The organism is Hymenobacter qilianensis, from assembly GCF_014638675.1.
Taxonomy (GTDB): Bacteria; Bacteroidota; Bacteroidia; order Cytophagales; family Hymenobacteraceae; genus Hymenobacter; species Hymenobacter qilianensis.
In genome coordinates, this window is record NZ_BMFN01000004.1 from 114,829 (window position 1) to 171,966 (window position 57,138).

The following is a 57,138-nucleotide window of genomic DNA, read 5'->3' on the forward strand; positions in this document are numbered from 1 at the left end:
CACTTTTCCTTTCTCCTATGTATGATATCGTACTTGCGCTGCACTCTTGGTCGCGCTGGCTGGTGATTATTTTTGGGCTGATTGCTGTGTACCGGGCCTTCGTGGGCTGGCAAAATCGTCGCCCTTATCTCGGCGCTGATAATGGTATGGCCGCGGCCTTTGTGGGCTCCATGCACCTACAGCTACTGCTAGGCCTGATTCTGTATTTCGGCCTGAGCCCGGTAGCGAAGGCTGCCACCCAAAGCATGGGCGCCGCTATGAAAAACCCCGAGCTGCGCTTCTGGGGAGTGGAGCACATTGTCACGATGGTTTTGGCCGTCATTTTTGCTCAGGTGGGTCGCTCCATCTCCAAGAAGGCTATTAATCCAGTATCCAAGCACAAAAAAGCGTTTATCTGGTTTACTGTGGCGCTGGTGCTGGTACTACTAATGATTCCGTGGGGTATCTGGAACCCCGAGCGGCCGCTGTTTCGGCTCTAGATTTCTATTTGTATAATTAAAAAAGCCCCCCAATCATCCGATTGGGGGGCTTTTTTCGTGCTATAACTCAACTCTACACTTTCTACCAATTGTCGTCTCAACTTTTAACATAAACTATTAAAAATTATATTTTAAATTAAAATATAACCATTTTTTTAGACTTCAATTGTAAGAATGCGTATGGGACTATATTCTCCCATTTAACTCCCTATTCGTATGAGCCAGAACTTATTAGAGCTTGTTCAGAGCTACTTCAGCGGCGACACGGTACGCCAGACCAGCACTGCCCTGGGCGAAAACGAGAGTAGCGTTGGCAAAGCCTTACGCAGTGTTGTGCCCTTGGTATTAGGTGGCTTATTTGCCCGCTCTCAACAGCCCGGCGGCAATGCCGAGTTATTCGACTTATCCCGTCAGACGCACAGCAGTGGTATTCTGAATAATCCGGGTACCCTGGTGGGCGGAATGGGTAGCTCAAGTACTACCGCGCCCGCCTCCGATGGCGGCCTGCTAAACAAGGGGGCCGAAATGCTGCGCTCCGTATTTGGCAGCAATTACACTTCCGCCGTAGATGGCATGAGTCAGCAGGCAGGCGTGCGCAACTCCACCACCAGCAGCCTGATGGGCATGGCTACACCGGTGATACTTGGCCTGCTGGGCAAGCACGCAGCCGACAATAACCTGGATTCCACCGGTTTTGGTAATTATTTGAGCAGCCAGCGCAGCAGTATTATGGGTGCTCTGGGCAGCCTGCCTGGCAACATAGGCAGCATGCTTGCCGGCTTGGGTCTGGGTGGGGCAGCGGCCAGCGTGGGCAGCGCAGCCAGCTCTGCTACCCACAACCTTGGCAATACCGTTTCGGCCGCTGCCCACCGCACCGGCGACGCTGCCCGCAACACGGCCCGCGACGTGGAAACCGACACCGATTCCCCGAATCGGTGGCCATGGATATTGTTAGGCCTTCTGGCTCTTGCCGCAGCGTTCTTCTTCGTGCGCGGCTGTGATAGAGAGCCCGAAGCCGCCGCGCCAGCCACCACCGATATGGTAGCTGATACGACCACCGTTGCCGCGGCTCCCCTTGCGGCCCCTACCGGTCGCTACGACGAGGCCAGCGGCAACTACATCTACGATACGGGTGCCAACACTGATATTAAGCTACCCGATGGCACAGTGCTGAACGTGGGGGGAAATTCGTTTGAGGCCCGGCTGTTTAATTTCCTGAACGACCCAAATCAAACCGTGAGCGATGATAAAACCCAGGGCTGGATGAGCCTGGATCGCGTGTACTTCACCACCGGCAAATCCGCACTCACAGCCGAATCGCAGGCGCAGCTGAAAAATACAGCGGCTATTCTGAAGGCTTTTCCCAATGCAGCTATTAAGCTAGGTGGCTACACCGATAACAAAGGCAAGGCTGATATGAACCTGACTCTCAGCGCCGACCGTGCCAACGCCGCCCGCAAAGCCCTGATGGATAATGGCATCGACGCCGGCCGCGTAACCGCTGAAGGCTACGGTCAGGAGCACCCCATCGCCACGAACGACACCCCTGCAGGCCGCGCCCAGAACCGCCGGGTAGATGTGCGCGTCACCAAAAAGTAATCTGGATTTAAGGTCAAAGAGAAAGCCCCCCAGAAAACTTCTGGGGGGCTTTTCATGGTTGACTTTAGAAGCAATTATTGCCCTAACACCATAGCAAACACCAGCGGCGCTACAATCGTGGCATCCGACTCGATGATAAACTTAGGCGTGTCCTGGCCCAGCTTGCCCCAGGTAATTTTCTCGTTGGGCACAGCGCCGGAATACGAACCATACGAAGTAGTAGAGTCCGAAATCTGGCAGAAATAGCCCCATAATGGAACACTGGTGCGGCCCAAATCTTGGTGCAGCATCGGCACCACGCAGATTGGGAAGTCACCGGCAATACCGCCACCAATCTGGAAGAAGCCTACTTTGCTCTCGTCGGTGGCTTGCTTGGTATACCACTCAGCCAGATAAATCATGTACTCGATGCCGGTACGCACGGTGTGTACGTTCTGGATATCACCCGAAATAACGTGGCCCGCGAAGATGTTACCCAACGTAGAATCTTCCCAACCTGGGCAGATAATCGGCAGGTTTTTCTCAGCAGCAGCCAGCATCCAGGAGTCTTTGGGGTCAATTTGGTAGTACTGCTCCAGCTCGCCTGACTTCAGGATTTGGTAGAAGAACTCGTGAGGAAAGTACCGCTCGCCGGCCTTATCAGCCTGCTCCCAGAACTTCAATACTGAGTGTTCGAGGCGGCGCATAGCTTCCTCTTCCGGAATGCAAGTATCAGTTACGCGGTTCATGTGGCGCTCCAGCAGGGCTTGCTCGTCGGCCGCCGTCAGGTCGCGGTAGTTAGGCACCCGCTCATAGAAGTCGTGGGCTACCAGGTTGAAGATATCCTCTTCCAGGTTGGCACCCGTGCAGCTGATGATTTGCACCTTGTCCTGGCGAATAAGCTCGGCCAGTTGAATGCCCATTTCGGCTGTGCTCATGGCACCAGCCAGCGTAATCATCATTTTACCACCTTCCGCGAGGTGCTTATTGTAGCCTTCAGCGGCATCAATCAAAGCAGCGGCGTTAAAGTGGCGATAGTGGTGCTTGAGGAAGTTCGTTACGTTCATCGAATCGTTGTTCTATGTAGTAGTGGTGGGTCGTGGTGTACAATCAATTAGCAACTCCGAATCGTTCAAAAAATGTGTGCTATATCGAATATTCTGAATAGCATACAATTGAGACTAGGTTGCTCACAATAGCAGTTCAGTTAGGCTGCTATTGTGATTAGTTAAGAGGTAAGTCAGGGGGCTTGAGTTGCGCCACAGCGCTCTGCTTCAGAATATACTCTAGCAATTGCTCTGGGTTAAGATTAACGCCACTCAAGTTTACTGACAGACATGTGAAGCCAAGCGCTTCATTGGCGCTCGCTAACTTACGCTTCAGGGGCGACAGGCGGCTTATATACTCCTGTTCATTGTACAGGTGCAGGCATATAAAATTATTCTGGTTAATAGACCGTACGTAAGCACCCATTATATCGGCCCAAGGAATTAAGCCTACACCTAGGGTGCGGTCTAGGATACCCTGATCTGTGATTTGCAGCCGGGGTCGAGTATCAAAAAATTGCCAAGTTCCAACGGCGGCGCAAGCTCCGAAAAAGATAATGCTTACTAAGCCTATTCCCCACTTGCCCGCAGTCAGAATTAACCAAACCCCCATTGCTACAAACGCCAGCCCACCTATGGTAAGCAGCGCATAATGCCAGCGGGAATTGTAGTAGATCAGGTTTTCAGTCATGATCTTGAGACCGTTTAGCTAGGCTCCTCAATCATAAGGTTATGGTTGGTGTAGATGCAGATATCAGCCGCAATGTGCAGGGCATCTTCCACCATTTGGCGGGCCGTGAGGTGGGGGGCGTGCTTCTTCAGAGCCAGCGCGGCAGCCTGAGCAAACATGGCACCTGAGCCAATGGCAGCTACGTCGAAATCAGGCTCCAGTACGTCGCCGGTGCCAGCCACGATAAGCAGCTCGTCTTTATCAGCTACCACCATCATTGCTTCCAGCTTGCGCAAATATTGGTCTTTGCGCCACTCTTTGGCGAGTTCAATGGCGGCGCGGCGCAGCTGTCCGTTGTAGCTGCCCAGCTTCTCCTCAAACTTGTCGAGCAGCATAAAGGCGTCGGCTGTAGAGCCGGCAAAGCCAGTCACCACTTTTCCGTCATGCAGCTTACGAATTTTACGCACATTGCTCTTAGCCACGTGCTTATCCATGGTGGCTTGTCCATCGGCGCCCACGGCAATCTGCCCGTTGTGGCGCACTCCGAGAACGGTGGTTGATCTTATCTTAGTCATTGATTATTCCTTGTTAATTTCTGGTAGTCAGTAAAAACGATTGTCAGTTGCCAGATCGAAACGATCTAACAACTGACAACCATTAACTGTCACTTAAAAAATCAAATCAGCATGCGCATCGGGTCTTCCAGCAGAGCTTTCAGCGTTTGAAGGAAAGCGGCGCCGGAAGCACCGTCTACTACGCGGTGGTCGCAGCTCAGGGTTACTTTCATGATGTTACCTACTGCCAGTTGACCGTCTTTTACCACGGCAGTCTGCTTAATGCCCCCCACAGCCAGAATGCAGGCATCTGGAGGATTGATAATGGCCGTGAATTCGTCGATGCCAAACATGCCCAGGTTCGAGATGGTGAAGGTGCTACCCTCCCACTCGGCTGGCTGCAACTTCTTGCTCTTGGCTTTACCGGCAAGTTCCTTCACCTCAGTAGCTATCGTAGACAGCCCTTTGCCGTCGGCATTGCGCACCACGGGCACCAGCAGACCTTCGTCCACAGCTACAGCCACACCTATGTTGACCATATGGTTCTGACGAATCTTGTCGCCCAGCCACGAAGAGTTGATGGTTGGGTGCTGCTTTAGCGCCACAGCAGCGGCCTTGATTACTAGGTCGTTGAACGACAGCTTCACCGGCGACAGCGCGTTAAGCTGCGTGCGAACTTCCATGGCGCGGTCCATGGTGATTTCCATCGTCAGATAGAAATGCGGCGCCGAGAACTTGCTTTCCGCGAGGCGGCGCGCAATAACGCGGCGCATCTGCGAAACGGGGGTATCAGTGTAAGTACCTTCGGGCTGAGCGCTGGTTGGCGCGGCAGCAGGAGCGCTTGGCTGTGCGGCGGGTGCGGCTTTTGGCGCTTCAGCTGGCGCGATGTATTCAGGAAGCGGTGCGGCGGCTGGCTTCGCGGCTGGAGCAGCCGTGGCAGCGCCGGGCTGGAAGTTCTCCACGTCGCGCTGCACAATGCGGCCGTTGTCGCCGGAGCCTTTTACCTGATTGATATCGATGCCTTTTTCCTGTGCGATGCGCTTGGCCAGCGGCGAGGCCAGCACGCGGCCACCACTTGAAGCGGCAGCCTCGGCCGGAGCTGAAGTAGTTGCTGATGCCGGTGCAGCAGCTTCAGCGGCGGGAGCGGCAGCAGGTGCTGCGGCTGGCGCAGCAGCGCCACCAGATTTGCCCCCCAGTAGGGCTTCGATGTCGGCGCCTTCTTCCCCGATGATGGCCAGTACGCCATCAACAGCTACCGATTCACCATCCTTCGGGCCGATATACAGTAGGGTACCGTCCTCGTAATTTTCCAGCTCCATGGTTGCCTTATCGGTTTCCACTTCGGCTAGTACATCACCTGATTTCACTTTATCGCCTACTTTCTTGAGCCAGCCGGCAATAACGCCTTCCGTCATTGTGTCGCTCATTTTGGGCATGCGCACAACGGTGGCTTTTTTACCGTTGCCAGCGGCGGCTGGCGCAGCAGCTTGCGGCGCGGCGGCCTGAGCAGCAGGTGCTGGAGTAGGTGCAGGAGCCGCTTTGGGCGCTTCCGCAACAGGCGCGGGTGCTGCAGCCTTGGGCGCTTCGGGAGCAGGTGCAGCGGCGGAGCTACCTCCGCTTATGCCGGCCAGCAGGGCTGAGATATCTTCGCCCTCTTTGCCTACAATAGCTAATACCCCGTCTACGGGAACAGAATCTTTTTCTTTGGGGCCAATGTAGAGCAGGGTGCCGTCCTCATAGTTTTCCAGCTCCATCGTGGCTTTGTCGGTTTCCACTTCGGCCAGGATATCCCCGGACTTCACTTTATCGCCTACCTTTTTGAGCCAAGCCGCGATAACCCCCTCGGTCATCGTGTCGCTCATTTTGGGCATTTTTATGATTTCGGCCATCTGCTTTTTGGGCTTGGGTTGTGAAGGGTCAAAATTAGCCTGAAAATCTGCGCTGGCAAATGCTAAACGCAGGATGGGCGTAGGCTAAAGAGCAAAAGTAGCTTTCAGTACCAGAAAGGGTAGTTGTGTTAACGCAGCAAACCGCTTTGGGTGTTACGTTAAATGCGCCGTATCTAAAAAACTTCGCACCGAGAACATAGAGCCCGTGTAGTGCAGCCGGTACAAACACAGGTTGCGGTGCTCAAAGGCATCCATGCAGCTTAAGTTGTAGTTGAGCAGCTGGCACAACAGCACCCGCATGGCCCGGCCGTGCATGCATACCAGTATGGTTTCTTCCTCGGGGCGGCTGATTATCAGGTCGATAAAAGTACGCTGGCGGGCGGCTACCTCGTCGGGGCTTTCGCCGCCCATAAGGCGGGCGTGCGTTTCGCCCTTGGCCCACTGGTTCAGTACACCCTGGTATTCAGCATCTTCCTGAGGTGTGATGCGGGTGCCCTCACGCAGGCCCCAACTAATTTCGTTCAGGCCTGGATGCGCCTCGTGCGGCAGGCCCAAATCCAAGAAGCCCTGCACCGACTGCTGGGTGCGCTGCAACGTGGAGGTATAGACTTTATCGAACGCCAGATGTTTATAAGCAGCGAAGAAACGGCTGGCCTGTTCGTGGCCGGCCGCGTTCAGGGAAGAGTCGACGCCACTGCCCTGCACGATACCCTGCACGTTAAAATCGGTTTGCCCGTGCCGAATGAGGTATATTTTTTTGACGCTCACTTTACCCCTAGCTTTGTTGTGACGGGTCCGAAAGTACTGGTTTTTCAGGCCGCTGACCCCGATTTTTTCATTTTCCTCTATGATACCACCCGCCCCTACCCTCGCGCAGCTCAATGCTTGGTGCCGCAATACAATGGGCGAACACCTCGGCATGGAGCTGACCGAAATCGGTGATAAACTGCTGGTTGGTCGCATGCCCGTTGATCACCGTACGCACCAGCCCATGGGCCTGTTGCACGGTGGCGCTTCTGTGGCGCTGGCCGAAACCTTAGGCAGCATAGGCGCCGCCCTGCAGGTCGACAGAACCAAGAAAGCTTGTGTAGGGCTAGAAATCAACGCCAATCATCTGAAAGGAGTTCGCTCGGGATATGTGGTTGGCCGGGCGGTAGCCCTGCATGTGGGTCGCACTACGCAGGTATGGGAAATTCGCATTACACATGAGGAAACGGAGGCGTTGGTTTGCGTTAGTCGCATCACGATGGCCGTCATTGATTTGCCTCCCAGAGCGGGCGAAACGGCATGAGTCAGCGCCCCCGGCCAACGCTGGTGCCGTACCCCGGCGGTGAGCAGCTAGCGCCCACGGAGCAGCTGCGGCAGCTGGTGGCGTTTGCCCTCCAGGCAGATTTACCGGTAGCCTTGTGGCGTCTTCCAAACGCAGCACACGCGCAGCTTTGCTTAAGCTTTTCGTGGGAAGAAGCGCTGACTGGTTTGCCTCCTAACCTTGAAGCAAGCGCCCCGTCGGGCTTCGCCTTTTTCCCCTTCCGCGATTCAGACCACAATCCGGCGTTATTTCTGCCCGCTAATGTATTCTTCGACAGCGGACAACCAGCACTATTTTGGGTAAATAAAACCGGCGCGGCCGACTTTCGCCTGTCTGAGCTGCGGCAGTTTCTGCAAGCCTCCCCGGATACCGCTTCGTTGCGTTGGCACCAGAGTCCGCAACCCGCGCCTGCCACGGCTTCCCTTGAAGAGTATACTGCCCTGGTACGGCGTGGCGTGGCGGCTATCGAGCAGGGCGAAGTCCAGAAAGTGGTGTCGTCGCGGGCAACGCGCCAACTTTTGCCCCCTAGCTTTGATGCGCTGCAGGCTTTTGAGGATTTGCAAGCTAGGTACCCGCAGGCGTTTGTGTCGCTGGTGAGCGCGCCGGGCGCGGGCACCTGGCTGGGCGCCACGCCTGAGGTATTGGCTGAGGTTACGCCGGAGGGCACGTTTCGGACCATGGCGCTGGCCGGCACTCAGCCGCTCACGCCCGGCCTGACGGCCCAAAAGGCCATTTGGCGGCAGAAGGAAATAGAGGAGCAGGCGTTGGTGGCCCGCTACATCGTGAGCTGCTTCAAGCAGTTGCGCCTCCGCGAGTACGACGAAATTGGCCCCCGCACCGTGGTTGCGGGCGAGCTTTTGCACCTGCGTACCGATTTTGCGGTGCATCTGCGGCAGGTGCCTTTCCCCTCATTGGGCACCGATATGCTACGGCTGCTCCATCCAACGTCGGCGGTGGGCGGCATGCCCCGGCAGGCGGCCCTCGACTTTTTGCAGCAGTATGAAGGCTACGACCGGGCGTATTACAGCGGGTTTCTGGGCCCGGTTAATCTGCCGCAGGCGGGTGTGGCGCGCTTATTTGTGAATTTGCGCTGCATGCAGCTCCGCCCCACCGAAGCAATTCTGTACGCTGGCACCGGCCTCACCATCGACTCCGACCCGGAACGCGAATGGGAGGAAACCGAGTTGAAACTCCAGACCGCCGGAGCCGTGCTGGCGACATTTAACAATTAACATTCATCAGTTAACAGTTTCGTTTTCATCCCTTTTTTTCGTCCTCTATCAGCCTCAACCAGTCGCGCCTACCGCACAACAACTATTAAATGTTAATTGAAAATGCAGGCAGTTTATAACATCGCGGAAATTTGTGCTTGCCACGGCATTACGGATGTGGTGCTGTCGCCGGGCTCGCGGTGTGCGCCTCTGACGATTGCCTTTGCCCGCCACCCGGAGATTCGGGTGCGCACGGTGCCGGATGAGCGGGCGGCGGCCTTTATCGGGCTGGGCTTGGCGCAAAGTCAGCGGCGCGCGGTGGCGCTGGTGTGCACGTCCGGCACGGCGGGCCTGAACTACGCGCCGGCCGTGGCCGAAGCTTCTTTTCAGCAGATTCCGCTCGTCATCTTCACCGCCGACCGTCCGCCGGAGTGGATCGACCAGCTCGACGGCCAGACCATTCGCCAAACCGACCTCTACGGCGCCCACGCCAAAGGCTCGTTCACCTTTCCCGCCGACACCAGCCACGCCGATGCTAAGTGGCACTCGGAACGCATAGTGAATGAGGCAATTAATACGGCGCAGCAGTTTCCGGCCGGGCCGGTGCAGGTAAATATTCCTTTGCGCGAGCCTTTTTATCCGAAAGCCGGTCAGGAGCTGCGCTTTGAGGAAGTCAAAATAATCCGAGAGCAGGCAGGCACACCAACTTTGCCCCCCAGCGAGCTGACCGATTTAGCCCAGACCCTGCGCCGAACTGCGCGGGTGCTCGTGGTAGCCGGGCAACATGTTTTTGATGAGCAGCTGGTGCGAAGTCTTCGGGCGTTTGCGGCGGCTTATCAGGTGCCGGTAGTGGGCGATGTGATAGCGAATCTGCATCAGCCGCTGGGGGGCAAACCTGAGGTTTCGGGCGCCACGTCGCTGGGGCATCAGGATGTGTTTTTGGCCGTGCCAGATGCTGAGCTCAAAGCTGACCTCCGACCTGAGGTGCTGATTACGTTTGGCCAGTCGCTTATCTCCAAAGCGCTGAAGCTGTACCTGCGCGAATTTGCCCCCCGGCAGCACTGGCACGTGCAGGCCACCGGCCCAGTCGCTGACACCTTTAAATCCCTGACGCGCATTATCCGGATGGAGCCAACCGCTTTTTTCGATCAGCTGCTTCCGCTTGATAAACAGCCATTTATCACTTCAGAATTAACAGCAGCCAAAGCAAACAGCCTTACGTCCGTGGCAGATGCTACCCGAGTTGCTCCCCCTCCCGTGCCATTAGGGATTCCGATGCAAGCCAACACGTCGGAAGGCGAAGATGCGGGTGCAGCCGATGCTTCTTACGCATCGCGTTGGCAGCGGGCTGAGCAGTGGGCGAATGGCTTTTTGGCTGGTTTTTTTGCTGCCCCCAACCAGCCTTTCAACGAGTTTACGGTGTTTTATCGTACCCTACAGCTGCTTCCCGAAGGCACCGCTCTGCACCTTGCCAATAGCATGGCCGTGCGCTACGCCAATATTCTGGGCTTAGCCAACCGAACTGCGGAGGTATTTGCCAACCGTGGCACCAGCGGTATTGACGGCTGCACCTCCACGGCCGTGGGCGCGGCCTTAGCGCAGCCTACACGGCCGGTAGTGCTGCTCACCGGCGACGTTGCTTTTTTCTACGACCGCAACGCGCTCTGGCACAATTATCCGCTACCCAATCTGCGCATTGTGCTGTTCAATAATCACGCGGGGGGCATTTTTCGGCTGATCGACGGGCCGCGCCAGCAGCCGGAGCTGGAGGAGCTTTTTGAAACCCACCAAGCCCTCTCAGCCGAGAACACGTCGCGCGATTTCGGGTTACGCTACTTCCCCGTTTCCACCTTCGCCGAACTAGAATCGGCTTTACCGGTTTTCTTTGCACCCGAAGGCGGCGCGGCCCTGCTGGAAATCACCACCGACAGCGCCACCAACGCGGCCTTTTTTGAGCACTACCGTACTTCTGTCAGAACCTCTTTCTCTTAGAATAACTCACCTTCCCTATGGCCATTACCTGGACTCCCATCAAGGAATTCCGCGAGATTCTCTTCACATTTCACGAGGGCATCGCCAAAATCAGCATCAACCGCCCGCAGGTGCACAATGCCTTCACGCCGCTCACGGTGCAGGAGATGATTGAGGCTATGGACATCTGCCGCAACCGCACCGACATTGGCGTAGTTATTCTTACCGGCGAAGGCGGCAAAGCCTTCTGCTCGGGCGGCGACCAGAGCGTGCGCGGCCACGGCGGCTACGTGGGCGAAGACACCGTGCCCCGCCTCAACGTGCTCGATTTGCAGAAGCAGATTCGCTCCATTCCCAAGCCCGTTATTGCCATGGTAGCCGGCTGGGCCATTGGTGGTGGCCACGTGCTGCACGTCGTCTGCGACCTGAGTATTGCTGCTGAAAATGCCCGCTTTGGCCAGACCGGCCCCAAAGTAGGCTCCTTCGATGGTGGCTTTGGCGCGAGCTATTTAGCCCGCGTAGTAGGTCAGAAAAAGGCCCGCGAAATCTGGTTTCTCTGCGACCAGTACGATGCTCAAGAAGCCCTCGACATGGGCCTCGTAAACAAGGTGGTGCCTCTGGAAAAGCTCGAGGAAACTACCGTGGCCTGGTGCCGCAAAATCCTCGAAAAAAGCCCCCTGGCGCTGCGGATGCTCAAATCAAGCTTCAACGCCGAGCTCGACGGCCAGGCTGGTATTCAGGAATTAGCCGGCAACGCCACACTGCTCTACTACCTGAGTGAAGAAGCCAAGGAAGGTCGCAACGCTTTCGTGGAGAAGCGCAAGCCCGACTTCGACAAGTATCCGAAGTTCCCGTAACTGCTGAACAGTCATTGTAAAAAAAGCCCGTGCCACATGGTACGGGCTTTTTTTAATGAAAAGCGCATATTCCAGTAGTTCTTTCTTCCGTCTGTTTAAGTATAAAAAGCAGGACTAAACGATAAGCTTAAGCTACTAATGTTCAAGCAGATCATTATGAGAAAACTGTAAATATTAGCTGATATAATACTATATTAAACTTGAAGCTTACAAAGGACTTCAAGGGCGACATGAAAGAGACACAAATTTGCCAGGGCTGCTGGGAGCATATGCATATGCCGACTGCCATACGCGGCCCATTCTCTGCATTCTTTAGAACATTTGGCATCAAGAGAAGCAAGATGCACCCAAATATGTGCACCTTCTGCGAGAGCAATTTTGCCAAGATCATGAAGCATAAACAGGTCCCTGTTTCCACCACTATTCTCTTCGCTGATATTCGAGGGTACACGGATTTGTCGCAGCAAATAGAGCCCGAAAAACTGAACGAATTGCTACACCAGTTTTACGACCGATGCTCAGCAGCAGTATGGGAAAAAGATGGAATTGTCAACAAGTTCATCGGCGATGCGGTGCTTGCCATTTTCAATTTCCCACTGATCAGGAAAGACCATGTACAAAATGCAGTCAGCGCCGCTGTGCAACTGCAAAAAGACTGTAAGCACATGAAAGAGGAGATTGGCTTAAGTGATTTTCAAACCCTTGGTGTGGGCATAGGAATTCATACGGGAGAATCTTACGTGGGAGAAGTAGGAACCACTTATAAGGATTTTACGGCCATTGGCCCGGTAGTAAACTTAACGTCCAGGTTGCAGGGAGCTGCTGGTGTAGGTGAGATTATGGTCACGGAAGAGGTATTCAGTCAGGTAAAAGAGCAATTTCCCGATGCGCAAAAGAAGGCCCTTACCCTGAAGGGCATAAATAGTACTGTAGATGGCTATGTGCTTGCATAGCAGTAAAATGCAGGTGAAAAAGTTATTATGGGGAGTTAGTTCAACCCAGCTCAGATTTGTAGACCTGTTACCAACACGGGGGGCAATTTATAAGCGTTTATAACCCGTCACTAGCCACCAAACGCAAAGCAGCAGCCGTATTAAGCCTCCATCGGTATCAAACGAACGGAAGCGAAACGACATGGCTAGCGAATCTCAAAGTGCTACGCGTGCCCTAGGTACTCCTCCCTCTTACTGGCTCACTCGCTTTGTTCTGCTGCGCCTGCTAGGAGCGCTGTATGCCGTGGCCTTTCTCGTAGCAATCAACCAGATTATTCCGCTGATTGGCTCTAACGGGCTGCTCCCGGTCGGGCTGTACTTGGAGCGGGTGGGTGAGGCGCTTGGGTCAGATACAGCAGGCTTCCTTCGGCTGCCGTCGTTGTTCTGGCTTGGGCATTCGGACGCGGCTCTGCTTACGGCGGCCTGGGTCGGTTTTGTGCTTTCCTGCGTGGTGGTGGCTGGCTACGCCAATGCCTTGCTGCTGGCGGTGCTTTGGTTTCTCTACATGTCCTTCGTGCATGTTGGGCAAGAGTGGTATGGGTACGGCTGGGAAATTCAGCTTACCGAGACTGGCTTCCTCGCCATCTTCCTTTGCTCGCTGCTAGATCTACGGCCCTTCCCTCGGTATGCGCCCCCCATGCCCGTCATCATTTTATTCCGGTGGCTGGCGTTTCGCATTATGCTTGGGGCTGGCTTGATAAAACTTCGCGGGGATGAGATATGGCGTAACAGCACTGCTCTTTACTATCATTTCGAAACCCAGCCTATTCCCGGCCCGCTGAGCCGGTGGTTTCATTTTCTGCCACAACCTGTGCTGCAACTTGGTGTCTGGCTCAACTGGCTGGCCGAGATTGTATCTCCTTTTTTCGTGTTCTGGCCTCGGGTAGCACGCCACATCGCGGGGGTCGTGATTATCGTGTTTCAGCTTAACATCATTCTCAGCGGCAACCTTTCGTTTCTCAACTGGCTGACAATTGTGCCGGCGCTGGCTTGTTTGGATGATGGCTTCTGGGCGAAACTACTTCCCCGCGTGCTCGTGCAGAAAGCGGAAGCTGCTGCGGCCCGCGCCGAAGTATCCAAACCAATGCTCACGACGGCCTGGGTTGTAACGGCTCTCGTTGCTATTCTAAGTATTCAGCCAGCACTGAACATCGTGTCGCCCGGGCAAATCATGAACACCTCTTTCGACCCGCTGGACCTCGTCAACACCTACGGAGCGTTTGGAACGGTGGGCCGGGAGCGGCTAAATGTGGTGTTTGAAGGAACCATGGACCAAAACCCCAGCGACCAGGCCAACTGGAAACCCTACATCTACAAAGGCCTGCCCGTGGCTCTGGATCATCGTCCGCCGCAAATTGCCCCCTACCAGCTGCGACTAGACTGGCAAATGTGGTTTGCCTCTATGTCCTCTCCCGCCGAGTATCCTTGGACGGTGAATTTGATCTGGAAACTCCTGCACAACGACTCGGGGGCGGTAAGTTTGTTTGCGAGCAACCCTTTTTCTAAACAGCCACCGCGCTACATTCGGGCCGTACAGTACCGATATACATTTGCCAAGCCCGACAACGACCAAGGGCTTTGGTGGAATCGCGAACGGATTGGCATCTGGCTTCGGCCTATGTCTGCCGATGATCCGCAGTTGATTCAAGTCTTGCAGAGCGCCGGCTGGATACCGTTGGAATAACTTACATGATAATCTGGGCCCGCCGCAGATTTTTCCTGCTACTTACCTGCCTGTTTGTACGAGAGGAGGTGGTTATTTTCGTTATTTACACTGGCAACTTTATTGCCGCTTACTCCAGCAACCAGCAGCCCTATGAAGTCTTTATTAATGCTACTTGCCCTCGGCTTTTGCGCAGTATCTACTGCGAATGCCCAAACTACCAAAGCCACTTCAGGTGTAGCTGCCGCCCCTGACAAGGCCAAGAAAGTGATGGTAGTGGACGCTTCGTGTGGGCAGTGCAAGCTGGGGCTGCCGGGCAAGGAATGTGATCTGGCGGTGCGGATAGACGGCAAAGCGTATTTCGTTGATGGATCAGACATCGACTCGCACGGCGATGCCCACGCTAAAGACGGATTCTGTAGCGCTATCCGCAAGGCGGAAGTGCAGGGCGAAATAGTCAACAACCGCTTCAAGGCCAGCTACTTCAAGCTGCTGCCGGAGCCCACGGCAGCTAAATAGCGACCCGGATCCGACGCGGTCAAGAGCATATTCTGGTTGTAGCGCGCTACGCGGCCGAAGGCATGGCAGACCCCACATACGACGAAGCTATGCGGCGCATTCGGCGCATGCACTGGCTGCACTACCCCACACAGGCGGCCGTAATGGCTGCTTTAGTATTGGCCGCCAGCCGCCGCACCGCCAGCTCGGGCGCCGTAAATCCGCAGATTGCGACGTGGCCCGCGCTGTTGCTGCTGGGGGGCTTATTGGTGGTGGTAGGCGTGCTCGTTTACCTGGTTTCCGCTCAGATCAAGCCGAACCTGCGGCGGCCGGCGGCCGAGAACATCCGCCTGTACAAAAGCCGCGTCTTTCTGCGCAACAGCTTACTAGGGCTGACGGGCCTGCCGCCGTTAGTTACTTTCACCATCACCAGAAGCCCTCTTGATTTGGTTTTCTTTGGGTGTTTGCTGCTGGCGCTCTGCGTGGTAATGGCACCCTCAGCCAAGACGTATCAGCGGTGGCTGATTAGGTAGCTCTACATTTACGGTCTCTGCTTACCTACCACAAGGCTCACCCCCTAACAGATTATTTATGAGAGTTCCGGTACTCTTCACTTTCTCCCTCCTGCTCGTCACGGGCGGGCTTCGAGCCCAACAGCAGCCAGTCCAGAAAGAGATAGCGGCTGCCCTGGCGGCAATCAAGGATTTTGAGAAGCAATCGTGGAAGCGCGACAGCAGCAGCAACCAGGTATTGCGCTCCCGGACAGAAAGCAGCTTTGCAGCCAAAGGCCGTTTCTACCAAAAAATTAACGCCCAACTAAAGGCGATTAATCAGAAATCATTGTCTTTCGATGACCAGATTAACCTGGAATTATTAAGCCACGATGTGCTGGATGAATTGGCCGAATATCAATTCAAATCCTACTTAAATCCCATCCAAACCGATGCTGGTTTTCACGCTACACTGGCCTCAAGAGGAAACACCATTATCCATTCTAAAAAGGACGCTGAGCAGTACCTTATTTTATTAAAAGACATTCCGCGTTTCGTTGATGAGAACCTGCAATTAATGCGGCTGGGTATTGCCGCCGGCATTACCCAGCCGCGAGAAGTGCTCAATGGCTATGAAACCAGCTACACCCAGCACATAGTGGAAACGGCTGAGCAATCGGTGTTCTGGAAGCCGTTTGCGACAAAGCCAGCCTCAATTTCCGAGGCCGACTGGGCAGCACTGCAAACCACTGCAAAAGCCGTTATCAACAAGGATGTAACGAGCAGCTACCGAAAAATAAAGACGTTTTTTGATCAGGAGTATTTGCCCAAAGCTCGCCCTACGCTGGGCGCCTCGGGGTTTCCTGATGGTCGGGCTTATTATGAGGATCGGGTGCGGCACTTTACCACCACCAATCTTACTTCGGAACAGGTGTATCAGCTTGGCTTAAAGGAGGTAGCGCGGATAAGGGGTGAAATGGATAATGTTATCCGCGACGTAAAATTTAAAGGCAACTTCAAAGAATTCATCGCCTTTTTGCGCACTGATCCGCAGTTTCAGCCAAAAACAGCGGATGCCCTACTGAAGGATGCGGCCTACATTGCCAAAACCGTGGAGGGCAAATTGCCTTCGCTATTTGGTAAGCTGCCCCGGCAGCCATTCACAGTAGTGCCCGTCCCGGAATATTTGGCCCCCAATTATACTGCGGGGCGGTATTCGCGGGCGCCTATCAGCAGCACGCGGGCCGGTGAGTACTGGGTAAACACGTCCAATCTGCCGAACCGTACGCTGTACACGCTTGAGTCATTAACGCTGCACGAAGCCGTGCCAGGTCATCATTTGCAGATTTCCTTAACCCAGGAATTAACCGGTTTGCCCGAGTTCCGCAGAAATAGCTACATCAACGCCTTTGGCGAAGGCTGGGGATTATATAGTGAATACCTGGGGCACGAAATGGGTTTTTATAAGGACCCGTACAGCTTATTTGGCCGACTGACTTATGAAATGTGGCGGGCCTGCCGCCTGGTGATTGATGTAGGTATTCACTCCAAAGGTTGGACAAGGGAGCAGGCCGTGGCTTATCTGGCAGACAATACAGCGCTTTCGCTGCACGAAGTGAACACCGAAGTCAACCGCTACATTTTGTGGCCTGGGCAGGCGCTGGCCTATAAGATGGGCGAACTAAAGATCAAGGAAATGCGCCAAAAGGCTGAGGTAGCGTTGAAAGACGACTTTGACATTCGCGCTTTTCACGACATGGTGCTTTCCAACGGCACGGTTACGCTATCCATTCTCGAGAAGATGACGGATCGGTTTATTCAGGAGCAGCAGGGGAAGATCAAAAAGAAGAAGAGTTAAGAACGATTTATGCCACAGTTACTCGGCCACTTTAGGCAGCTCCAGGCATTATCCGTATGCAGTTATGGCTCTTTACAAACGTTTGCCGCGCTCCTCTGCTTTGCCCATGCCTGATACTTCCCTCCTTCCCGATTCCCTTCTCCTCAACGGCCGCGAGTTTCGCTACGCCGACATCAAGCAATACCCCGCCGATAGTCCCGTAGATCTGAATGGCTACGAGGCCAAGGTGCTGGACTTCTGCCGGCAGTGGCTGAATGGCACGCTGGAATTTGGCCTCCAGACCTCCGGCTCTACCGGCGAGCCCCAGCGGATACAGCTGCGGCGGCAGCAGCTCGCGGCTAGTGCCCACCGCACCGGCGACTACTTCGACCTGGGGCCCGGTGACCGGATGCTGGTGTGTTTGAACTGCGAATATGTGGGTGGGCTGATGATGCTGGTGCGCGGCCTGGAGCTGAATCTGCACCTGACCATCGTGGAGCCTCACGCCGACCCGCTGGCCCTGGTGCCGCCTGGGGCGGCGTTCGACTTTGCTTCTTTCGTGCCGTTGCAGCTGCGCACGGTGCTGGAGAATGGGCACGCGGCGCGGCTCAATAAAATGAAGGCTGTTCTGGTAGGCGGCGCGGCCGTGGAGAGCGGGTTGGCGCGGGCCGCCCAGGCCCTCACGGTGCCCGTGTATCATACCTACGGCATGACCGAAACCGCCTCCCACATTGCGCTGCGCCGCCTCAATGGCCCCGATGCTTCGCTGACCTACAAAGTGCTTCCCGGCATTCATGTGGAGCAGGACGAGCGCGGCTGCCTTGCGGTGCGCGCCGACGTTACCAATGATCAGCTTATTGTAACCAATGACCAGGTGCGCCTGCTGCCCGAAGAGCACGCGTTTGAGTGGCTGGGCCGCGCCGACTTTGTCATTAACTCCGGGGGCGTGAAGGTGCAGGCCGAAAAGGTGGAGCAGGTGCTGGAAGTAGCGCTGGCGGAACTCAATTTGCCCCCCAGACGCACCTTCGTGACCGCCCGGCCCGATGAGCGCTTGGGTGAGCAGGTAACGGCTTTTCTGGAAGGCGCCCCGCTATCGTCGATGCAGAGCGAGCAGCTCCTGGCGCTGCTCACCGAGCGTCTGGGTCGGTATGAGCGGCCCCGCGAGCTGGTGTTTGTCCCGCAGTTTGAAACTACGGCATCCGGCAAGCTGGACCGGCGGGCAACGCTGAAAGCAGCGCTGGCAGCCGGCGGCGCGGGCCGCGGTAATCAGTGAGTGGCTACGCCAACACCGCCTCCGTTACCCGGCTGATATCGCCGCTGACTTTCTGAATAAACTCCAGCTGCTCCAGCACCTGCCGGTCGTCGGCGGTGGGGGGCTTTTCTGCGCGCTCCGCCGGGGCGGCAGGTAGCGCGGGCGCTGATTCAGGGGGCGCGGCGGGAGTCAGCTTTTGCAGGCTGGTGGTGAGGGCGGCCAAGGCCCGGCGCAGGGCGCGCTGTACTTCCACGGAAGGCGCTAGGGACGGCTGGGCCCGCACGGCGGCACTCAGGGTGGCGATATTGGAGGACAGAATATGGTTGAGCACCACAAACTGATGCACATCCTCGCTGCGCTGCTGCTTGCTTTTGGGCTCGGACAGCATGCGCTGAAAGGCCGCCGCCAAGTTGGCCGAACTCACGTACACTTCCTTGCGCGCCAGTCGGTAAGGAATAAAATCGGGGGGCCGGCCGGCGAGGCTTTCCGCCAGCTGCTGCAGGTAGCGCCGGTTGGCGGACAGCACCCGGCCCATATAGTCGCGCAGCTGCTCCGACTCCCAGTTGGGAAACAGCAGGTAGCCCGCCGTCAGGGCAATGACGCAGCCGACCACCGTATCCAGCAAGCGCTCCTGGGCCACGGCCAGGTAACTCCCGCCCAGAAAGCTAAGCATGACAACCACGAAGGACGTGATGAACGTGACGTAGGTAAGGTAGTGGCGGCGCTGAAAGCTGAACGACAGCACCATCAGAAGCAGAAGAAAGGCAAACTGCAGAGGCTGGCTGGTGATGCTGACCAGCAGTAGCACCCCCAAAAAGCCCCCCAGCAGCGTCCCGATGATGCGCTCGTAGTTGCGCTTCTTGGTCAGGCTGAAGGCGGGCTTGAGCATGTATACCGCCGTCATCACAATCCAGTAGCTGTGGCTGCCAGCAAACACCAGCTTGGCAACAAGGAATGCCACCCCGCTGGCCAGCAGCACGCGCACGGCGTGGCGAAAAACGGCCGATTTAAACGTCAGGTTGCTGCGCAAAACGCCTAACCCGTAGTCCTGATGCGATACGAAGCGGCCGTACTCCACCTCCGTGGTGCGGCGGGTGGGCGCGGGCGCCGGGGCATTGAAGTAGCCCAGCACATCTTCCAGGCGCTGAACGAGGTTGCGCAGATTAACGAGCAGCTTTTTGAGCACCAGCGTACGAACCTCCGGGTGCTGCTGGCCCACGGCCTCTATGTGAGCCTGCAAGTGCTCCAGCTGCTGACTGTGGTTGGCGCGCGCATGAAACGCGCGGTTGGACTGCATGGCCAGGCTAATCGTGTCCAGCTCCTCGGCCAGCTGCTCAATCATGCGGCCTACTTCCGCCAGCACGCCCGTGGTTTGAAACTGCGTCCGCAGGGCCGCATAGTCGTAATACGTGGTGGTAATGTGCTCGTACAGGTCGACCACGTCTATGAAGGTGAGCAGGAGCCGGCGACTCTCGGGCGTGGATTCGCGCACGATCTGCCGGGTTTTGAACAGCAACTCGCGCACCGCTTCCTGCTTTTCACTTACCACTACCTGTTGGGCCACCAACTGGCGGTAGCTCCTGTCTAGGTCGGTATGGGCGTGGTAAAAGTTTGCCTTTATTCGAAGAAACTGAGCAATAGCGTGCACGCATTCGCCGATGGCCTGCTGGGCCGGCCGGTAGGGCCACACGCGAAAAATCAGCAGCCCCAGCGCCATGTACCAAATGCCCCCCAGCAGGGTCAGCAGGCTGTGCGTGAGCACTTGCGGGGGCGTAAGCGGCCGATCCATGTTCAAAATCATGATCAGCAGCGCCGCCGAGCCGAGCGCCGCCGCCCGGTTGCCATAGACGTTGAACATGGTAAACAGGAAGCTGAGCACCAACACCTCCAGCCCCATCGTCCAGGGGCTGAGCCGGGCAAAGCCAGTAAGCAGCGCCACCAGGAATATAGCCAGATTGCCGTAGAGCATGCCATTGCGCTTGTGCTTTACCGGCCCCGGCGAGTCGATCAGGCTAATGCACAGCGCCCCAATGGAAAGGGAAATGCCCGTTTCGAGCTGCCCAAGCTGGCCCAGCACCAACGGCGGCAGCAGCACCGCCAGGGTGATGCGCACGCCATCCGAGAAATCCTGGCTGAATAAGAAATACTGTATTTGACGAGTCGCATTATTCATGGGGCAAGGGTGCGGCGGGACCAGGCTAGCGCGGCGGAGCGAAGAAAAGCCCTAGTTACGCAGCCGGACACCTTTACGCAGAATACGAATCCGGGAATAACTGCGCGGCGAGCCGCCGGCCGCTAGTACCCGTGGGCAAACAGGCGGCCTGGCCGCTACAGAAGTCTGCATGGAGTAGCTGGCGGCGCCCAAAAAAGCCCCCCGAGGACAATTCGGGGGGCTTTTTTACTTTATAAAACCAAGAAAGGAACACGGTAGCGGTTACGGAGGCGGCAGCCGACGTAGCCGCGTAGGCTGAGCGTCTGACTCCCTCTCTCCTAGGGGAGAAGGGGATAGGGGTTGAGGCAGCCAGAAGCTATATTCTACTTTTGCCAGTCTTCGGCGCGCAGCCCATCTTGGGAAAGGAGCCTCTGCCGGCCTCTCATTATCTTGTACAAATCACCCAGAAACAGCTTTACCCGACCGTAGAAGATGACGCCGCTCAGCTCATCTTCCAGCTTGTCGTTGATAAATAGCATCTGGCGGTAGCCAGCGCCCCCGCCCAGACCCAGCCACTTAAACACCCGATAATGGCTGACGATGGAAGGCTCCAGAATATAAATCTGGTCTTTGTCGGAGCGGCGCACTTGGCCGTTGGGGAGTTCATAGCGGGAGTAAAACTTACCCAATCCAATCTGTACGGGCGTGCTCAGCTCCCAGCGCGGGTTACCGATGAGCACATATTCGCCGTAGCCTACCAGGTAGCGAAAACGCAGCTCATCGCGGGTGTTAGGGGGCAAATCGGGGGGCAGTGGAGCATCGGTGGGCACGCCGCCGCTGAGCAGGTACACGCCCAGGCCGGCCCGCAGACGCCCATTAAATTCGATTCCGCCTTTCAACCCATTGATACCGACCACCTTGCCATTAAGCAGCGAGAAGCGCTGGTCGAACTGAAACACCGGGCGGCGGTGGGTTTGCCGCACGAACGCACTGTCGGGCACCACGGCCGCGTGCGTTGCGCTGGCCGCGTGCGTGGCAAGTGCCGGTTTCAGCAGCAGGAGCAGCAGGAGTACGAGCTTATTCACAGGCTAAAAGTACGCGTCCACCAGGCAGAAATACGTGAGTGGAAGGATGGCCAGCCCACTTGCCCCGGAGTACTTTAATTCAACGCAGGTATCATCTGTGGGTTATCGGTCGATGGAAAGCCAATAAAAAAAGCCCCCCAGCTGGGTTTCCCACATTTGCCCCAGCCCACAGCAACGGTTCACCACAGAATATTGCCGGTTCACCCGGCGTGGGGTCGGCTTCGCTTGGTTAGGGATTTCCTGGGGTAGAAATCAGGGGTAGTTTAGTAGAAATAAAGCTCTCTGCTATGCTTACGCCCACTACCTTGTTCTCCGTTGCCAACACCGTAGCCATGCTGGGATGGGCCTTGCTGCTGATTGCGCCGCGCTGGATGGTTACGCGCCGCCTGGTGCTCAGCGGGGTATTGTCGCTGGGGTTGGCTGTGGTTTATGCCGTAGTCATTGGGGTGCATTATGCGGGGCCGCAGGGCAGTGTGGGGGGCTTTTCTTCGCTGGCTGAAGTTGCGCTGCTTTTCCAGGATCCGTGGGCGCTGCTGGCGGGCTGGGTGCATTATCTCTGCTTCGATCTGGCCGTGGGCGCGTGGTCGGCGCGCGATGCGCACCGCCGCGGAGTGCCGCACCTGCTGCTGATTCCGTGTCTGCTATTCACCTTTTTGCTTGGGCCAGTAGGGCTACTGCTGTACGCCATCGTGCGCCGCTTTTACCCGCTGAATTTGCCCCCCAGCCCCGCCCCAGCCCTGGATTCTGTTCGTTCATCTTATTCGTCATAGGTATGAAAACGCTCCTCTTCGCTTCTGGCAACTCCGCTTCATTTGTCCCCCGCCGTCCGCTGCTCCTGAGTTCGGGCCAGGATCTGCGCGAGTGGCTGGTCATTCTGCACCGCTGCAATCCTGTATTGTCGTGGGCGGGGTGGCTGAGTGCGGGATTGGCCCTGCTTGCCCTGGCGCTGGTGCCGTTTGATGAGCGCGTGGTAACGGGCCTCAACGTTTGGTTCAAGCCCCTCAAGTTCTCGCTTTCCAACCTTATCTATTTGTGGACGCTGGGCTGGCTGCTGGCCGATTTGCCGGCGCCTGCACAGCGGGCCGTGCGCCTTATCAGCTGGGGGGTAGCCATCAGCATGACGGTCGAAATTGCGGCTATTTTCCTACAGGCAGCCCGTGGCACTACTTCGCACTTCAACAATAGCTCCGTCTTCGATGCGCTGGTATTTGCCGCCATGGGCCTGTTTATCGCCATCAATACCCTCTTGCTGGTGTGGGCCTTGTATCTGATGCTGCGCCACCGGCCTTTTGGTTCGGCTGGGTACGTGTGGGGCATGCGGCTGGGGCTGCTGCTGTTTTTGCTGGGCAGCGCCATTGGTGGAGCCATGATTGGGCAAAACGCGCACACCGTAGGCGCTCCCGATGGTGGCGCCGGCCTGCCCGTGCTGGGCTGGAGCACCCGCGCCGGCGATTTGCGCGCCGCCCACTTTCTGGGTTTGCACGCTTTGCAGGCGCTTCCGTTGGCCGGTTGGCTGCTGGCCCGCGCGATGCCTAGTTGGAAGACTGGTGCCCAAACAGCGGGGATTTTTGCTTTCGCGGCGCTCTACGCCGGTGGGGTGGCCCTGCTATACTGGCGGGCGCTGAGCGGTCTGCCGCTGCTTTCGCAGTAAGGGAAAGTGCGTAAGTTGCCGCCAGGCCCACGGGGGCCAAAACCCACGCCACCCACCATGCAAGACCGTCAGTTGCTGCTGTTTGGAATTCCGATTGTAAGTCTGCTCATGCTGCTTCCCGAGGCCGACTACGCTTTTCGGTCTGTTCCGGTGTTCCTGGTCAGCTGGCCGATTTCGCTTGTTTACACGCTTACCATTTGGCTGGGAACGCGCGCTATCTGGCAAGGGCTTATTCGCCGGTTTCCTGATGTGGGTCAAACATCGGTGCGCATCTGGTGGCTGGCCGCTGCTTGCCTGCTCTACGCTAGTTTGGCCACCGTTTCCATCACCGTCGGGCTCACACTTTTGCTGCCCACCGAACTATTTGGGGTGCTAAGTGCCGAGCGAATTTTCGTGCAAGTACTGCTGAATCTGGTGCCTACTTCGGTAGTGCTGCTTGTGTACGAAAGCCACCATTTTTTTCAGAAGTGGGAGCAGAATGTGCGCCATGCCGAGCAGCTTACCCAAGCCGGGGTACAAAGCCAGCTCGAAGCCCTGCAAAACCAGCTCGATCCGCATTTTTTGTTTAACTCGCTCAATACGCTTTCGGCCCTCATTGAGCCTGGCAATGCGGCGGCCCAGGAGTTTGTAGAGCAGCTAGCCGATGTGTACCGCTACGTGCTGCTCAGCCGCGAAAAAGTAACGGTGCCGCTGGCGGAGGAGCTGGCTTTCGTAGACACGTATGTGGCTCTGCAAAAAGTCCGCTTTCGCGATAACCTGCGGGTTGAGCAGGAGATTCCACCGGTGGCGCTCACTTGGCACGTGGCTCCCCTGAGCGTGCAGTTACTGGTGGAAAATGCGCTCAAGCACAACGTCGCCTCGCGCGAAAACCCGCTGGAGCTCCGCCTCACCGCCGATCCGGCCACCGGGTATTTTACAGTGGAGAATATTCTGCGACCAAGGCTGGCGGGGCTCGTGCGCTGCACCGGCACTGGCTTGCGCAATGTGCAGCACCGCTACGAGCTGCTGCATGCCTCTCAGCCAGTAGAAATCAGCACTGAGAATCAGCGGTTTCGGGTGCGGCTGCCGCTGCTGGGGCCTCGCTGAGGCAGGGCTTTTTTCTTTTACAGCTATCGGTATGAAACCATTATTTGTGTTGCTCGCCATGTTCGGTCTGTTGGCTGGCGGCACGTATATCCTGCATGGCAGCCCAAATTATGTCTTCGCCGGAAACGGAGCCATGGCTGCCATGCTGCTGTTTACAGGAGTGGCGCACTTTGCCTTTACCAAAGGGATGATGCAAATGCTGCCGGACTTTCTGCCCGCCAAAAAAGCATGGATATTGGCAACCGGCGTGCTGGAGCTACTGGCGGCAGTGGGGCTGCTACTCCCAGCGTTTCGCTGGCATACGGGCTGGTTACTCATGGCCTTTTTCGTCCTGATTTTGCCCGGCAATATCATTGCGGCTCAACGCCATCTGAACTACCAGACCGGCACCTTGGATGGGCCAGGGCCTCGCTACCTCTGGTTCCGCATTCCGCTCCAGCTGTTCTTTATTGCCTGGACGTGGTATTTTGCCTTAGCTCTGCCTTTATAGCTCGCTGCATTTCTCCAGGAGGCCTATTTTATCCCCTATCCCCTCAATTATCTAATTCATTAATCCAGATGCCCCTCAAGCTATCCATGACCGTTCTGGTGCTCGAAGATGAATACCCGGCGGCGGAGCGCCTCCAGCGGCTACTCCACCAGGCGGCGCCGGAGGCCAAGGTGGTGGCGGTGCTGGATAGCGTGACGGCCGCCCTGGCGTGGCTGAAGTCAAATTTGCCCCCCGACCTTATTCTGGCCGATATTCACCTGGCCGATGGATTGAGTTTCGAGCTGTTTGAGCGCACCGTTGTACGGAGCCCTGTCATCTTTACCACCGCCTACGACGCCTACGCCATCCGGGCTTTCAAGACCAATAGCATCGACTATTTGCTGAAGCCCATCAAGCTGGCTGAGCTGGAGGCCGCCCTCCGGAAGCTGGAGCAATGGCGGACGCCTACTGCGCCGACCCCACCCGACGCGGCCCAGCGCCTGGAGCGCCTGCTCGACAGCCTGCCCCTCCCCAATCAGCCCTACAAATCGCGCTTTCTGGTGCGCAGCGGGGAGCAGCAGCTGCCGCTACTCGTCGGGCAAATCGCCTGGTTTCAGAGTCGCAATGAAGTCACGACGCTCGTGGCGCTGGATGGCCGCCGGTTTGTGGTGGACTACACGCTGGAGCAGTTGGAAGGTCTGCTCGACCCTAGGCAGTTTTTCCGGCTTAATCGGCAGTTTGTGGCGCATTTGCAGGCGGTGCAGCGCCTGCACCCTCATTTCAACGGCAAGCTGAAGCTGGATTTGGCCCCCAGCCCCACTGATGAAGTGGTGGTGAGCCGGGAGAAAGCCAGCGTATTTAAACACTGGCTGGAAGGCTGATGCAGCGGGTCCGAACTTGGGCTGGGGGGCAAATTTGCTACCTGTCCAGCCACGCTTTGAAAGCCGGCACCCGCTCACGACTTACCAGCACAGGGCCCTCGGGGCAATGCTGAAGCACGGTTTGCAGGCGGTAGTTGGTGTAGTGAATAATGTCCTGAATGGCGCTGGCCTGGGCAAGATACGTGCGGTTGAGGCGGAAGAACTGGCGCGGGTCGAGCAGGCTTTCCAGCTGCTCCAGCGTGTAGTCCACCACAAACCGGCGGTTCTCGCGGGTTTGAAGCAGCGTGGCTTTTTCGAGGCTGAAAAAGTACGCTATCTGCTCCGTGGCGATGGTTTTGAGATGCTCCCCTACTCGCACCACGAATTGCTCCTTGTAGGTGGGCCGGGGGGTTTGCATCTGCTGTAATACTTGCACCAGCAAGGCCGGATCGAAGGCCGTGGGCGCGGCCGCATGAGTGCTGGCGCGCCGCTCGCGCAGCTTTTGCACGGCCGCTTCCAGCTCTCCGGCATCAATGGGTTTGAGCAGATAATCCACGCTGTTCACCTTGAAAGCCCGGATAGCATATTGGTCGTAGGCGGTGGTGAAGATAACCGGACAGGGCACCGTAGTCTGCTCAAACAGCTCGAAACTCAATCCGTCGGCCAAATGAATATCCAGAAACAGCACGTCGGGCGCAGACTGCAATGTAGCGAGCAGCACCTTGGCCGCCGCCACCGATTCGGCCGTGGCCACTACCTCCACCGCCGGCTGCTGCCGCCGCAGCAGCTCCGTGAGACGCCGGGCGGCCAGGGGTTCATCTTCGATGAGGAGGGCACGAAGCGCAGGGGAAGTTGACATGAGTTAATCGGTGTTTTTGGGTGCTCTGGGGGGCTTTTTTCGTGCTGGGTAGAGACGCAATATCTTGCGTCTAATGGTCGCGGTCGTTGGTCAGCTTAAATCTACCTACTAATCAGCATGAGTTGGCTGCTGGCTAAGTTCAACGATAGGACACAAGATATTGCGTCTCTACACCCTGAATTAGCCTATTTCTAACAACGGCAGCGTCACGACAAACTCCGTGGCGGTGGGCTGAATGAGTAGGGGCTGCCTGGTTAGAAAAGCGTAGCGGGCTTGCAGGTTGCGCAGGCCCAGGCCGCTAGTTTCTTCGGGGCTGAGGCGGCGCGGCCGTAGCGTGTTGCGTAGGGTGAGCTGTCGGGCGGGCAAGTTCAGCTCGAAGCCGATATGCAGGGGTTGCTGCTGAAGCGCCACGTTGTGTTTCAGTGCGTTTTCCAGCAACAGCTGCAAGCTCAACGGCGGCACCATCAGGTTCGGCGGCACGCTGTCGGGGTCGGGCAGCTCAGCCTGCAAGGCCTCACCGTAGCGAATGCGCTGCAAAAAAAGATACGCTTTGGCAAACTCCATCTCATCGGCGAGCGGCACCACTTCCCGGCCACGGGCATCGAGTACGTAGCGGTACACCTGCGACAATTGCCGAATGAAGCGCACGGCCAGCTGCGGCTCTTCCTCTACCAGCGAAGTAAGCGCGTTCAGGGCATTGAACATGAAGTGCGGATCGAGCTGCTGACGCAGGGTTTCGGCCTCGGCCTGCGCCATTTCCTTTTGCAAACGCTCGGTCTGCACCACGGCCTCGCGCCAGCCCAGCAGGAACGACCGGCTGTGCATAAACATGGAAATCAACGCCGTGATGACCAGCGGAAACAGGTAGCCGTCTATATATTGAGGCGAGACCAGCAAGGCCGGATTTTGCCCCCTGTACAGGATATAGCCCAGCCGCACGAGCACGATAACCACCAAAGAGCCCCCCAGCGACACTAGCAGCGTAAGCGCCAGCCGCTTGGCTGGGGCCTGCTTCCATCTCACGTACCGGTCTAGCCAATCCACGGAGTAGCCATTGGCCAGCCACAGACCCGTGGTGTAAATGGCCGTCAGCACGAAGTTTATGGTCAGCTCCCGCGGATTGTCCAAGCATTTCAGACAGGTAAGAAAGCTGATAGTCACGGAAAGCAACAGCAGCGTCAGAAGAATGCGCAGCCAGGCCCGGGTGGCTTGTCTGGGGGGCATTGTGGGATTGTGTGCGGACATAGAGCAGGCGGGGAAACCAGGCTCAACAAGCGTGGTAGCGCTGGCAAGATACGGGCTGGTAGACAAGGGCTAGAAGGAGCGGTTAATGGTGATTAAATCGGGCTTAGAAGCGTCTGGACGCAACGCATAGTAGAGCCCAAAGCCCAGCACTAGTGTCATCCCCACCACCGATGGCCCAAACTGGCTATATGGCTTGTATTGTGGTAGCACTGTGCCTGTGAAGGCTGATACCAAGGCAAAATAGGCGCTTATCATCTTCCAAAGATGGTCGTAGCGCCACAAGGTGCGACGCCATAGTGGCACAAAGCGGAAACGCGCCAAATCATACAACGTCATGACTACTAAGGCACCTAGGGTCGAGTAAATAATGCCCGGCGTCCAGACCAGCTCAATGGCTTTAAGGCAAAACACCAGCACTACACTACTCACTAAAGCTCCGGCGGCCACCCACCCATCGAGGCGGGTAGGGCCAGTCGCGCGGGTGCGCACCGCCCGATACCCCGACCACGCCTGATACACGCTCAGCAGCACAATTCCGACCAGGTAGCCGCGAAAATCGAACACCGCTAGGCCAAGCACTGCTGTGAGCAACACACCTGCGGTTGCCGCCAAAAACCAGCGGCCGAAGCGGCGGTGACTTGCTCCACCCTTGCGCCCCGCCATCGGCACGAGGCCAAGCAACATAGCCAGCGTGCCGCAAACGATGTGTAAGCCAATGTTGAACTGATGCAGCAGGTCCATGATGGCAGAAGTTACGGAGAGAAACTGAGTACACCCGGCGCCGCTCTCAGCCGCGCCAGGTGTACTTAGAGTTATTGCTTAGCAGCCTGCGCGCTAGCGGCTTGTTCATATGCCTTCAACCGGCTTGTTAACTGCCGTTCGCCCCAGCTGGGTGCTAACGGGCTGCTGGGCTGAAAAGCAGCAAACCGGGCTTTCGCTTCCTCAAAAAGTGGCTTAGCAGCCTCAGGGCCGCCCCCAAACATCTTGGGTGTAAAGTAGACGTTGTTGCCGAGCACCAGATAGATGCGTGGGTTAGCGGGGTTTATGCCTTTAGCCTGCCCAAGTACCTCACTCACCATGCGCGAGTATTTGCCCGAGCGGTCCATGGGTGAAATACCTAGCCGTGCCTGGTAGATGTAGCCTTGCAACACCAGCAGCTCCGATTCGTCGCCGCGCAGCTTGCGGGCCTGGGCTAGCGCAGCCTCGGCCTGGTCGAGGTACTCGTCTTTGGTGTCGCCGTCTTCTTTGCTTTGAAAAGCGGTAATCAACAGGCCGTACGCCTGATAATAGGCGGGCAGCCAATCAGTGGGTGCGGCGGTGGCCGCTCGCTCAAATTTGCTTACAAGCTGCCTGAGTTGAGCAGGGTCGCCGGTGCTGTTTAGCTCCATAATGGTGGCTGCCATCATGTCGGTGTAGCCGGCGGGGGCGGCGGTTTGTTGGGCGGTAGCGGAGAAGGAAGCAGCCACGAAGGCCAGCAGGAAAATGAACGTTTTCATGGTTTGCAGAGGAAAAATGAAGTGAAAAAACTGTGTAGTGGAGAGCTTGGGTCAAAGGTGGACCCGCGCCGAGAGGAGAAAAATTTTGTGTTACTGAAGCGTCGGTTGAGCCGGATGAAGTGCAGAAGTGGGCGGATGAGGCTAGCTACTCCGGCGCTGTATCGATATCGGCCGGGCGCTTTTTGTTGATGGAGATAAGCAAGGCCACGAACACCATGCGCGGCGCCGATGGTCGCAGGGCCGTGCCGGAATACAGGCCATTCGCATCGGGGGCAGCGGCGTAGCGGTAGCCAAATACATTCTCCCGCCCCAGCACATTGGTGCACGACACGTGCACGATCGTCAGGTTTTTCCAGAGCGTGGTGAGGTAGCTGGCATTCAGGCTGAAATCTTGGAAGCTGGGCAAGCGGCCCTGGTTGTAGCCGCCAGCCTCATTCGGATTGTGAAAGGTGCGGGGGCTATTGTAGGTGTAAGTGGCGCCTACCTGCGTGTGCAGCTTCGCCAGCCAATATTTGCCCACTACCGATAGGTTGTGCCGCGCGGCAAAGGTGGGCACGGCCAGCACGGGGTCGAGGCGCTGCTGCCGGCGCGTATCTAGGAAGCCGTAGCTCACCCAGTAGTCGGCATTCTTGAGGGTTTTACGGTCGCGCCACAGTATATCTACTCCGTTGGCGTAGCCGCGGCCCGTGCTGCGGTACGAAGTTGGGTCGAAGGGCGTAAGCGGGTTCTGGGGGGCATTTTCACGGAAGCGCACGAGCTGGGCGTAGGTTTTGGCGTAGGCTTCTACCCGCAGCGTGCGGTCATCGTGGCTGCGCAGATACGTAAGCTGAAAGTGCTGGGCCCGCTCGAAGCGCAGCCGCTCCCGATTCTCTGCCCTGATCAGTAGGTCGCTGGCGGGAGTTTGGTAGAAATAGCCCCAAGCCCCCGAAAGCTGCGTTTTTTCATTTACCTGATACGCCAGCGCCAGGCGCGGGGCAGCATTCCAGCGCTGCAGCACGCCGGAGTATTCGGCGCGGCCGCCCACCCGGCCCACAAGCTTGTTGCTGAAAGCAACGTCAGACTCAGCAAACGTGGCCAAGCGCCGCTCCGAAAAGCGAAACATAGTATCCTGGGGGGCAAATTCGTAGCCCTGCTGGTTGCGTTGCACCAAGCCTTCCACCCCAAGCTTCAGATTCCAGTAGGAGCTGGCCGAGTCGTTGGTGAGCACCATGCGGCCTACTATCGACTGCTCCAGCTCGCGGCGGGCCTGGTCGCTTACTTGGTGGGTTTGCGTGTCGCGGACGGCAATGCGGGCCGTTTGCACATCGCGCGTGGCCGCCGCGCCCGTCTGCACCGACCAGCCCCGCCGCAACGGACTGCGAAAGGTGGTATTTAAGTACACATTGTTCGCCTCCAGGTTCACGGGCCGGCCTCCCTCCCATTCGGCCTCCGGCTGCCGCACCCCCATGCGCTGCTGATTCAGCGCGCCATAAACTTTCACCATGCCCGCCGCCCCCGTACGCTGACGCAAGGCCACCGAACCGCCCGACGATTGAAACGCCGTGAGTAGCCGCTGAGGCACCACTCCAAAGTAGGGTCGCATGTTCATATAATCGCCCGTCACGGCCACCGATGAGCGCTCGTAGCGCTGCTGGTGCGACAAACTCAGCGCCCCAAGCGAGAGCAGCGAAATACCCGTCTGGGTTTCGGGGGCCAAATCTTCGGACTGCAAGGCTACAATTGCCGACAGCGCCTGCCCATACTCGGCCGAGTAGCCGCCCGTGCTAAAGGCCATGCCCTTGAACAGCATCGGCGAAAAACGCCCCCTGGCCGGCACGCCGGATACGCTGGCATTATAGGGGCTTTGCAAAGGCACGCCATCCAGATATTGCCGTGTTTCGCCGGCCGCGCCGCCGCGCACAAAAAGGCGGCCTTCTTCCCCGTTGCGGGTGGTGCCAGGCATCGTGTTCAGCGCGCCCGCCACGTCGGCGGAGGCACCGGCCGTCGTTACCACGTCGCGGGATGAAAAGACCGTGTTGCGCTTGTCGCCGCCAGCTTCAAACGTGCCGGAAGTAATGGTTACGGCCCCGAGCTGATTGCGGGCTTCTTTCAGCGTGAAGATGAAACGCTGAGGTTTGCCGTCGAGTTTCACCATCTGCTCCTGAGGCTGATAGCCGAGCAGCGTAACCACCAGCGGCAGCGTACCAGCCTGCCGAGTATGGAAGCGAAAGTGCCCCAAGGAGTCGGTGCTGGCGCCATCGAAGGTCGTTTTCAGGAATACGTTGACGCCGGGCAGCCCCCGTCCGCCTGGGTCGCGGACGGTACCGCTGAGCGTGGTGGGGGCCGTTTGGGCCGCGAGGTGGCCAGCCGTAATCAGGAACAGAAGCAGCAGAAGCAAGATGCGTTTCATGAGGGTAGCAGCGAAGTGATGACCAAAAGTCGTCGGCTGCTAAGCCCGATGAAAAGAAAGGTTGCCGAAGTGTCGGATAAGCCGGATGAAGCGTGCGGCAGCCCGGCAGCGCGGAGCCGGACGCCTGCCCGAACCCAACCTATAGCAGGGATTCGCCGTTGAAAAAACTCCTTTCCATGGGAGCAAATATTCCCGATCTTCCTACTCCATTCTCACTCCCTAACCCCGATCTGCCATGGCATACACTGTAATTGGCGTGTTTGAAAACGCCGACGTTGCGAATAAAGCTCTCCACGCGCTTGTCGGTCATGGCATTGGCCGCGAGTATATCGACGTGACCGCGGCCGATGTCAACCAGGATAATCCCACGGGCGAATTTCCTGAAAACGACGCTTTTCACAACTTCTTCCGGGCTGTGTTTACGGGCCACGAGCACGATGTGCGCGACCACTCGGAAGCCGCTCGCCGGGGCACCACGCTCACCATTCATGTGCGCACCCGCCATGATGCCGAGCAGGTGCAGGCGCTCCTCGATCAGCACGGGGCGGTAAATGCCTCTGAATACGCCCGGCGCTACGTGGCGCAGCACGGCGGCGTTCCGCTGTCGGCCCATGGCCCTGCCCCATTTCCTCACCCAGATCCTACGGTTCCGGCAGCTCAGCCTGTCGCGACGAATACCACCTTGCGCAGCCGCATCATCGACCGGCCACTTGACGACAACGAGCGCCTGCGCTAACAATCATTTGCTATCCATCACAGAGGGGCAGCTGCGCAGTCAGCTGCCCCTTTTTGTTACTTCTTTCTTACCTACAAGTTTAATTTTCTGTTTACAAGATCATCGTTGTTACCAGCCTGTTAGCGCAACCCGGCGCTGGCTGGCGAGGTAATGCTACCATACCCCAACTCTCTGCTATGAAAACCTACGACGATATCTCCTCTTCTTCTGCCAGCGCTTCCGCCTCGCGCCGCGACTTTCTGCGCCACGCCTCCCTGGGTCTGGGGGGCATTTTGCTGGGTACTTCGGGGCTGGCTGGCTCACTTACCGGCCTGGAAGCAAGCAGCTTTGGTCCGGCCAGCCTGGAGGCGTGGCAGGCGGGCAAGCAGCTGAATGTGGCACTGGTAGGACTGGGCAAATACAGCACCGGGCAGCTGGCGCCGGCCTTGCAGGAAACCAAGCTGTGCCGCCTGGCCGGCATCGTGACGGGCTCGCCGGAGAAAGTGCCGGTGTGGAAAGCCAAGTATAATATCCCCGACAAAAACGTCTACGACTACAAGTCGTTCGACCGCATCATTGACAACCCCGATATTGATATCGTGTACGTGGTGCTGCCCATTGCTATGCACGCCGAATACACGATCCGGGCCTTGCAGGCGGGCAAGCACGTGATCTGCGAAAAGCCGATGGCCATGACGCCCACCGAGTGCCGGCAGATGATAGATGCCGCCAAAAAAGCGGGCAAGAAATTCAGCATCGGCTACCGCCTGCACTTCGAGCCCCACAATATGGAAATGATGCGCTTGGGTCAAAAGGAAATCTACGGCCCGATCAAGCGCTTGGTGGCCGACAATGGCTACGTGTTCAACAACGATACGCCCTGGCGTGTGGACAAGGAGCTAGCGGGCGGCGGTCCGCTGGTCGATTTAGGTATTTACTGCGTGCAAGGCGTGGTGTACACCAAAGGGCAGATTCCGGCCTCCGTTACGGCGAAATTTACGCCTAAGCCCAATAATGGCTTGTTTAAGGAAGTGGAAGCGGGCGTAAACTGGCAGTTCCAGTTTGCCGATGGCTCCGTGGCCGATTGCCGCACCAGCTACGCCGAAAGCCTACCCAACCGCCTACAAGCCGAAGCGGCCAAAGGCAAGTTTGAGCTCTCACCGGCTTTTGGCTACGGCGGCATCAAAGGCACTACCAGCAAGGGCCCGATGAACATACAGAACGTGAATCAGCAGGCTCTGCAAATGGACAACTTTGCCGATTGTATTCTTAACAACAAACCCACCCGCGTGCCCGGCGAAATGGGCCTGCGCGATGTGCAGCTCATGGCCGCAATTTACCGCGCCGCCGAAACCGGACAGAAAGTATCGACCAAGGACGTGCAGAATATTATTGACCGCACCAATAGCCGGTAGCCCGGGAGTAAAAAGCCAATAAATGCCCCCCAGACGGTCATGCAGCCCATCGCGAGGCATCCCGCGTGCTGCCGTTGCCAAGGCTAATCTTACCCAAAAAGGCGGTCATGCAGAGCACCGCGAAGCATCTCGCGTGCTGACACTGGGTTACTACTCCAGCTAAACACGCGAGATGCTTCGCGGTGCTCTGCATGACGAGCGGGTTTGGTTGGTTGATAGCAAATTGTAGAGATGCTTTGACCAGCGGATGCCACAGCAAGCAGGACAGTTAGTGTGGCAACATCAGCCCGCGAGATGCTTCACTTCGTTCTGCATGACGTTCGGGTGAGAGGCAATAGATTGAGGTGACGGGAAGCACTGGGGGCAAATTCCGCTACTTTAGCGGAGCCAATTATGGCTGAAATATCTCAGCCTCCTACTTCTCGCTGCGTCTCTGATTTTATGAAAATATCTATCCGCACCGCCGCCGTTTCGCTTGCCTTTTTTCTGACGCAATGTGCCGCAGTAAAGTCAGATAAAGCTGATTTGGTTATTACCCACGTCAATGTGATTGATGTGATAACCGGCACCGTGCAGCCCGATCAGAATGTGGTCGTATCAAACGGCCTGATTCAGCGGATAGAAAGCGCTGAAAAAGCCCCCCAGCGTGCTACCCAACGCCTGGATGGCACCGGCAAATACCTTATGCCTGGCTTGTGGGATATGCACGTGCATTTTCGGGGCGGCGACACGCTGACGGAAGCAAACAAGAACCTGCTGCCGCTGTATATGGCGCACGGAATCACCACCGTACGCGACGCGGGCGGCGACCTGACACCGGCCGTTTATGCCTGGCGCGAGCAGATTAACGCTGGCAAGCTGGCTGGCCCCCGAATCTTCACTTCGGGTCCTAAGATTGATGGTCCGGGCGGCACATGGCCGGGCTCTCTGGCAGTAGAAACGCCCGCCCAGGTAACCGTCGCGCTGGATTCCTTGCAGAAGCTGCGGGTAGATTACGTCAAGATTTATGAAAGCAAAATCTCGGGTGAAGCTTTCCTGAACGTTATTACCGAAGCCGAAAAACGCGGGCTCAAAACCACGGGCCACATGCCTTACACCGTCACGCTGCGCGAGGCATCAGAGCGTGGCCTCGATGCCAGTGAGCACCTGTATTATGTGTTCAAAGGGTGTTCGTCGCGCGAAGACAGCCTAACGGCCGCCGTCAAGCAGAGCCTGCTGACGCCCAAGCCGCTCGGCTTGTTTGCGGTGCTGCCCACTATCTACAAAACCTACGACCCGACGGTGGCAGCCGCCATGTTCAAAACCTTGGCGGAGCGAAAAACGGCAGTGGTGCCGACCTTATTCATTCAGAAAACGCTGGCCGAAATAACCGAGCAGGACCACGCCCGCGACACCATGCTCGCCTACATCGACCCCAGGATTCAGGCTACTTACATGGGCCGCTACAACAACGCGAAGCGGCAGCCCAAGGAAACCGTTGCATTTGGCAAAAAACTCTCGGCCAAGTTCATGTCGATGATACCGGAGATGCAGGCCGCTGGCGTCACCATTCTGGCCGGCTCCGACAGCGGGCCTTTTAACTCGTTTGTGTATCCGGGCGCGTCGTTGCAGGGTGAGCTGGAGCTGCTGGTGCGGGCCGGACTTACTCCCGCGCAGGCCCTGCGCACGGCCACTATCAACGGCGCTACGTTTATGGGCGTAGCCGATCAGTCGGGCAGTATCGGGGCGGGGAAATATGCTGACTTACTACTGCTGGCTCAGAACCCGCTGGCTGACATCAACAACATCAAAAAACTAGACGCGGTTGTCTCCCGCGGCAAGGTTTATTCGGCCCAGGACCTGTCTGAATCAGTAAAGAAAATCAAGCGTAAATAAGCACCAACCGGCCCAAAAAGCAGCAATACTACACATGACATTATCCTGGACCTGCAAGAAGTTTAACGACTTATCCTTAACCGAACTGTACGAATTGCTGCAACTCCGCAGCGAGGTATTTGTAGTGGAGCAAGCCTGTGCGTTTCAGGATATCGATGGCCAGGATATGGCGGCGTATCACCTGTTGGGGCACACGCCGGACGGAAAATTAGCAGCCTACGCCCGGCTTTTCGACGCGGGCATAGCTTACGAGGAAGTCAGTATTGGGCGGGTAATTGTCGCGCCTAAATTTCGGCGCTTTGGGCTCGGGCAGGAATTGATGCGGCAGGCAATTGCGCACTGCGAGCAGTATTTTGCCCCCCAGCCCATTAAGATTGGCGCGCAGCAGTATTTAGAGAGATTTTACAGCAGTTTTGGCTTTGTGCAGTGCGGCGATATGTACCTGGAAGACGGCATTCCGCACATTCCCATGCGCCGGTCTTAGTCGGGCCTGATTCCGCCGCATAATTTAGTTGGATGAGGGCTTGGCCAGCGCGATAAAGAGCGCGCCCGCAGCCATCAGTAATGCCCCTACAATTACCTGCCAGTTAATCTTTTCTTTCAGGAAAACGACGGCCAGAATTATAGAAAATACCAGCGACACTTTGTCGAGGGGCGAGGCGCGCGAGGCATCGCCAAGCTTAAGGGCCTGAAACGACAGCAGCGACGACACGCACGTCACGATGCCGGCTATTACCAGAAAGGTCATGCTGCGTCGGTCGATGCGCGATACATCCGGCAGATTGCCCTGATACGCAACCACGCTCCAAGCCACCAGCAAAATCAGCACCGACTGTATAGCGAAGGCCAGGCTGGAATCAACATTCTTGATGCCGGCCTTGGAAAGGGTAACTACCACAGCCGCCGACACGGCCGCTAACAACGAAAATACAATCCACATACACTTTGGCTTCGTCAAATACTCCGGCACTTACGCCTCCCCGGCTCCCTAGGCACGTCGGTCTTACCGGGCACTCCAGAGTACGGCGGTCAGGGGGCAAAGTTATTGAGTCACAGGCTCCATAACTATGACGTTGGACCTCGGGCCTTCCCGTGGCATGGTCAGTTACTGCGGTAGCTGAAGGTAGGTGTGGGGGCTTTTTAGAGGCCATCAAGGCCTAGCCCAACACGTGCAGCAATAAATTAATCTCAGGAATTTTACTACTCGACACACTAGCCATATGCGGCTAAAGTGCCTTTCATGCGCAGTAACTAATGGTTGAGGTTGAGCCTCGACTTATTTGTGCAAAAACCTCCTATAGACTAAAAAATGATATATAACATTTTTTCATTTCAATAATTATATAAGCTCCTCCTTAAGGCATCGCTTATTTTCTAATCCACTTACCTAACTATTCCAGCATGAAAAAACATTACCTGAAGCAGCTTTTGCTCGGCTCCTTAGCCCTTGCATTAGTTAGCGAGACCCAAATACTGGCTCAAGGCAAAAGCCCAGAAAGAGGCCTAGGCGTAGCCAAAAACAAGAAATCCAAGGTTTCTACCGATCTAGTGAAGGTGGCCGAAGACCAGGCAGCAAGGGCGCAGCGCTCGGCTCCCGTGATCAGCCAGGTAGAAGGAATTTCTGTAACGCCCGATGTTCAGATCTTTGATGGGTATGTTGTTATAGAAGCTACCTCAGTTGAAGGCAACGCAAGTGGACTATTACAGGAACTACAAGCTCAGGGCCTGAAAAACGGTGCCTCCTATGGGGTTATGGTTTCGGGCCTATTCCCAATTGCTAAGCTGGAAGGCCTAGAAGCGGTTAGCTCGCTGCGGTTTGTGCGCCCGGCTTACACGCCGGCCCGCAACATAGGTGCCGTAACCAGCCAGGGCGACGTATCACTGAAGTCGGACTTGGTACGGGCGAAGTACAATGTATCAGGGGTGGGTGTGAAAGTGGGTATCCTTTCCGATAGCTACAATAATCGGAATGGGGCCGCAGCCGGAGTGGCCAGTGGCGACTTGCCAGCCAATGTACAGGTACTCGAAGATTTGCCCAGCGGCGGCAGCGACGAAGGCCGCGGTATGGCTGAGCTGGTGCACGATGTAGCGCCCGGCGCCAACCTCGCCTTTAACACCGCTTTTCTGGGTCAGGCCAGCTTCGCCCAAGGCATCATACGCCTTGAAGAAGCCGGCTGCCGCATGATTGTAGACGATGTTGTCTACTTCGCTGAGCCGTTCTTCGAGGATGGTGTTATCGCGCAGGCCGCCGAGGAAGTGGTAGATCGGGGCTCCTCATACTTCTCATCTGCCGGCAATCAGGGCCAGCAATCTTATCAGGCTCCCTACGCCAATTCGGGCCTCACAGTGCCGGGCATTGAAGGTGCAGCCCATGCTTTTGGTCCTAATGATGTACGTCAGAGCATCACTATTCCGCCCCGCGGCTCGCTGACCATATCGCTGCAATGGACTGATCCATTTTTCTCGGCTAACGGCGTAGCGGGTGCCAAGACCGATATGGACATGTACCTCTTTCTCAACGGAACCCTCGTCAGGTCGTCGGCCGCCGATAACATTGCCAATGGCGACCCAGTTGAGATTATTGGCGTTACCAGCAATTCTACCCAGCCGCTCACTGTGGAGTTGGTTATTGTAAAATATGCTGGTCCCGATCCCAAGCTGCTGAAGTACATCAACTATGGCAGCACTCCCCGTTTTGTGGAGTACGACACGCAGAGCTCTACAATAGCCGGCCACGCCAACGCGGAAAAGGTTATTGCTGTGGGCGCTTCGGCTTATTTCAACACACCGCAGTTTAACCCCAATACACCGCGTCCGATCATCAATGGTTTTTCGTCTTTGGGTGGCACGCCGATTTATTTTGAGGATGGTGTAGAGCTGAAAAAGCCACAGGTGTATGAGAAGCCTGAAGTAACCGGCCCCGACGGCGCCAACACCACGTTCTTCGGCGCTGACACTCCGATTGATGCAGATGTTTTCCCCAACTTCTTTGGTACATCGGCCGCCGCGCCGCACGTAGCGGCGGTGGGTGCGCTTATGCTGGGCGGCGTAGTCGGCAATTTGCCCCCCATCCAAATCAAAAAGCGTCTGATTGACTCGGCGCTTGATATGGATAACCCGCTGACTCCTGGCGTTTTCGATACTGGCTTCGACCTCAAAACCGGCTACGGCTTCGTGCAGGCTGATGTAGCATTCGAAGAGCTGGGAAACCGCGTGAGAAGCGAATCGCTGACCGCAGTAGCCGCCGCCGATGCGAAGGTGGGCAGCACGCGCGCTGGTCTGCCCGCTGGCACCGAAGCCAGCGTATATCCTAACCCATCCACAGGCCAGGTGACCTTCAACGTATTAGCGGAGGAAAATCAGCCCATCAGCGTGGTGGTATCTGATTTGAGCGGCCGCGAAGTATTCCGCACCAAAGGCACGCAACGTCTGTCGCTGACCCAGAACCTGGGTGCACTACCCAAGGGCATGTATATCACCAAGTTTGAGGTAGCAGGCCGGTCCTCTTCCCAGAAGCTGGTGATTCAATAGCCCGGACACGAACCATCTTTTTTAATGCAAAAAGCGCAGCCAGTGGCTGCGCTTTTTTGTATGGTGGCCGCTGGGGGGCTTTTTTATACTTCGGGCAGTCGAATTCTTTCCAAATAAGCAGCCAGCCCTGCCGGGTGCTGAAATAGATGAATGAACAGGATGCGCTCTTCGTCCTGCACGCGCCACACTTCGGCGTAAAAATCGCCGAACGCATAAAGTTGCAGGCTAAAGCTATCTTGCTGACGCTCGGCCAGGAAATGCCCCCCTTGCCGCAGCAAGACGGCCTGATGGCCCATGGGTAGCAGTTTGAAGGCGGTAAGTTGCATAAAGTGTAATGCCTCAACGGACGATGCCGCAGCGGGGGTTCCAGGAGAGTACTTCAGCGGGCTGCTTTAAGCGTTGCGTCGCTAAATTTGCCCCCCAGGCCCCAAAATTAGTACGTTGCCAAAGACAACTACCAGTCTTACTTCACACGTACTGCCCAAACCGGATACTTCGCTCGGGCTGCACTAGTGCATCTGAGCTGATTTGGGGGTAACTAACTTTAGCATGACAACTCCCATCCTCATTATTTTTATCGGTTTCCTGATCTTCCTCGGCCATTACTTGGCCGAGATGTTCGACCGGACCCGTATTCCTGATGTGGTGGGCTTGCTACTGGTGGGAATACTAATAGGCCCCGTATTTCACCTCATCGATCCGGCTTCGTTCGGGCAGGCGGGCAGGGTTTTTACCAACATCGTACTAGTATTTATTCTGTTTGAGAGTGGGCTGGAGGTACGTTTTGAGCAGCTGAAATCGGCGTTGCGGGGTACCGTTACCCTCACCACCCTCAACTTCATTGTGACCACCATGCTGGTGGCGGCCATGGCCCAGATGTTCGCGGGCCTCGACTTTCTCAGCTCCGTTATTCTGGGCAGCATTCTGGGGGGCACTTCCTCGGCGGTGGTAACCACCCTAGCCCGTAAGGTGGATATTCAGGACCAAACTTCTACCACCCTGGTCATGGAGTCGGCCTTCAGCGACGTGTACACGCTGGCCATTCCTATCTCGCTGATCAGCCTTTACACCGGTGCTTCGTTTAGTCTGGGCTCCATGTTTGGGCACATTTTCACCTCGCTGGTGCTGGCTGTAGTGGCGGGCGTGGCCTCCGGCTACCTGTGGTCAATACTACTGAATAAAGTACCCACGCTTCTCAAAACGCGCTTTTCCACGCCAGCTTTCGTCTTTATCGTGTACGGATTGGTGGAGCAGCTTGATTTCAGCGGCCCAATTGCGGTACTGTTTTTCAGCATCACCTTGGGCAACGTTACGCTGCTGCGCCCGCGCCTGCTCTATCCCTATCTGCCCAGTCGCCACATCGAGCTGACCGCAGTTGAGAAAGACTTTTTCTCCGAGATGGTATTTCTGCTGCGCACGTTTTTCTTCGTGTATGTGGGCATGTCCATTGTACTCGACAACGCCTACCTGATTGGGCTGGGGGCCGCTATTACGCTGCTGCTTTTTCTGGTGCGCATCCCGGTCGTGCTGGCTTCCGCCGACACCAAAACCCCGCTGTTCGACATGTCCTTCATGAGCATCATGATTCCCAAGGGTTTGGGGGCGGCCGTACTGGCCACGCTGCCTGCCCAGCGGGGTTTGCCCAGCGGCCCCACTATTCAAACCATCACCTTTGCCGTAATTATTTTCACGACCGTTTTCTGTACGCTGCTCTTTTTTGTACTTGAAAAACGCAAGATGCTGGGCTTCTACCGGCTTTTCTTTGGCTCCCACCGCCCCCTCGATGCCGCTTCTATGCTGCCCGCCGAGCCTGCACCAGCTGCCGGGGGCAAGCCCTGATTACCCACGATTACCTCGCTGGGGGGCAAATCTGGGAGCAAGTTGAGCCTTAAGTCGCTGGGCAAAGCAATATTTGCTGCGCCAATTTGTTCACTTCTTGGTGACGCGCTATATAGCTTATGCAATTATTTATTTGTTATAAATAATCACTTGGCAGACAGCTTTTTACAAGCTATTCGCTTTAAAGACTAGAATAGCTACTGACGCTGTTAGAAGTTCGGCTAAGCTGGACCATTCTTTGTGTTGTCATATTCTAAGCACAAGAAAGGATTGAACAGGTGGCGTGCTTAGACTTCTGTTTTTAGAACAGGCGAAAAAGCCTTGGCCTGCCAAGTAGCTGCAATCCATTCCCGTTCTTAATTAAAGGCAACTGTTTGGTATTTTGCCTTTTATCTTATTATGCGTTACAGCTTACCGCTCAGCGTAGTTGCTTGGCGCTTTCATCGGGGGCCATTTCACATGTCTGTTTTTTATCAACCATCTGCGGAGTTACTGCAAGCATTGGGCTTCGTGCAATTCCGCTCGCCGCCCCGCCAAATGCGGTATAGCCGCCCCAGCGCCTGCGGACAAGAAACCGTTGTGCTCTACGAAGACGATGAAATCACTTTGCTGGAAGTAGTCGATGGCCAGATGCTCTATAGCTTTCAGGGCCGCGTAGCGTCCGAAGCAGAATTCCGCGTGTTGCTGCGGCAGGTAAACTGGTCAGCGGAGCCTCCCGAGCCTGGTTCTTGTTAGGTACCAGGGGCCACTAGGCAGGTCTAGACTTTAGCTTTTCTGCAGTCTTCAAACAGTATCACTTCCGTTTTCCTTTTTTATCAATACGCTTATGAATGAAGACTTACGCCTCAGCCTAGCCAACAATGCGAAGGAATGGCTGGCTCTTTCGCTTACTATTTCTTCCGCTGAGAAAGTGGTATTCAAGAGTATACATGATGGATTCCTCTCTAGTCACGGCGCCGAATTTATGGTGCACGTCTACCGTACTACTTTTGAGCAAGCCTTGCAGAGTATGCCCGATACCGAGCGCAATAAGCTGCTAGTGACTTTTCGCGAAGCCATGGACAAGTCCATCGATGAGCACTACGCCAGTATCTCCGCCTGATTTATCGGGTTGACCCGACACGTATTTACGCCTCTGGTTTGCTCTGGCTGCCACAGTCTGCGGCCACTTAGTTTTAAGGCTGATTAGTGGGGAATGCGTTTTTTCGTGGATGTTTGCTGACAGTACAGCATTCCTTATTCCACATCATGAACACCTTTCGCTTCCCGCACCCGCTGGTTCTTCTAGTTGGGTTTATTGTGCTGGCCACACTGCTCAGCTACGTGCTGCCCGCCGGCGTATTTGAGCGCCGCGCCGATGCAGCCACTGGCCGCGAAGTAGTCATTCCTGGCTCCTATCACCGGGTGGCACCGTCGCCGGTCAGTCTGCTGGAGGCCGTGGTTAGTATTCCGCGAGGTATGCAGGAAGCGGCCAGCGTTATCTTTTTCGTTTTTCTGACGGGCGGCGCTTTCACCGTAGTCGACCATACGGGCGCGCTGCGGCGGGGTGTCGACTGGCTGTTGGTGCGCTTTCGAGGGCGTGAGGCGCTTGTTATTCCGCTTATCTCCTTGCTTTTCGCCACGATGGGCGCGCTGGAGAATATGCAGGAGGAAATCATTCCGCTGGTGCCCGTGCTACTGGTACTTATGCGGCGCCTGGGTTATCCGGTGCTTACGGCTGCGGCGGTGAGCCTGGGGGCGGCAGCCGTGGGCGCAGCCTTTAGCCCGATTAATCCTTTTCAAGTAGGCATTGCTCAAAAGTTGGCGCAGCTGCCCCTACTATCCGGGGCGGGCTTCCGGCTGATTTTTCTGGCCGCCGCCTTGGCTCTCTGGATTGGCGGCACCATGCGCTACGCTACCCGCCACCGCATAGCCCCTGAACTTGCAGAAGCCGAAACCGAAGCTACGGGCGGCGTGGGCCGCCATGGGCTGGTGCTGCTGTTGCTCCTGCTCACGTTTGCCGCATTTACCTACGGCGTCCTGAATCTGGGCTGGGAGTTCGAGCAGATGGGCGCGTTGTTTTTCGTGCTGGGCGTAACGGCCGGCTTAGTTGGTGGCCTGGGCCTAACGGGCACAGCTGAAAGCTTTATTGCCGGCTTCCGCGACTTGGCTTTTTCGGCCCTGCTGATTGGTTTTGCGCGCGCCATTTTTGTGGTGCTAGAGCAGGGCCAGATAGTGGATACAATTGTGCAGGCGATGTCGGCACCACTGGCGGGGCTGCCGGTTACACTGTCGGCCCTGGGTATGATGGCGGTTCATACGGCCCTGCATTTGCCCGTGCCCAGTGTGAGCGGCCAAGCGGTGCTCACTATGCCCATTCTCACGCCCCTCTCCGATTTGCTCGGTTTGTCGCGCCAGGTTACGGTGCTGGCGTATCAATACGGCGCTGGCCTCTGCGAACTGATCACTCCCACCAATGGCGCCCTCATGGCTATTGTGGCGGCCTGCGGCGTGCGGTTTGATGCGTGGTGGAAGTTTGTGCTGCCCTTATACCTAGGGCTACTAGTGCTGGGCGCACTGGCTGTGGTCACCGGTATTATAATCGGTTTACAATAATTCTTTCACGAAAAAAGCCCCCCAGATAGTCGTCTGGGGGGCTTTTTTCGTGAAACTGACTTCAAATAACGCTACACGCTGCGCAATTCCTCGGGCTCAAACACCCGCTTTATTTTGCGCTTTTTCTCCACAATTTGAAATCGGGGCCGGTCGCTGCTTTCGTCCCAATACACATCGGAGATGAGGCCACGGTGCGGCGCCCGGCCCGGCTCGGGGTTTATTTCTTCTACTAAGTCGCCGAAGCTGAACACGGGTTTTTCGCTTAGCTCCGTGAACAGTTCGCCACTGACTTTGAACTGCTGCTCGTCGTAGCGAATCAAAATCCAGTCGTCAGTTTCATCAATTTTCTCAAATAACTTACCCATTGGCTCCAGCCACTCGAAGGTGCGGCGGTTGGCCGGATGGATGTAGCGCAGGCCATAATCGGGAGTCCAGGGGTATAAGCCGTAACGAACAGGTTTAGGTCGAGCCATGAAAGCGAGATAGATACAAAAATTCAACAACCAGCCGCCCGCCGATAGGTTGGGCATGGCTGGGGGGCAAATTTGAGAACACGAAACGCCGGCAATTTATTCCGCAATGCCCACTACTTCCCGTGCTGTCGCCACTTTTCTCTTGGGCTGCCACGGCACACTATTTCCTGCCTTTCTCTGTGGCATGGGCCAGAGGCCGGTCGTGGTAGGCGGGAAAGCAGGATTTATAGCCACTAAGCACGGCAAATTTCACGGCTATTGTAGTGCTCTGACGGGGGCCGGCTGCGCCTCAGACAACCAAATACTAACCTCGTCAGTTTAACACGATCTACCGTCCGGTTTTCGTAGCGACGGCTCCGTGTTTTACTACCCCTAAATGCCAACTCACCCTACCCCCACCGCCCCTACCTTACAGCTGGGTATGGGCGCTATTCCACACTCCACTGGCACCACCTTTCGCGTATGGGCACCTCATGCCGAGGAAGTTAACGTAATTGGCACCTTCAACGACTGGTCCAGCAAAAGCCACCCGCTTCAACCCGAGGCCGACGGCTATTGGGCTACCGATGTTGCCGGCGCGAAGCCCGGCGATGAGTACCGGTTTCTGCTCTGCAACAACGGGCAGGAGCTAAGCAAAAACGACCCCTACGCCCGCGAGGTCACGCACTCGGCCGGCAACTCCGTGGTGCCCAACCACGACTTCGACTGGGAAGATGACCACTTTGAAATGCCCCCCTGGAACACGCTCGTTATCTACGAGATTCATGTGGGCACCTTCAACGCCCCCGATCCGGATAAGCCCGGCACCTTCTACAACGTTATCGAGAAGCTGGATTATCTGCGGGAGCTGGGCATCAATGCCATCGAAATAATGCCCCCCACGGAGTTTCCGGGCAGCCGGAGCTGGGGCTACAATCCGTCGCATCCCTTCGCCATCGAAACCGACTATGGTGGGGCCAACGCGTTCAAGCAACTTATAAAAGAGGCTCACCGGCACGGAATAGCTGTTATTCTGGACGTCGTTTATAATCACTTCGGCCCCGGCGACCTCGACCTGTGGCAGTTCGACGGCTGGCAGGAAAACGACGGCGGCGGCATTTATTTCTACAACGACTGGCGGGCCGAAACGCCCTGGGGCCATAACCGCCCCGACTACGGCCGCCCACAAGTGCGCCAGTACATCCGCGACAATGCCCTGATGTGGCTGGAAGAGTTTCGGGTCGATGGCCTGCGGGCCGACTCTATCTCCCACATTCGCAACGTGCACGGCAGCACCGACCCCTCCACCGACTTACCCGAAGGCTGGGACCTGATGCGCTGGATCAATGAGGAGATTCGGGCGTGTATGCCCTGGAAAATCACGATTGCGGAAGATCTATTAGGTAATGAGTACATCACCCGCCCCACCGATCAGGAGGGCCAGGGCTTTTCTACCCAGTGGGATGCCGCCTTCGTGTATCCCGTTCGCGAAGCCCTGACAACTCAGCACGACGCCGACCGCGACATGCCGGCCGTAGCCGCCGCCATCATGCAAACCTATAATGGCGATGCCTTTCAGCGGGTTATCTACACCGAGTCGCACGACGAAGTGGCCAACGGCAAGTCGCGGGTGCCGGAGGAAATTATGCCCGGCGCGGCCCATCATTGGTATCCCAAAAAACGCGCTACGCTAGGCGCCGCGCTCGTGCTCACCTCCCCCGGTATTCCGATGCTGTTTCAAGGGCAGGCAATGCTGGCCGACGGCTTTTTCTCCGACGATCAGCCCCTTAACTGGAATCACGCCGAAAAACATAGCGGCTTGATTCACCTCTACCGCGACCTGATCAGCCTGCGCCGCAATTTCTCTGGCATTACGCGCGGCCTTTCAGGTCAGCATACAGAGGTTTTTCATCTGAACAACGAAGCCAAGCTCATTGCCTTCCGCCGCTGGGACCAAGGCGGCCCCGGCGATGAAACCATCATTTTGGCCAACTTCGCCGACACCACCCACGAGGCGTACTGCATTGGGCTGCCTGCTGCTGGCCAGTGGCATGTGCGCTTTAATAGCGACTGGGAAGGCTACGACCACGAGTTTGGCAACTTCGAAAGCTTCGGCGCCGAGGCTACGGAAGGCGAGTATGACGCGATGCCTTTTCACGCCTGTTTTGGGCTGGCACCGTATTCAGTCTTGATTATCTCGCAATAAAAGTCGTAAATCGAATCTTACAGAAGAGCGCAGAGCCAGTTACCTGTTCTGCGCTCTTTTGCGTGTTTACATGTGCCCGTCTGCCGGAAAATCCGTCAGCCCGTCTATCTTGCCAGCCCTACGACCTCCTAAAAACCCTTTCCGTATGCAGCCACCCGCCTCAGCCCCCGAAATCATTGCCCCCGATGCACTGCTCGTTGAAGTCGCGTGGGAAGTCTGCAATCAGGTGGGGGGCATTTATACCGTTATTCGCTCCAAAGTGCCCGCCACCGTACAGGGCTGGGGCGACCGTTACTGCTTGTTAGGACCTTATTTTCCGCAGCAGGCGCAGGGCGAGTTTGAGCCCATCGAAGATCATGAGCTAACCTTGCTGACGGATCCTTTTGCCGGGGCCGTGCGCCAGATGCGCCTCATGGGCTACGATGTGCAGTACGGCACCTGGCTGGTAACGGGCCGGCCGCGGGTGGTTCTCATCAATCCTTTTCAGGTGTACGACCGCCTCGGCAGCATCAAAGCCGACCTCTGGCAGCACCACGGCATTCCCACCCCCGACCACGACGATCTGCTGCACCAGGTAGAAGCCTTTGGGCATCTGGCTACCATTTTTCTGCAAATTCTGACTTCCGAAGTGGTACCGCCCCAGCGCGTGGTGGCTCATTTTCATGAGTGGATGACGGGCGTAGCTATTCCGGTGTTGCGCCGTGAGCAAGTACCTGTTCACCTTGTGTTTACCACGCACGCCACGCTGCTGGGCCGCTATCTGGCCATGAACGACCCCAACTTCTACGACCACCTCATGCAGGTCGATTGGGATGCCGAATCGCGCCATTTTAATATTGAAACGGCCGTACGGATAGAACGCGCGGCCGCCCACGGCTCCCATGTATTTACCACCGTGAGCGAGCTGACGGTGCGCGAGTGCATTTATTTACTGGATAGAATTCCGGACGCGGTATTGCCCAACGGCCTCAATATCGAGCGCTTCGTGGCCCTGCACGAATTCCAGAATCTGCACCAGCAGTACAAGGCCAAAATCCATGACTTTGTAATGGCGCACTTTTTCCAGAGCTACGCCTTCGATCTGGATAATACGCTGTACATGTTTACCTCGGGCCGCTACGAGTATCACAACAAAGGCTTCGATATAACGCTGGAAGCGCTGGCGCGTCTGAACTACCGCTTGCAGCAAAGCGGCATGGAAGGCCAGGTGGTGATGTTCTTCATCACGAAGCGGCCCTTCACCAGCATCAACCCACTGGTGCTGCAAAGCCGGGCGGTGCTGGATGAAGTGCGCGAAACCTGCGCGGCCATTGAGCGGCAGGTAGGCGAGCGTCTTGTGTATGCCGCCGCCGCCAGCACCGATCATCGCTTGCCCAATCTGTCGGATATGGTGGACGACTACTGGCGTCTGCGCTACCGCCGCACGCTGCAAAGCTGGAAAACCACGCAGCTGCCTTCCGTTATCACCCACAACCTGGTAGACGACGCGAAGGATGACATTTTAAATTTCCTGCGGCGCTCCAACCTGGTTAACAATCAGCACGACCGCGTAAAAATTGTGTACCACCCCGATTTTGTTTCGCCTACGTCGCCTTTGTTTGGCATGGAATACGGGCAGTTTGTGCGCGGCTGCCACCTGGGTATTTTCCCCTCCTACTACGAGCCCTGGGGCTATACGCCGCTGGAGTGCGTAGCCCGTGGCGTACCAGCCATTACCAGCGACTTATCCGGCTTTGGCGACTACGTGATGCAAAACGTGCCCGACCACGAAGACAAAGGTATTTATGTGGTGCAGCGCCAGGAAAAAACCTTCGACGAAGCGGCCGAAGAGCTCACCAACATGCTCTGGAACTTTGTGCTTTTGAATCGGCGCGAGCGAATTATGCAGCGCAATAAGGTAGAAAGCTCCTCCGAATTGTTCGACTGGAAAAACCTGCGTGAACACTACGACCGCGCCTACTCTCTGGCGCTGGAAAGAAGGTAGAAACCAGTAGCCCACGCAGCCAAAAAAGCCCCCCAGACACATATCTGGGGGGCTTTTTTGGCTGCGTGGGCTACTGGTTTAGCGTTAGGGCAGCAGCACCTGATCGATGACGTGCACTACGCCATTGGTAGCCAGAATATTAGCGGCAGTAATGTTGGCAGCAGTGCCGGAGCCTCCGCGCACGGTAAAGCCGTTGCCAGCCGCAGCAATAGTCACATTACCATTAAGCGTAGGCACGTTGCCCGGTGCCAGATCGGACGAGAATACCCGGCCCGTACCGATAATATGCTTTTGCAAAATACCTACCAGCGTGGCATCAGGTATCTGATTTACATTTTGCAGGTTCAGCGCTGTCAAGGCTGCTTGAAAAGCAGCGTCGGTGGGTGCAAATACGGTGATATTGGAAGTGTTGGCGGCGGCGGTCGTTAGCAGGGCCTGGGCTGCGGGCCGCGATAGGGCCTGTAACAACAACGTAAACTGGGCTGGGCTAGCAGTTGCGCTGCTTTGCACGATGCCGGCAATTGTCTGGCTGGGGGGCAGCAGTACGTTATCAATAGCGTGGATAGTGCCGTTGCTGGCATCTATATCGGCTGTTACTACTCTGGTGCCGCCATTTATAAAGACGTTGTTGCCAGCTTTGGTCAGGTAGATGGAGTTGTCATTGACGCCCGGAGCACTCGCCGGCCGCGCCGTGGTACTGGTGCTAGCTCCGGCAGCAATATCGCCGGCCGTTACGTTGGCCCCTAGTACGTGATAGAGCAATACGCCACGCAGGGCAGCAATCTGGTTTGCATCCGTTACGGCATTAATTTTGGCTGCCGAGCTAAAGGCGTCAAGGGGACCGCCGGCTAATTTGGCAAAAGCTGCATTGTTGGGAGCAAACACAGTAAAGGGTCCGGTCCCGCTTAGCGTCGTGGCCAGATCAGCCTTGGTGACGGCAGCTACCAGAACACTGAAGTCGGCATTGCCTTGGGCCACCTGCACGATATTTTGCTGGGTAACCGGCGGCACATCTACTTCATCGTCGTCGCAGCCGGTAGCACCCAGCCCAACTAGTACACCAACGGCGAGTAACCGCAATGCCCGCCATGAGGGAAGTGAATGAAATAAAGTGTTCGCTCTCATCTGTTAAAGGTTTTTAGTAAAAAGTTAAACAAGCATTGTGAAACTACTACTGACGAATGGAAAAATTGTTTATATTAATTTTTCATTAAACCCTAATAATCAACCACATCCACAATTTATCTTACTTATTTGGTGCGCTTTCCTCAAAAATTACTGATGCTCCTGCCCCTACTAGCATGGTCAGTGGCGGGCTTGGCTGGTGAGTTCTGGCTGCTGCCACCGCGCTTCTTTGTACTAGCTGGCAGCCAGCAGAATCTGCACCTTTTTAAAGGTGATAATTTTGTAGGTGAGCGGTGGGCTGGTAAAAGCGCCCGCCTCGCCAGTCTGTATCATTACACCGCCACCGACTCCGTTGATTTGACCGCAGCCGCTACCAGCGCCGACACGCTGCAAACGGCCATTACTTTCCCAACGCCAGGTATGCACCTGCTAGCGCTTACCACCACTAATTCATTTGTGGAGCTGGCAGACGATAAATTCACTGCTTACTTGCAAGAGGCTGGCCTCGATAATACCATAGCCCTGCGCCGCCAACGTGGCGAAACCACCAAGCCCGGCCGCGAACTATACCGGCGCTGCGCCAAAACGCTTCTTGTGGCCGGACCAATTACCACTTACGACAGCACGTTTGCCCGAGCCAGCGGGCAGGCACTGGAATTGATTCCGGAGCAAAATCCTTATGCGCTGAAAACCGGCGCCGCTCTCACGGTGCGGGTATTGTATGAAGGCAAGCCGCTACGCCGGGCGCTGGTGCAGGTGTGGCAACGAGGCGCACCCGATCAAACAATTACCCGCCGAACCAAATTATACACCAACCAAAGTGGTCGAGTACTGTTTCACTTGTCGGCGCCGGGCAGCTATATGCTTAGCGCTGTGCATATGGTGCCCACCACCGACCGGAAAACAGCCGATTGGCAAAGCACCTGGGCCACGCTCACTTTTGGATTTGCCCCCCAGAAGCGCCTTTAATACTCTTGGGATTAGTACTTAAATTTGATCAGTATTTCTCGTAGCTTAGTGTATGTTTTGAATAAGCAGAACAATAAAACAGAGTACTTATTCCGCTTTTCTACGCCTGATTAAACCATTCTGTACACTTACTTTTGTCTGCGTCCGAGTATTCCTTATCCGGGACTCGCTCATTTCACGCCAACTGAATTTTTGTTACCTTCGCAATTCCCTTTAACCCGTCCCTCACGTCCGTATGAAGTACTCCATCGATAAAAAGGAAACTTACACCATCATCACTATTGATGAGAAGAAGCTGGACACCACGGTGGCCCCGGACCTAAAATCGGAGTTTGTCAAGCTGAACGCGGAAGGCATCAACAACCTTATCCTGGATCTGGGCAACGTGAAGTACACCGATTCCTCCGGGCTTAGCTCTATCCTGATTGCCAACCGCTTGTGCAACTCTACTGGTGGCTTGCTGGTACTAACGGGCCTGCAAGACCACGTGATGAAGCTTATCACAATCAGCAAGCTTGAATCAGTACTGCATATTCTGCCCACCGTTGAAGAAGGTATTGACCGCGTATTTCTGCACGCTATCGAGCGCGACTTGACCAGCAAGGAATAGGTTTTTTAGTTATCTGCTGTTGGTTGTCTGTTGTCAGTTTATCGAAGCTGATAGTAGACGACCAACTTTTTTTATGGCTAAATGGCTGTAGGGTAAATGGCTGGTCGTCCTGACTGTGCATTTGGTAACAATAGAACGACCAGCCATTTACCCTACAGCCATTTAGCCATTTTACCTTTACATGGAGTTTGAGCTAAAAATCCTGGGTAGCGCTTCGGCCACGCCTTTTCTCAACCGGCACCACACAGCCCAGGTGCTCTCCGTCGACGCGAACTCTTACCTCATTGACTGTGGCGAAGGCACTCAACGACGCCTGATGGAATACAAAGTGCGCCATCAGCGACTGGGGGCCATTTTTATCTCTCACCTCCACGGCGACCACTTTTTTGGACTGTTTGGGCTGCTTTCTACCATGCACCTGCACGGCCGCACCGAGCCGCTGCTGCTCTTCGGCCCGGCCGGCCTCGACGATATTCTCAGCACACAGTTTCGCTACTCCCATACCCAGCTTTCATTCGAGCTGAACTTTACCCCCGTCGATACTACGCAGCACGCGCTGGTGTATGAGGACAAGTACCTGACGGTGCATAGCCTGCCCATGCGGCACCGGATTCCGTGCTGTGGCTACCTGTTTCGGGAGCACCCCAAGCGCCGCCACCTCGATAAAACCCGCCTTCCCGCCGACCTCACGCCAGCTCAGCTGGGCCGCTTGGCTCAGGGCGAAGATATCTTCGACGAAGCCGGCAATCTGGTGGTGGCCAACGCCGATGTCACCACCGATCCTTCGCCTTCGCGCAGCTACGCCTACTGCGCCGATACGCTCTACACGCCTGCCCTAGCCGACCTGGTGCGCGATGTGGACCTGCTGTATCACGAGGCTACGTTTATGGATGATATGCGCGAGCGGGCCACGCTTACTCATCATTCTACGGCACGGCAAGCGGCACACCTGGCGCGTCGGGCCAATGCCCACCGCCTGCTCATTGGTCACTTCTCCTCCCGCTACCGCGAGCTGGAGCCTTTATTGAATGAGGCAAAGGCAGTGTTTGAGTGGGTAGAGCTGGCCACTGAAGGCAAAATTGTGAGTTTGTAAGAACACGATTTTGCCTTCACAAGAACGTCATGCTTCGCTCTGCTCTGCATGACGTTCTTGTGATCAACGATTACTAAATACCGCCTACTAGCCACCTTATGACGCCTTTTGCACGCAAAAAACAGCAGCTTTATCTCGTACTCAGCGGGATTTTTGTGGTGAATGCATTGCTGGCAGAAATCATTGGAGTCAAGATATTTTCGGTGGATGCCCTAATGGGACTGCCCGGTAACCTGACGGCCGGTGTGCTGATCTGGCCGGTCGTATTTGTCACCACCGATATCATCAACGAATACTTTGGGCGAGCGGGCGTGCTGCGCATCAGCTACCTCACCGTCGGCCTGATTCTGTATGCCTTCGTGGTTATTTTGGCCACCACACATTTGCCCCCCGCCGCCTTCTGGCTCGATGTAAACAAGACGGACGCGGCTGGCCGTCCATTCAATATTGACTTTGCTTACCAAAGCATTTTCCGCCAAGGTCTGGGAATTATTGCCGGCTCCATCACGGCCTTTCTGATTGGACAGGTGCTCGACGCGACGGTATTTCAGGCTATACGGCGCCTGACGGGTGGGCGCTACGTGTGGCTGCGCGCTACTGGCTCCACGCTTATCTCGCAGCTCGTGGATAGCTTCGTGGTGCTGTATGTGGCGTTTTACTTATTCGGCAATTGGTCGTTCGACCAAGTACTGAGCGTAGCCAACACGAACTACTGGTATAAATTCGGGGCGGCAATTCTGCTTACGCCGGTTATTTATTTGGCTCATTTTCTGATTGACCGCTACCTCGGCCACGAAGAGACTGTGGAATTGCAGCAGGAAGCAGCGGCTGATGTAAGTGTTTGAGTCTAATGCCTCTTTATCAATTCCTGAAAACTTTATATGCGTTCCTTTCTTCTGTTTATATGTATTCTTTTTCTACCAATTCTAACAAAAGCACAGTTCGATTTTAAACCCGGTTCTTACGTGCTAGAAAATGACATATATGTTCGTCATTATAGCGCCATCAAGGAAAGCGGGAAATATTTAACATCAAAAATTGATAAAGACAGAACGGTAAAATATCTCTGGAAGGATATTCACTCGTATCGAATTGGTCTGCGTCGTTATATCAAAGCAAGTGGCTTTCCGGTGAGATCTCAATCAGGATTCACGGACGAAACTGCTAATAACATATTTGTTGAATTACTTGATAGTGGAGCAGTATCTCTTATGCGGTATGAATATCAACCTATAGCAGGCTATATGCCACCACCAAATATTTATTTATTACAAAGAGCAGGCGAAACTTACGCATCTGCTATTCCATATACCGTATTTGATGAGGGCGGAAAGAGATTCCGTGAATATGTTTCTTTATTTGTTAGCACGCGTCCTGATTTATTAAAAGCACTAAAAGACAAAAGAGTTAATATAAATAATCTACAAACCTTTATTCAGGCATTTAATAGAGGCGAACCATTTTTAAATTATCCTATGCAGTAGGTTTCCTAAAGCAAACACGAACTACGAACAACTAAATATGTCCCGAATTCTCACCGGTATCCAAAGCACCGGCCGCCCACACCTCGGCAACTTGCTGGGGGCCATTTTGCCTGCCATCGAGCTGTCGAAAAGCGCCCAGAACGACTCGCTGTATTTCATTGCTGATCTGCACTCGCTTACCACGGTGCGCGACGCGCAACTGCTGCGGCAAAACACCTACGCCGTGGCCGCAGCGTGGCTGGCCTGCGGATTTGATACCGAGAAAAATCTGTTTTACCGCCAGTCTGATGTGCCTCAGGTAACGGAGCTGACCTGGTATCTGAGCTGCTTCACGCCGTATCCGATGCTGGCAAATGCGCACTCCTTTAAGGATAAATCGGATAGGCTAGCAGACGTAAACGCGGGCTTGTTCACGTATCCGGTGCTGATGGCGGCGGATATTCTGCTCTACGACGCCGACATTGTGCCTGTGGGCAAAGACCAGATTCAGCACCTGGAAATAACGCGTGACATTGCTGCTACATTCAACAGTCGCTACGGCGAAACGTTTGTGCTGCCTAAGGCTCGTGTTGATGAGCAATTGATGACGATTCCGGGCACCGATGGGCAGAAAATGAGCAAGAGCTACGGTAATATCATCGACATATTTGCCCCCGAAAAAGACCTGCTCAAAACCATCAAAACTATCGTGACGGACAGCCGCGGACTTGACGACCCGAAAGACCCGGAAAACGACACTATTTTCAAGCTGTATTCGCTGCTCGCTACGCCCGCCGATACGGAAGTAATGCGCGCGAAATATCTGGCTGGCGGCTACGGCTACGGCCACGCCAAACAGGCGTTATTCGACCTGATTATGCAGCGTTTTGCTACCGAGCGCGAGCAGTTTTCTTTCTACATGGAACACCTGCCCGAGCTAGATGCGCGCTTGGCCGAAGGAGCCCGCAAAGCGCAGGCGTACGGCCGTGAGGTTTTAAATCGGGTACGCGAAAAAATTGGGTATTCTGTCTAAAAACGAACTACTTGAGCCTGACAAATAGAACAGCATAATTGAAGCAGATTTTCTAACAAAAAAGCCCCCCAGAACTACTTCTGGGGGGCTTTTTTGTTGAACTAAAATATCCTTACAAACCTATAACCTAATACGTCAGCGGGTCAATCATTCCAGGTGATGCTGGCCACTATAGAAGCTAAAACCTAATTTACTACCGCGGCTTACCTGTTGATTTTCAATTTTTTGCTTTACCGTAATTTTCTGGATTTCCTGGAGCGGCGGCGCAATCAAATCGTTGTTTACGGCGGCAATCATAGCGCTCTCCACGAACAGTTTCAGGGCGTCGTGGGTGAGCATGTTATCAGCCATATTTATATCAGGCAGTTCGAGCTCTTTTACACCCTCGATGAAGTAGTGATTTTCGATATTAATGAGCAGTCGGCCCACTAAATAACCAGGGTCATTGAGGCGCTGGTATTTGATGCTATCGGCCATGAAATTATAGGCCATAATATGGCCGAAAAAGCGGCGCCGAAAATCCTCTCCTACGTACTTGCTCGGCATGGGGCCGTAGTCATCGGGAAAAGTGACAATATTGGAGTGCATCACGAACATGAGTAGGTCGCCGGAGAAACGAATGTGAAACTCCATCTCGTTGATGGGCCGGTACTCAATTACCACTGTAGAATCGATGGCCGTGATGCGCCGACTTAGCTCCAGCGTCAGCTCCATCGATACCTGACGCAGCAACTCAAAGGCGGCGCTGGTATTACGGAAGATGGCTTGCTTAGCCGTGGCTTTTTGCTTTAGTCCTTCCGAAATAAGTGCCAGACGCTCAATAGCTACCTCAGCCGTAATTTCTTCAGCGGCAGCCATCGCCTCCTCATGTTTATGCGTAGTTTCAGCATCCTTTAGAGGAGCAGCAACTGGTTTTTTGGGGGTTCTTTTGGCCATAATTGCAAAGGGTGGTAAAGGTGGCCGCCGGGCCGGAAAGCCGTGAGCAGTAGTAGGAAGTTACGCGGTTGAGCTTGTTAAGTTAATGGACCAAAGCTGTGCCAAGCCGGATTTTGCCAAATCGGTTTGCTACGATTCAGGGGTCAGCAATCCATTTTCTGCCTGATGCTGAGCCAGATGCGGCGGGCTTGTGAGTGCGGCTGCGGATTCCCAAGTATTGCTCTGAAAAGCAACCGTTCGCAGACCCGAATGCGGAAAATCGGCTGTAGGGGGCAAAATCATCCGCTCCGCCGACTCGTGCCTTATCGCCTCCCCTACCGTGCGCACGGCGCCCGCTGGTACGGCCTGCTTTTCCAGCGTTTGCAGCAGCTCATCGCCATTTACTTCCCCTATGCGCTGGCGCAGCAGCTCTTCCAGCGCTGTTCGATTAGCTACTCGCAGGGCATTCGTTTGAAAGCGCGGATGTGTCGTCCAATCCGGCCGGGCTAGAGCCGCACACAGCAGACCAAATTGCCGGTCGCTGCCCACGGCCAGCACCAGATGTCGGCCATCGGCGGCGCAATACACGGTACCGTAGGGCACAATGCCCGGATGCCCGGATCCTAAAGGCTTGGGGTCGTGGCCGGTAACGAGCCAGGTCGCGGCCTGATTAGCCAACGAAGCCAATGCACTGTCGAGCAAAGACGTCTGCACATAGGTGCCGCGGCCGGTGTGCGTACGCTGGTAAAGGGCGGTCAGCAAGCCTTCTTTCAGCTGATGCGCGGCCAAAAGATCAATCAGGGCCACGGGCATTTTCAGCGGCTCACTCCCGGGTGGGCCATTCAGATACATAAAACCCGCTTCGGCCTGTAGCACTGCATCGTAACCCGCGCGTTTGGTGGCAGGGCCGTAGCCAGTGAGATGACCGTAGATGAGACGCGGATTGGCGGCCGAAAGGGTAATATAATCGGCGCCCAGCTTTTCAGCATCGCCTGGTTTATAGCTAGCCAACACGATGTCGGCGCGAGCAGCGAGAGCCTGGATAGCTGCTTTGCCATCAGCCGTGGTGAGGTCCAGAACGATAGACTTTTTACCCCAATTTGAAGCAGCGAAATAGGCGGAAATATCAGTTTCAGAATTTTCAGAGGCGGTCTTCCAGGTGCGAGTTACGTCGCCGCTGGGGGCTTCCACTTTTATAACTGTCGCCCCAAGTTCTGCGAAGAACTGACCGACCTGCGGCCCCGCTAATACGGAGGCTAATTCAAGAACAAACAGGCCAGCGAAGGGCTGGGGGGCTTTTTCAACGACAGGGGCAGCGGAAGGCAAGGTAGTCAGATCCATTTTTGGCCAGCAGAAGTTCGGCAAGATAAATCCGATGAGCGGCACATTTTCAAGCTGTCGGCTCCGTCTGCTTTTGAACCCCAGCACGAAGACGTTTGTCTTATTCCATATACGCCGCACTTATCCGTGACATAGGCAAATGCAGCCCCAACGGCAGCGCTTCAAAATGGCGTATATTTGCACTAAATCAAGCGGTTCGCTGACCAGAAAAACAAGGTCAGCTATTTCTTCACTTCACTTAGCTGTACCTTGAAATTTAGCGAGTTTAATCTGCACGACGACCTTCTGGCCGGTGTGGATGCCATGAATTATCTGAATGCCACTCCCATACAGGAGCAGGCAATTCCAAAAATTATTGAAGGTAAAGACCTGATTGCCTGCGCCCAGA

Annotated in this window: 53 protein-coding genes (1 of these 53 only partly in view); 35 read left to right on the forward strand and 18 right to left on the reverse strand. The window is 55.8% G+C overall.

The window, feature by feature from the left end; translation table 11 throughout:
- The first annotated feature begins 17 nt into the window (after positions 1-17).
- Both IEW06_RS18575 and IEW06_RS18580 read left to right on the forward strand, forming a co-directional pair.
- Complete coding sequence (locus tag IEW06_RS18575; RefSeq protein ID WP_187731392.1) at positions 18-479, forward strand: hypothetical protein; 462 nt, start codon at positions 18-20, stop codon at positions 477-479.
- Positions 480-695: 216 nt separating this feature from the next.
- Positions 696-2,078, forward strand: coding sequence for an OmpA family protein (locus IEW06_RS18580; RefSeq protein ID WP_187731391.1), 1,383 nt, complete (start codon positions 696-698; stop codon positions 2,076-2,078).
- A 74-nt stretch (positions 2,079-2,152) separates the two neighbouring features.
- On the opposite strand, the gene IEW06_RS18585 is transcribed toward IEW06_RS18580, so the two are convergent.
- From IEW06_RS18585 to IEW06_RS18605, 5 genes are all read right to left on the reverse strand, one after another.
- Entirely contained in the window at positions 2,153-3,124 is a 972-nt protein-coding gene (locus IEW06_RS18585; protein WP_187731390.1) for a deoxyhypusine synthase family protein, read from the reverse strand.
- 157 nt (positions 3,125-3,281) lie between these two features.
- On the reverse strand, positions 3,282-3,794 hold the full coding sequence (locus IEW06_RS18590; protein WP_187731389.1) for an STM3941 family protein: 513 nt from the start codon (positions 3,792-3,794) through the stop codon (positions 3,282-3,284).
- 14 nt (positions 3,795-3,808) lie between these two features.
- Positions 3,809-4,348, reverse strand: a complete 540-nt coding sequence (gene hslV, locus IEW06_RS18595; RefSeq protein WP_187731388.1) for an ATP-dependent protease subunit HslV — start codon at positions 4,346-4,348, stop codon at positions 3,809-3,811.
- A gap of 101 nt (positions 4,349-4,449) precedes the next feature.
- A complete protein-coding gene (locus tag IEW06_RS18600) occupies positions 4,450-6,216 on the reverse strand; it encodes a pyruvate dehydrogenase complex dihydrolipoamide acetyltransferase (protein ID WP_188548737.1) in 1,767 nt (588 codons plus the stop codon).
- Positions 6,217-6,369: 153 nt separating this feature from the next.
- Positions 6,370-6,984: a histidine phosphatase family protein gene (locus IEW06_RS18605; RefSeq protein WP_187731387.1), complete on the reverse strand. Its 615-nt coding sequence runs from the start codon at positions 6,982-6,984 to the stop codon at positions 6,370-6,372.
- Between the two features lie 79 nt (positions 6,985-7,063).
- On the opposite strand from IEW06_RS18605, the gene IEW06_RS18610 reads away from it, so the two are divergent.
- The 10 genes from IEW06_RS18610 (at position 7,064) to IEW06_RS18655 (ending at position 18,318) form a co-directional block, all read left to right on the forward strand.
- A complete protein-coding gene (locus IEW06_RS18610; RefSeq protein WP_187731386.1) occupies positions 7,064-7,507 on the forward strand; it encodes a hotdog fold thioesterase in 444 nt (147 codons plus the stop codon).
- Complete coding sequence (locus tag IEW06_RS18615; protein WP_187731385.1) at positions 7,504-8,757, forward strand: chorismate-binding protein; 1,254 nt, start codon at positions 7,504-7,506, stop codon at positions 8,755-8,757. Before IEW06_RS18610 ends, IEW06_RS18615 begins: the two co-directional genes overlap by 4 nt.
- A 102-nt stretch (positions 8,758-8,859) precedes the next feature.
- Positions 8,860-10,728, forward strand: coding sequence for a 2-succinyl-5-enolpyruvyl-6-hydroxy-3-cyclohexene-1-carboxylic-acid synthase (gene menD, locus IEW06_RS18620; protein ID WP_188548738.1), 1,869 nt, complete (start codon positions 8,860-8,862; stop codon positions 10,726-10,728).
- Positions 10,729-10,745: 17 nt separating this feature from the next.
- Entirely contained in the window at positions 10,746-11,564 is an 819-nt protein-coding gene (menB, locus tag IEW06_RS18625) for a 1,4-dihydroxy-2-naphthoyl-CoA synthase (RefSeq protein WP_187731383.1), read from the forward strand.
- Between the two features lie 200 nt (positions 11,565-11,764).
- Positions 11,765-12,517, forward strand: a complete 753-nt coding sequence (locus IEW06_RS18630; RefSeq protein WP_187731382.1) for an adenylate/guanylate cyclase domain-containing protein — start codon at positions 11,765-11,767, stop codon at positions 12,515-12,517.
- A 181-nt stretch (positions 12,518-12,698) separates the two neighbouring features.
- Positions 12,699-14,240 (forward strand): lipase maturation factor family protein, encoded by a 1,542-nt coding sequence (locus IEW06_RS18635; protein ID WP_187731381.1) that lies wholly within the window; start codon positions 12,699-12,701, stop codon positions 14,238-14,240.
- A 132-nt stretch (positions 14,241-14,372) separates the two neighbouring features.
- Positions 14,373-14,738, forward strand: coding sequence for a DUF6370 family protein (locus IEW06_RS18640; protein WP_187731380.1), 366 nt, complete (start codon positions 14,373-14,375; stop codon positions 14,736-14,738).
- 62 nt (positions 14,739-14,800) lie between these two features.
- Entirely contained in the window at positions 14,801-15,250 is a 450-nt protein-coding gene (locus IEW06_RS18645; protein WP_188548739.1) for a hypothetical protein, read from the forward strand.
- A gap of 58 nt (positions 15,251-15,308) precedes the next feature.
- The gene (locus tag IEW06_RS18650; protein ID WP_187731377.1) at positions 15,309-17,066 is read left to right on the forward strand and encodes a DUF885 domain-containing protein; all 1,758 of its coding nucleotides are present in this window, start codon (positions 15,309-15,311) and stop codon (positions 17,064-17,066) included.
- 106 nt (positions 17,067-17,172) lie between these two features.
- A complete protein-coding gene (locus IEW06_RS18655) occupies positions 17,173-18,318 on the forward strand; it encodes an AMP-binding protein (RefSeq protein WP_187731376.1) in 1,146 nt (381 codons plus the stop codon).
- A gap of 4 nt (positions 18,319-18,322) precedes the next feature.
- Here IEW06_RS18655 and IEW06_RS18660 read toward each other — a convergent pair whose 3' ends face one another.
- Together IEW06_RS18660 and IEW06_RS18665 are read right to left on the reverse strand one after the other, a co-directional pair.
- The gene (locus IEW06_RS18660) at positions 18,323-20,470 is read right to left on the reverse strand and encodes an FUSC family membrane protein (protein WP_188548740.1); all 2,148 of its coding nucleotides are present in this window, start codon (positions 20,468-20,470) and stop codon (positions 18,323-18,325) included.
- A 362-nt stretch (positions 20,471-20,832) separates the two neighbouring features.
- Positions 20,833-21,534 (reverse strand): hypothetical protein, encoded by a 702-nt coding sequence (locus tag IEW06_RS18665; protein ID WP_187731374.1) that lies wholly within the window; start codon positions 21,532-21,534, stop codon positions 20,833-20,835.
- A gap of 287 nt (positions 21,535-21,821) precedes the next feature.
- Here IEW06_RS18665 and IEW06_RS18670 point away from each other — a divergent pair, with 287 nt between their 5' ends.
- The 5 genes from IEW06_RS18670 (at position 21,822) to IEW06_RS18690 (ending at position 25,621) form a co-directional block, all read left to right on the forward strand.
- Positions 21,822-22,304 carry an ABA4-like family protein gene (locus tag IEW06_RS18670; RefSeq protein WP_187731373.1) on the forward strand — a complete coding sequence of 161 codons (483 nt, stop codon included), beginning with the start codon at positions 21,822-21,824 and terminating at the stop codon, positions 22,302-22,304.
- Between the two features lie 2 nt (positions 22,305-22,306).
- The gene (locus IEW06_RS18675; protein ID WP_187731372.1) at positions 22,307-23,185 is read left to right on the forward strand and encodes a hypothetical protein; all 879 of its coding nucleotides are present in this window, start codon (positions 22,307-22,309) and stop codon (positions 23,183-23,185) included.
- Between the two features lie 57 nt (positions 23,186-23,242).
- The gene (locus tag IEW06_RS18680) at positions 23,243-24,271 is read left to right on the forward strand and encodes a sensor histidine kinase (protein ID WP_187731371.1); all 1,029 of its coding nucleotides are present in this window, start codon (positions 23,243-23,245) and stop codon (positions 24,269-24,271) included.
- Positions 24,272-24,302: 31 nt separating this feature from the next.
- On the forward strand, positions 24,303-24,761 hold the full coding sequence (locus tag IEW06_RS18685) for a DoxX family protein (RefSeq protein ID WP_187731370.1): 459 nt from the start codon (positions 24,303-24,305) through the stop codon (positions 24,759-24,761).
- A gap of 68 nt (positions 24,762-24,829) precedes the next feature.
- On the forward strand, positions 24,830-25,621 hold the full coding sequence (locus IEW06_RS18690) for a LytR/AlgR family response regulator transcription factor (protein ID WP_223284422.1): 792 nt from the start codon (positions 24,830-24,832) through the stop codon (positions 25,619-25,621).
- Between the two features lie 37 nt (positions 25,622-25,658).
- On the opposite strand, the gene IEW06_RS18695 is transcribed toward IEW06_RS18690, so the two are convergent.
- From IEW06_RS18695 to IEW06_RS18715, 5 genes are all read right to left on the reverse strand, one after another.
- Entirely contained in the window at positions 25,659-26,459 is an 801-nt protein-coding gene (locus IEW06_RS18695) for a LytR/AlgR family response regulator transcription factor (RefSeq protein WP_187731369.1), read from the reverse strand.
- 180 nt (positions 26,460-26,639) lie between these two features.
- Entirely contained in the window at positions 26,640-27,704 is a 1,065-nt protein-coding gene (locus IEW06_RS18700) for a sensor histidine kinase (protein ID WP_188548741.1), read from the reverse strand.
- Positions 27,705-27,773: 69 nt separating this feature from the next.
- On the reverse strand, positions 27,774-28,445 hold the full coding sequence (locus IEW06_RS18705) for a DUF2306 domain-containing protein (protein WP_187731366.1): 672 nt from the start codon (positions 28,443-28,445) through the stop codon (positions 27,774-27,776).
- A gap of 71 nt (positions 28,446-28,516) precedes the next feature.
- Positions 28,517-29,200 (reverse strand): hypothetical protein, encoded by a 684-nt coding sequence (locus tag IEW06_RS18710; protein ID WP_188548742.1) that lies wholly within the window; start codon positions 29,198-29,200, stop codon positions 28,517-28,519.
- 145 nt (positions 29,201-29,345) lie between these two features.
- Positions 29,346-31,589 (reverse strand): TonB-dependent receptor, encoded by a 2,244-nt coding sequence (locus IEW06_RS18715; protein ID WP_188548743.1) that lies wholly within the window; start codon positions 31,587-31,589, stop codon positions 29,346-29,348.
- A 235-nt stretch (positions 31,590-31,824) separates the two neighbouring features.
- Between IEW06_RS18715 and IEW06_RS18720 the strand changes: the two genes are divergently transcribed.
- From IEW06_RS18720 to IEW06_RS18735, 4 genes are all read left to right on the forward strand, one after another.
- Entirely contained in the window at positions 31,825-32,325 is a 501-nt protein-coding gene (locus IEW06_RS18720; RefSeq protein ID WP_187731363.1) for a hypothetical protein, read from the forward strand.
- A gap of 176 nt (positions 32,326-32,501) precedes the next feature.
- Positions 32,502-33,719 (forward strand): Gfo/Idh/MocA family protein, encoded by a 1,218-nt coding sequence (locus IEW06_RS18725; protein WP_187731362.1) that lies wholly within the window; start codon positions 32,502-32,504, stop codon positions 33,717-33,719.
- Positions 33,720-34,160: 441 nt separating this feature from the next.
- On the forward strand, positions 34,161-35,594 hold the full coding sequence (locus IEW06_RS18730; RefSeq protein WP_188548744.1) for an amidohydrolase family protein: 1,434 nt from the start codon (positions 34,161-34,163) through the stop codon (positions 35,592-35,594).
- Between the two features lie 34 nt (positions 35,595-35,628).
- Positions 35,629-36,078 (forward strand): GNAT family N-acetyltransferase, encoded by a 450-nt coding sequence (locus IEW06_RS18735; protein ID WP_187731358.1) that lies wholly within the window; start codon positions 35,629-35,631, stop codon positions 36,076-36,078.
- Positions 36,079-36,102: 24 nt separating this feature from the next.
- Here the strand turns inward: IEW06_RS18735 and IEW06_RS18740 are convergent, their stop codons facing one another.
- Positions 36,103-36,534, reverse strand: coding sequence for an EamA family transporter (locus tag IEW06_RS18740; protein ID WP_187731357.1), 432 nt, complete (start codon positions 36,532-36,534; stop codon positions 36,103-36,105).
- Positions 36,535-36,995: 461 nt separating this feature from the next.
- Here IEW06_RS18740 and IEW06_RS18745 point away from each other — a divergent pair, with 461 nt between their 5' ends.
- Positions 36,996-39,125 carry a T9SS type A sorting domain-containing protein gene (locus IEW06_RS18745; protein WP_187731356.1) on the forward strand — a complete coding sequence of 710 codons (2,130 nt, stop codon included), beginning with the start codon at positions 36,996-36,998 and terminating at the stop codon, positions 39,123-39,125.
- Between the two features lie 83 nt (positions 39,126-39,208).
- On the opposite strand, the gene IEW06_RS18750 is transcribed toward IEW06_RS18745, so the two are convergent.
- Positions 39,209-39,451: a hypothetical protein gene (locus IEW06_RS18750; RefSeq protein WP_187308830.1), complete on the reverse strand. Its 243-nt coding sequence runs from the start codon at positions 39,449-39,451 to the stop codon at positions 39,209-39,211.
- 223 nt (positions 39,452-39,674) lie between these two features.
- Here IEW06_RS18750 and IEW06_RS18755 point away from each other — a divergent pair, with 223 nt between their 5' ends.
- The 4 genes from IEW06_RS18755 to IEW06_RS18770 all read left to right on the forward strand — a co-directional run bounded on the left by IEW06_RS18755 (position 39,675) and on the right by IEW06_RS18770 (position 43,559).
- On the forward strand, positions 39,675-40,964 hold the full coding sequence (locus IEW06_RS18755) for a cation:proton antiporter (RefSeq protein WP_187731355.1): 1,290 nt from the start codon (positions 39,675-39,677) through the stop codon (positions 40,962-40,964).
- 399 nt (positions 40,965-41,363) lie between these two features.
- Entirely contained in the window at positions 41,364-41,699 is a 336-nt protein-coding gene (locus IEW06_RS18760; RefSeq protein WP_188548745.1) for a hypothetical protein, read from the forward strand.
- A 91-nt stretch (positions 41,700-41,790) separates the two neighbouring features.
- On the forward strand, positions 41,791-42,066 hold the full coding sequence (locus IEW06_RS18765; protein ID WP_187308827.1) for a hypothetical protein: 276 nt from the start codon (positions 41,791-41,793) through the stop codon (positions 42,064-42,066).
- A 146-nt stretch (positions 42,067-42,212) separates the two neighbouring features.
- Positions 42,213-43,559: a YfcC family protein gene (locus tag IEW06_RS18770; RefSeq protein WP_187731353.1), complete on the forward strand. Its 1,347-nt coding sequence runs from the start codon at positions 42,213-42,215 to the stop codon at positions 43,557-43,559.
- Between the two features lie 71 nt (positions 43,560-43,630).
- Here the strand turns inward: IEW06_RS18770 and IEW06_RS18775 are convergent, their stop codons facing one another.
- A complete protein-coding gene (locus IEW06_RS18775; protein WP_187731352.1) occupies positions 43,631-44,032 on the reverse strand; it encodes a DUF6960 family protein in 402 nt (133 codons plus the stop codon).
- Positions 44,033-44,408: 376 nt separating this feature from the next.
- Between IEW06_RS18775 and IEW06_RS18780 the strand changes: the two genes are divergently transcribed.
- Both IEW06_RS18780 and IEW06_RS18785 read left to right on the forward strand, forming a co-directional pair.
- Positions 44,409-46,217 carry an alpha-amylase family glycosyl hydrolase gene (locus IEW06_RS18780; protein WP_229743176.1) on the forward strand — a complete coding sequence of 603 codons (1,809 nt, stop codon included), beginning with the start codon at positions 44,409-44,411 and terminating at the stop codon, positions 46,215-46,217.
- Positions 46,218-46,362: 145 nt separating this feature from the next.
- On the forward strand, positions 46,363-48,201 hold the full coding sequence (locus IEW06_RS18785; RefSeq protein ID WP_188548746.1) for a glycosyltransferase: 1,839 nt from the start codon (positions 46,363-46,365) through the stop codon (positions 48,199-48,201).
- 84 nt (positions 48,202-48,285) lie between these two features.
- Here IEW06_RS18785 and IEW06_RS18790 read toward each other — a convergent pair whose 3' ends face one another.
- Positions 48,286-49,281, reverse strand: a complete 996-nt coding sequence (locus tag IEW06_RS18790; RefSeq protein WP_187731351.1) for a fasciclin domain-containing protein — start codon at positions 49,279-49,281, stop codon at positions 48,286-48,288.
- Positions 49,282-49,482: 201 nt separating this feature from the next.
- On the opposite strand from IEW06_RS18790, the gene IEW06_RS18795 reads away from it, so the two are divergent.
- The 6 genes from IEW06_RS18795 to trpS all read left to right on the forward strand — a co-directional run bounded on the left by IEW06_RS18795 (position 49,483) and on the right by trpS (position 54,494).
- A complete protein-coding gene (locus IEW06_RS18795) occupies positions 49,483-50,295 on the forward strand; it encodes a DUF4198 domain-containing protein (RefSeq protein WP_188548747.1) in 813 nt (270 codons plus the stop codon).
- Positions 50,296-50,530: 235 nt separating this feature from the next.
- Positions 50,531-50,905 (forward strand): STAS domain-containing protein, encoded by a 375-nt coding sequence (locus IEW06_RS18800; RefSeq protein ID WP_084446661.1) that lies wholly within the window; start codon positions 50,531-50,533, stop codon positions 50,903-50,905.
- A gap of 181 nt (positions 50,906-51,086) precedes the next feature.
- Positions 51,087-51,998, forward strand: coding sequence for a ribonuclease Z (locus tag IEW06_RS18805; protein ID WP_187731349.1), 912 nt, complete (start codon positions 51,087-51,089; stop codon positions 51,996-51,998).
- A gap of 98 nt (positions 51,999-52,096) precedes the next feature.
- A complete protein-coding gene (locus IEW06_RS18810) occupies positions 52,097-52,843 on the forward strand; it encodes a queuosine precursor transporter (RefSeq protein ID WP_187731348.1) in 747 nt (248 codons plus the stop codon).
- 36 nt (positions 52,844-52,879) lie between these two features.
- Entirely contained in the window at positions 52,880-53,482 is a 603-nt protein-coding gene (locus IEW06_RS18815; protein ID WP_187731347.1) for a hypothetical protein, read from the forward strand.
- 37 nt (positions 53,483-53,519) lie between these two features.
- Positions 53,520-54,494, forward strand: a complete 975-nt coding sequence (gene trpS / locus IEW06_RS18820) for a tryptophan--tRNA ligase (protein ID WP_187731346.1) — start codon at positions 53,520-53,522, stop codon at positions 54,492-54,494.
- Positions 54,495-54,641: 147 nt separating this feature from the next.
- On the opposite strand, the gene IEW06_RS18825 is transcribed toward trpS, so the two are convergent.
- Positions 54,642-55,430, reverse strand: a complete 789-nt coding sequence (locus IEW06_RS18825; RefSeq protein WP_223284417.1) for a hypothetical protein — start codon at positions 55,428-55,430, stop codon at positions 54,642-54,644.
- 129 nt (positions 55,431-55,559) lie between these two features.
- Positions 55,560-56,750: a CaiB/BaiF CoA transferase family protein gene (locus IEW06_RS18830; protein ID WP_229743177.1), complete on the reverse strand. Its 1,191-nt coding sequence runs from the start codon at positions 56,748-56,750 to the stop codon at positions 55,560-55,562.
- 303 nt (positions 56,751-57,053) lie between these two features.
- On the opposite strand from IEW06_RS18830, the gene IEW06_RS18835 reads away from it, so the two are divergent.
- Positions 57,054-57,138 carry the 5' portion of a DEAD/DEAH box helicase gene (locus IEW06_RS18835; protein ID WP_187734264.1) on the forward strand. Its footprint extends 1,502 nt past the window's final position, so the window shows 85 of its 1,587 coding nt (coding positions 1-85); it begins with the start codon at positions 57,054-57,056; its stop codon lies beyond the right edge, outside the window.

What these genes read in the sequence shown, in the direction of transcription:
- IEW06_RS18575 (WP_187731392.1), top strand. Translation starts at nt 18, where the DNA reads ATGTATGATATCGTACTTGCGCTGCACTCTTGGTCGCGCTGGCTGGTG.
- IEW06_RS18580 (WP_187731391.1), top strand. Translation starts at nt 696, where the DNA reads ATGAGCCAGAACTTATTAGAGCTTGTTCAGAGCTACTTCAGCGGCGAC.
- IEW06_RS18585 (WP_187731390.1), bottom strand. Translation starts at nt 3,124, where the DNA reads ATGAACGTAACGAACTTCCTCAAGCACCACTATCGCCACTTTAACGCC.
- IEW06_RS18590 (WP_187731389.1), bottom strand. Translation starts at nt 3,794, where the DNA reads ATGACTGAAAACCTGATCTACTACAATTCCCGCTGGCATTATGCGCTG.
- hslV (WP_187731388.1), bottom strand. Translation starts at nt 4,348, where the DNA reads ATGACTAAGATAAGATCAACCACCGTTCTCGGAGTGCGCCACAACGGG.
- IEW06_RS18600 (WP_188548737.1), bottom strand. Translation starts at nt 6,216, where the DNA reads ATGGCCGAAATCATAAAAATGCCCAAAATGAGCGACACGATGACCGAG.
- IEW06_RS18610 (WP_187731386.1), top strand. Translation starts at nt 7,064, where the DNA reads ATGATACCACCCGCCCCTACCCTCGCGCAGCTCAATGCTTGGTGCCGC.
- IEW06_RS18615 (WP_187731385.1), top strand. Translation starts at nt 7,504, where the DNA reads ATGAGTCAGCGCCCCCGGCCAACGCTGGTGCCGTACCCCGGCGGTGAG.
- menD (WP_188548738.1), top strand. Translation starts at nt 8,860, where the DNA reads ATGCAGGCAGTTTATAACATCGCGGAAATTTGTGCTTGCCACGGCATT.
- menB (WP_187731383.1), top strand. Translation starts at nt 10,746, where the DNA reads ATGGCCATTACCTGGACTCCCATCAAGGAATTCCGCGAGATTCTCTTC.
- IEW06_RS18635 (WP_187731381.1), top strand. Translation starts at nt 12,699, where the DNA reads ATGGCTAGCGAATCTCAAAGTGCTACGCGTGCCCTAGGTACTCCTCCC.
- IEW06_RS18640 (WP_187731380.1), top strand. Translation starts at nt 14,373, where the DNA reads ATGAAGTCTTTATTAATGCTACTTGCCCTCGGCTTTTGCGCAGTATCT.
- IEW06_RS18645 (WP_188548739.1), top strand. Translation starts at nt 14,801, where the DNA reads ATGGCAGACCCCACATACGACGAAGCTATGCGGCGCATTCGGCGCATG.
- IEW06_RS18650 (WP_187731377.1), top strand. Translation starts at nt 15,309, where the DNA reads ATGAGAGTTCCGGTACTCTTCACTTTCTCCCTCCTGCTCGTCACGGGC.
- IEW06_RS18655 (WP_187731376.1), top strand. Translation starts at nt 17,173, where the DNA reads ATGCCTGATACTTCCCTCCTTCCCGATTCCCTTCTCCTCAACGGCCGC.
- IEW06_RS18660 (WP_188548740.1), bottom strand. Translation starts at nt 20,470, where the DNA reads ATGAATAATGCGACTCGTCAAATACAGTATTTCTTATTCAGCCAGGAT.
- IEW06_RS18670 (WP_187731373.1), top strand. Translation starts at nt 21,822, where the DNA reads ATGCTTACGCCCACTACCTTGTTCTCCGTTGCCAACACCGTAGCCATG.
- IEW06_RS18675 (WP_187731372.1), top strand. Translation starts at nt 22,307, where the DNA reads ATGAAAACGCTCCTCTTCGCTTCTGGCAACTCCGCTTCATTTGTCCCC.
- IEW06_RS18680 (WP_187731371.1), top strand. Translation starts at nt 23,243, where the DNA reads ATGCAAGACCGTCAGTTGCTGCTGTTTGGAATTCCGATTGTAAGTCTG.
- IEW06_RS18685 (WP_187731370.1), top strand. Translation starts at nt 24,303, where the DNA reads ATGAAACCATTATTTGTGTTGCTCGCCATGTTCGGTCTGTTGGCTGGC.
- IEW06_RS18690 (WP_223284422.1), top strand. Translation starts at nt 24,830, where the DNA reads ATGCCCCTCAAGCTATCCATGACCGTTCTGGTGCTCGAAGATGAATAC.
- IEW06_RS18695 (WP_187731369.1), bottom strand. Translation starts at nt 26,459, where the DNA reads ATGTCAACTTCCCCTGCGCTTCGTGCCCTCCTCATCGAAGATGAACCC.
- IEW06_RS18700 (WP_188548741.1), bottom strand. Translation starts at nt 27,704, where the DNA reads ATGTCCGCACACAATCCCACAATGCCCCCCAGACAAGCCACCCGGGCC.
- IEW06_RS18705 (WP_187731366.1), bottom strand. Translation starts at nt 28,445, where the DNA reads ATGGACCTGCTGCATCAGTTCAACATTGGCTTACACATCGTTTGCGGC.
- IEW06_RS18710 (WP_188548742.1), bottom strand. Translation starts at nt 29,200, where the DNA reads ATGAAAACGTTCATTTTCCTGCTGGCCTTCGTGGCTGCTTCCTTCTCC.
- IEW06_RS18715 (WP_188548743.1), bottom strand. Translation starts at nt 31,589, where the DNA reads ATGAAACGCATCTTGCTTCTGCTGCTTCTGTTCCTGATTACGGCTGGC.
- IEW06_RS18720 (WP_187731363.1), top strand. Translation starts at nt 31,825, where the DNA reads ATGGCATACACTGTAATTGGCGTGTTTGAAAACGCCGACGTTGCGAAT.
- IEW06_RS18725 (WP_187731362.1), top strand. Translation starts at nt 32,502, where the DNA reads ATGAAAACCTACGACGATATCTCCTCTTCTTCTGCCAGCGCTTCCGCC.
- IEW06_RS18730 (WP_188548744.1), top strand. Translation starts at nt 34,161, where the DNA reads ATGAAAATATCTATCCGCACCGCCGCCGTTTCGCTTGCCTTTTTTCTG.
- IEW06_RS18735 (WP_187731358.1), top strand. Translation starts at nt 35,629, where the DNA reads ATGACATTATCCTGGACCTGCAAGAAGTTTAACGACTTATCCTTAACC.
- IEW06_RS18740 (WP_187731357.1), bottom strand. Translation starts at nt 36,534, where the DNA reads ATGTGGATTGTATTTTCGTTGTTAGCGGCCGTGTCGGCGGCTGTGGTA.
- IEW06_RS18745 (WP_187731356.1), top strand. Translation starts at nt 36,996, where the DNA reads ATGAAAAAACATTACCTGAAGCAGCTTTTGCTCGGCTCCTTAGCCCTT.
- IEW06_RS18750 (WP_187308830.1), bottom strand. Translation starts at nt 39,451, where the DNA reads ATGCAACTTACCGCCTTCAAACTGCTACCCATGGGCCATCAGGCCGTC.
- IEW06_RS18755 (WP_187731355.1), top strand. Translation starts at nt 39,675, where the DNA reads ATGACAACTCCCATCCTCATTATTTTTATCGGTTTCCTGATCTTCCTC.
- IEW06_RS18760 (WP_188548745.1), top strand. Translation starts at nt 41,364, where the DNA reads ATGCGTTACAGCTTACCGCTCAGCGTAGTTGCTTGGCGCTTTCATCGG.
- IEW06_RS18765 (WP_187308827.1), top strand. Translation starts at nt 41,791, where the DNA reads ATGAATGAAGACTTACGCCTCAGCCTAGCCAACAATGCGAAGGAATGG.
- IEW06_RS18770 (WP_187731353.1), top strand. Translation starts at nt 42,213, where the DNA reads ATGAACACCTTTCGCTTCCCGCACCCGCTGGTTCTTCTAGTTGGGTTT.
- IEW06_RS18775 (WP_187731352.1), bottom strand. Translation starts at nt 44,032, where the DNA reads ATGGCTCGACCTAAACCTGTTCGTTACGGCTTATACCCCTGGACTCCC.
- IEW06_RS18780 (WP_229743176.1), top strand. Translation starts at nt 44,409, where the DNA reads ATGCCAACTCACCCTACCCCCACCGCCCCTACCTTACAGCTGGGTATG.
- IEW06_RS18785 (WP_188548746.1), top strand. Translation starts at nt 46,363, where the DNA reads ATGCAGCCACCCGCCTCAGCCCCCGAAATCATTGCCCCCGATGCACTG.
- IEW06_RS18795 (WP_188548747.1), top strand. Translation starts at nt 49,483, where the DNA reads ATGCTCCTGCCCCTACTAGCATGGTCAGTGGCGGGCTTGGCTGGTGAG.
- IEW06_RS18800 (WP_084446661.1), top strand. Translation starts at nt 50,531, where the DNA reads ATGAAGTACTCCATCGATAAAAAGGAAACTTACACCATCATCACTATT.
- IEW06_RS18805 (WP_187731349.1), top strand. Translation starts at nt 51,087, where the DNA reads ATGGAGTTTGAGCTAAAAATCCTGGGTAGCGCTTCGGCCACGCCTTTT.
- IEW06_RS18810 (WP_187731348.1), top strand. Translation starts at nt 52,097, where the DNA reads ATGACGCCTTTTGCACGCAAAAAACAGCAGCTTTATCTCGTACTCAGC.
- IEW06_RS18815 (WP_187731347.1), top strand. Translation starts at nt 52,880, where the DNA reads ATGCGTTCCTTTCTTCTGTTTATATGTATTCTTTTTCTACCAATTCTA.
- trpS (WP_187731346.1), top strand. Translation starts at nt 53,520, where the DNA reads ATGTCCCGAATTCTCACCGGTATCCAAAGCACCGGCCGCCCACACCTC.
- IEW06_RS18825 (WP_223284417.1), bottom strand. Translation starts at nt 55,430, where the DNA reads ATGGCCAAAAGAACCCCCAAAAAACCAGTTGCTGCTCCTCTAAAGGAT.
- IEW06_RS18830 (WP_229743177.1), bottom strand. Translation starts at nt 56,750, where the DNA reads ATGGATCTGACTACCTTGCCTTCCGCTGCCCCTGTCGTTGAAAAAGCC.